The following is a 57,671-nucleotide window of genomic DNA, read 5'->3' on the forward strand; positions in this document are numbered from 1 at the left end:
ATGTCGGTTTCCTGCTCCCGCGAGAGCTGGAGGCGGTACCGATAGTGATGTTGCAGGGGACATCTCGAATACGCTTCGAATTCGTCAAATTGAACTCGTTGTACTTCGGACGCTTGCGGACTGACGCTCGGAACATATGCCTCACTCTCTTCGCTGGCGTTGAAGGACCGTTTTTTGTATGTAGCCGCTTCGGATTTGAGTTGGACAGGTCTTCCCTTTGTTCCAAACTCCACGTTCTCGTAGAGCCGAAGATGTAACTTTGCTCTAGACAACGCCACATAGAACAGGTTGTTGCGCTCAACTGCGGTCTCGAATTTGTATTCCTCTTCGCTGCTTCCAAGAACGCTCGGAGGTACTAGGTCGATAATCGATTCGGGAGCGCCCCATTTCGGCTCTTCAGGCCCGTATGCATCAGCGTCGACATATCCAATATGCACGGCTTCAAATTCGAGCCCTTTGCTTCCATGGACTGTCAGGAGACGTACGGCGTCCATTTCTGATGCTTCGGGCGGTAGCTCCCTATCGGAATGTGTTTCGCCGATGCGTTGCCTCAGTTGTTGCCGTAGAAGGTATCTGGACAGTCGGGCTTGTCTGACATCCCCATCTCCATTGCGTACTGAATACGCGAACTGCCACAGCGCTATGCGGATTGTTTGCGCTTCAAGCGAGTCGTCATCGGGGTTGGGTAGTCCAAACCGGTGTTCAAGGAGAACATCGCACACGAAGTGCCACGGATTCGAGTGGCGGGTGAAGCCGGCAAGGAGCGATTGGAGTCGAACGCTAGCGACAATCCCTTGCGCCGATAAACTTGAGGGAGCACTTCCGAGCCAGCGACCACGTTGCCATTTGATATCACCGTGCGAACAGTCCAGCAGAGCGGCAATGTCGCGCATGGGCATACCCAAGCCAGGTTGGTCCGCCAATCCAACCAATGCCCTAGGTTCGCGTTCGCACAACAGTTGCATGAGGCAGAGCAACCGTTTTATCTCAGAGCGCTGCGCAAGTTCGCCGATATATAAGGTACGAACGCCAGCATCGCGCAGCCGCTCGGCCAGGAATTCCACGTCGGCGCCTTTTCTGCAAAGTACCGCCTGATGCCTAAATTCAATGCCATCGCTCTCATGCTGGATAATCTTCTGCGCGATTGCAGCATGAATGTCTGCACGAGAATCACAGGAAATCAGCTCAGGAAGGATAGAGCTCTTTCCATTGACCGCATGCATTGTGTCGAGCGGTAACTGTGCTTCCAGCACATGAACCCGCCCTGCAACACTGAAAAGGTCAAGAATCTCGGTCGAGCTGCGCCGGTTCGAATCGAGCGAGTATTTTCGAACCGTCGATGCATCACCTGCGGTCCGAAAAGCGTGCTCGAACTTCATGAGACTTTTTACTGAAGCGCCTCGCCAATGATGAATCGCCTGCCGGACATCTCCGACAACCCAGAGGGATTTAGCGTTGATGGCTAGTTGTCGCACCAACATCACCATCGCCTCGGTAACGTCCTGATACTCATCTACGAGCACATGCTCGAAGTGATTGGCCAATTCGGCGACACTGTCTCTGTCATCGCGTATTCTCAATGCAGATTTCGCAACAAGGTCCACAAAGTCCACCATCTTCGCGTCTCGCAACGCTCCTTCGTGGGCTTCGTATAGTGACGCGACGTCTTCTCGTTGATGCTGCAACTCCTCAGATACCGGTTCGAGAGCAGCGAGGCGTGACCGATATTCCTCGGGACTAACGAGTTCCTCTTTCAGTCGTTGTATGCATTTGATAACAGTCTGCAACCAGTCATACGGGTCCTCCACTCGCAGGTAGTACTTTAAGTCGACCTGCGGCAGGCTTCGAATGAGTAACGACATCTGGTGCAACTTGTCAGCAACCAGAACATCCGCGTCAAGGCCGAAGTGCTGATGGTATTTGCGCAGGAACTCGAGTCCGAAGGCGTGGAACGTGCCCGCCCAGATATCTGATGCGCGCTGTATCCCTGCGTTGCGGAGCCGCTCGACCAACTCAAAGGCAGCCTTGTTCGTGAAAGTTAGAACGAGGATTCGACTCGGGTCGACGCCTTGCTGCTCGATGAGGTATTTGACGCGGTGGACGAGGGTCGTTGTTTTGCCTGTTCCAGGACCCGCGACGACGTTCACGAACCTTTCGCGGGCTTCGGCAGCGGCCTTCTGGTCACTGCTCGGTGCGGGCAACGTCTTCGGTACGCCCGGTACGGATATGGGAAGCAGCAGGGCATCCAGCAGTTGAAGCCGGACAAGTTCGAGAGGGAGAACAACCTCCTTCGCAATCTGGTAGGTTCCTTTTCCTGCTCGCCAAAGCTCGCTCGCGGCTTGCCTTGGCAAGAGCAATTCGCGGGCGAAAACATTGGCCTGCAGTTCCTGTCTTTCTCTCGCGCCATACGCCTCTACCTTGACTGCAGCGGGAGTGCCCTCGGTTGCAACCAACGATTTGAGATGAGCGATTGTGAGTTGCGGCTTATCCGCATCTAGAGCCCAGTGGCCCAGTTCATGCGCGACGAGATAAGCGTACTCAGGGTCTTTGACATCGTCACGAACATAGATAAAACACTCGCCACGCTCAAGTACCGCCCCTCCACCGCCGAGCGCCGCAAAGCCGACTGGAACCTTCTCAATGGCTAGATTAAGTTCGCTTTCGACAAATGAAAGCAGCTCCAGACTAGTCGGTATACGTGTTGCGCAATGCTGCACAAGGCGTTGCCGAAGCGCGTGCGCCTCGGTTCGAGCGCGCTCAAATGGGTTCATTGAGACATTTAATCTTTGAACTGCAACAGTTTGGTGGTCTCATCGTCCGGCAAGCCAAGTGATTTGACAGCATCTTCCCACGTTTGTGGAACGAGTCGCACGTAAGGCTTGCCTTCTTCCGCTTTGTATGCGGGAATGGTCGCCGATTGAAATGAGTCCGCGAAAACTTGCGATAGCGCTGCAGCTGACACTTCTAATTTTATCGACAATGACTTCAGCAGCGCCCTCGGGGTCTGGATTTTTCCTGCAAGCATTCCGCTCATAAGCCCGCCTTGATTGCCGATGCCGACGTCTTGGGCAAGTTTGCGCACGGCTGGGCCTTTCACCTTGACGACTGCCGCGCGCGCTAGCGCCAACTCCGCCGCAGTTGCAGCTTGCGCTGCCGCTACTTCATGCTTTGACAGTGCCTCCGTCATGCACATAGCGACTAATTGAGAAGCAGACTTACCATACTCCTTGGCGGTGAGCTTCATTCGAATAGACAGATGCCGGTTTAGTCGAACCATCCATTGCGTAGTTTCGTCGCCTTCGAGTGCGCTTAACTTCGACTCATAGCTGTCCAGCAATTTTCGCGGACTTTCGCAAAGACTTCGCTTTTCGAATTCCTCAAATCCTTCAGACACCAACTCTCGTGCAATGGCTGCAAGCGAATCTCCGCGCAGGTCAGCAAGAGCGTTCACGGACGTTTGAAGCGCCTTTTTGCTGCTTACGCCAATAGTGTCTTGCCGTTCTTTTGTCCGGATAGACGCGTCTGCGAACTGCTGTGTCTCACCTTGCATCATTGCCTCCGCTGCTTGCATTGGTAGTCGGACCCGATTGAGTAATTCTTGATATTCCGGGACCCAGCGCTCGCCGACCCATGCCTCACGCACGTTGTCACTCAACGCTGTCATCATTTGAATGGCGGCGACTTGAGCAGTCTCGGCGCAGACGCTTAGCTTTCCAGCATTCGGCAGCGCGACGACACACTTTACCAACGAAGCCTGCTCGTCATGACTGAATTTCGCCGTGGTCGACATTGCCCACACGAGCCGCGCCCATTCGTCGAGAATGCAAGCTGCGCGTTGGACATCGCTTTGGGTCAGAATATCGGATTGCATGCTGGACGGTCTAAATAAGTGAGTCTAGTATAGGCTTGTATCAACAATATATCAATTGCCGGGGGCTGTGCTGATTTTTACTGACTTTGCTATGGCTGTCCGGAGCGCCGTGAGTGACTGGCGGGGCAAAAAATCTTTCGATGATGCTTGCCAATGGCTCAGCGACCCCGTGAAGCTGGGGGGTGAGCTTGTGCGGGGCGTTGGGGCTGAACTGGAGCGGTTGGGTCTAGACCTGTCGACCGTTCGGTCGCTCGCGTGGAGCAATGCGTATATCCACCTGCCCGACGCCTTCGCGTCGCTCGGCCTCCCAGATACGCCCACCGCATTCTGTCCGGTTCCGCAAGCTGAAGGTACGCTGCTTGCCCGAGCAACTTCGATTGCGTCGCTCGCCGCGATTGGTCTTGACGCGGTCTCTTACGGTTCTGAAAACAACGGCGAACTGTTCGTGAATCTGGTCCTTATGCCCGGCGAGGGCTTATATGCGGACAAGTCTCGCAGAGGTATGAAGGGTCACACGGACGCTGTGAGTTTCCCGGTGCGCGGCAGGGTCGATGAGGCCCGGCAAGAACTCGCTCCGTCTCCGGACTTCGTTTGTCTTTCGGGCGTTCGCAACCCTGACGGGGTGCATACGACTGTCATGCCCCTTAAGGATGTACTGGCCAAGCTCGAATCCGGGCAAATTGCCGAACTGAAGAAACCCCAGTTCATCATTCGTTCTCAAGGGACGTTCCGTGAAGGAATGAGAAGCATCCTCGGAGAAGAGCATGTTGTTGATGGAGGAGAGTTTCTCTTCGAAGTTGAGGGGCAAACCTGGGTGCGTTATAGCCACAGCAGTGCCGGCGTCGAAGAGGAAGATGGTCCTGCGGCGAACGCAGTCGCCGCTTTCGAGAGCGCCTGCAAACAGAGCGCCATAGAGGTCATAGTCGCGCCGGGTGACGTTCTCCTCGTAAATAATCGCTTGGGGTTGCACGGCCGGACGCTCGTTGCTGGCGAGCCCGGCGGGCAGTCCCGCTGGCTTCTGAGAGCGTACGGCTTGGTCACAGAGGGGTTAGTGGCGAGCCAGCGGTATAAAGATTCGCCATACAAGCTCTTTCCCTAGGCGCTGAGCCGGTACTTCGCGACTCTACGAATTCCGTATCGCCAAGCTGGCTGCGCGTCAGGCCTGGGCCAGTGATATTCTCAAGCGTGGCTGTGCCAACGGCCCCGTTCTGATAACGGAGACAAGGAACGAATAGGTTATGGCAGCCTATTCCTGTCCATTCTCGATTTATAGGCTATAGATGAGCGGAACCAGCTCCGGGGTGCTAGCGATAACTGGAAATTTCGAGGTCGTCCGTTATTGGATGCCGCGCGGCACATCCTGCAGGGTCGATGAAAACGGTTACACACTGGTACCAAGCTCGGTATGGCAGAGGCCGCTTAATCCCCATCTGTTGCGTCTCGACGACCTTCTGGATACGCCAGTAGCCATATTGCTTGGTGAGCCCGGGTCAGGTAAGTCACATGAGCTCGAACGATTTCGTAAGGTTGCTGCAAACGAGCGACCCACCCGCTTAAGCCAGCACATCGACCTTGGCAAGTACGCGGATGCCTGCCGACTTGAGCGGGCTATCCGACAAACCATCTCGCAATGTCTTGACGAAGGGACCTCCACGGAGCTTTTCCTTGATGCACTTGATGAATGCCGAGTCAATATCAAGCGAGCAGAAACGGTCATAGAGGAGGCACTAAGCGACGTTGAGCCGGGTTCCCTGTACCTGCGAATCGCATGTCGCTCCGCGTCGTGGCCGCAGTCGCTGGAGCAGACTTTGCGAACACAGTGGAGTAGCAGCGCTGAAGATGCTCCGGTCGCTGTTTGCGAGTTGGTACCGCTCGGGCGACAACAGGTTCAGGAAATCGTGGGGTCGCAATACATATCGCCCGTCGATTTTTTCGATGCATTGCAGCGCGCGGGGGCGTATGGGCTGTCGCTTCAGCCATTGGGCCTGCGTTTCCTGATTTCACAATATAGTCTCCACGGGCAACTCCCGGCAGACCGGTGGTCGTTGTACGAGCGGGGATGTGCGTTGCTGGTTAGCGAGCCGTCCGACCGACGTCTGGAGGGTAACGAAGTAGCGTTGCCCGAATCGGACCGACGTATTGCGGTAGCGGGGCGTATAGCAGCGTTCGCGCTGCTGACCAATCGCGTCATGCTAGCGGTGAAAGCTCAAGCGTCAGGAAGGGAAGACGCGGTCGATTGTGGCCGTATCGGGAGCATACCGTTTGGTTCCGGTACAGACGTCTGGACGGTGAACCGCGAACAGATAGTCGAAGTACTGCACTCAGCGCTGTTCATCTATCGAGGGGATGGACTTTACGAATTTGCGCACCGTACGTTCGCTGAATTCTTGGCGGCCCACTATGTATCGTCGCGCGCTCTTACGTTACAACAGTCTTTAAAAATACTTCATCTGCCGGACGGGTCAAAACGCACGACACCACAGCTTCACGAATTCGCAGCATGGATGGGCGAGCGCAACAACGAACTGGCGTACAACCTGATTTCTCGCGAACCGTCGTTGATACTAGAAAGCAGCGTCTCGTTGGCCCCCGGGGCAGACAGGCGGCAAACGTTCGAAGCATTGGTTACGCTTATCGGGCAACGTGAGATATCTGCATATGACCCAAAGCTCAAGAAGGCATTCCCGAAGCTGGCGTACCCTGGGCTTGGTGAGCGGCTACGCGAAATCGTTACGGCCGACGCAGGCGACACGGTGACGAAAGAGTTTGCGGTCGACGTTGCAGGCGCGTGTGACTACGTGCAGGGTTTGCATGAACTCGGCCCGCTCGCGCTCGATGAATCGCAGCCCTATGAGTTAAGACAGCGTGCTGCAGTTGCCATCTATCAGGCAGGTTCGCTGGAGCAGAAGCGGCAGTTGTTTCCTCTCTATGATGGTAAGTCGGCCGCCGACCCCGATGATGAACTGAGAGGGATAGCTCTGCGATGTGCGCTGGAACTCGGTGAGACTGCCGGGACACTTATTCCCTTCACAACAGAGAGAAAGAATCCCTCTCTGACCGGCTGGTACTCGAGCGCCTTGCGTGTGCTACAGCAAGTGGAACTCGGCGATTCGGACTTACCTGCGGTGTGCACCTGGCTTGAGCAACAACTGCAGCCTGCGCGACTTGAGCATACCTGGAACGAGTTCGTGTTCGACATCCTGTTGTCAACGTGGAACGCTATCCACCTTCAATCGGAGTCGTGGGCAAGACTTGGTGCAATCTGCTGGCTCTCAATCAACCGGCATTTCCGTCTTTTTGGAGGGCTGCCCGGATACAGCACTGACCACCGCACCGAAATGTTGAGGCCAGTCGAGAAACGGCGTCGATTGTTCGAAGCCATTCTGCCGTTTGTGCACGGGGACCTTTCACTCGCCGCAACAGCGCTATCTCTCCGCACCGGACTACTGGACGGCGACGACAGTCGCTATCTGTGGGACCTGTATAGACGCACGACCGTCATGCCCGAGAAAGCGACGCTGGCGCATGTTCTGAAACGGTACCTGCACGACTCCGACCGTTTCATACTCGAGAGTGTTCTCGATTCCTCCAGTTTAAATGCCGAGCCGAGGGACATGGTCCTGGCTGATGCGATGGCAGATTGGCTTGACCCCGTTGAACTAGATTCGCCAGTTGCGAAGCGTCACCGTGAAACACTTGAACTCACCCGAAAAATGACGCGAGATGTCGGAAGCGCCCAAACGTTACCGAACGTTCGCGTGCTCTTCGACGAGGCCCTACGGTCCGCTGAGGATGGCGACATATGGCAATGGATAAACTTGTTGAACTATCTTCCGTATGTTGACGAATTTCGGGGATTCAGCAACGAGTCCCCCCGTGTCACCGAGTCTCCGCTATGGAAGATTCTGAGCGCTGGCGAGCAGGCACGTCTTCTCGACGTTGCAGACAAGTTTTTGGTCGAATATGGACCGTGTACCGAAGAGCTTCCGCCTAATCAGTTTCATTTCTACGACGAGGCGGGTTTTGCGGCGCTTGTCGCACTTGTCGATTATGGATTGCCGGCCAAGCGCGTCGAAATCTTCGCGACCAAATGGGTAGCGGCAATTGCGAGATATCCGTTCGGGTCGCAACCCCGTGCACTCCAGCAAGAATTGCTTAAATTAGCGCTGTCTGCGTCTTCAGACGCCGCTAGAGCTGTCATGGTGGCCGAGTGTCTCCGATGCTTGAGCAAGGACCATGCGTATATTCCAACTTTTGTCGAGGGAGATATTTACCTCGCGTTGCAATCTTGGCTTGTCGAACATCTCAAGGGCGAAGAAGACGAAAAGCGCTTTGCCGCGTTAGCGGACTTCCTGGCGAAGAAGGGGTGTTCCTCTGCGTTAGACGTGGTTGAACGTCGCCTCACTTCCCCCGAGCAGCTTGCAGCCCCGTTGGGCAGAAAATGCCTGTCGATGCTGGGGAGCTATGCGCCTGAGCGGTTGACAGGGCAAATATGGGACTGTTTGTCACAGTATCCAACTGCGGTCGGCGATATGGTGGCAAGCATGGGTATTTCGGTACCGGGAACCAGTATCCCATTGCTTAATGTTTCGGTAGCCTTAACAGAGCAACTTTACGAGGTGCTGGAGGCTCGTTACCCGAAGGCCGAAGACCCGCCACTGAGAGGAACGGTCACAGGGCGGCACAACATCAAGGATGTACGGGAATCGTGCATATACACCTTACTGGAAATCGCGACCGACGAAGCACTGGCGGCGCTTATGCGCATTTCTGACCGGCATCCACAACAGGTCTGGCTTAAGGCTGTTTTCTATCAAGCCCGGCAACGAGCGGCTCGAGATATCTGGATTCCGTTTTCGGAAGAAGAGACTGTCGCAATGCTTCGGTTTGTTCCGGGCGCGGTGGTTCGAACGCCGGCAGAGTTGCTTGATGTGACACTTCAAGCGCTCGATGAAATTGGAGCAAAGATTTCGATTGAGTCGGCCAATCCGTCTTTGTATTTCTTGTGGGATGAGACCACCCAGCGTCCGAAGCACGAGCCCCGACTTTGTGATTGGCTCGCGGGGGCGCTCGAGGACCGGCTCAACGCAATTGGCGCCATCGTGAACCGTGAGGTTCAGGTTCGCGCGTCGAAGCCGAGTGGAATCGGCGAGAGAACCGACATCCTGGTCGAGCTAAACCCTAGGTCTCGCGACCCTCAGGGGGAGACTATCCAACTGGTTATTGAAGTAAAGGGATGTTGGAACAAGGACCTCTACGATGCACCGCGCACCCAGCTTCGGGATAACTACATGGCAGCCTACTCAACGCCGGTTGGCATCTATGTCGTAATGTTCTTTCTCTGTAACCAATGGTCCGGCAAAGAAGACGGAAGAAAAAGTGACGCTCAGAGGCTGATTCCCGAAGGGACGGTCGAGGGCCTAAGGGAACGCGTGCGTGCAGCGGTCGACCTGGCTGAGGGAGAGGGAGTGACTATAGCGCCTGTCGTCATCGACTGCAGCTACGCAACATAAGCCCGGCGTGCTTGACGAGTCCGCCGCAATCCGTGCAGCCAGATGGGAGTGCGCTCGTATTGCGGGTTTATGTTTCGCGCAGTTTCTATTGGATTGCCGGGCAAACCCGGTCGCTCTGGCTGGTCGTGGCAACGATATACATGTCGGCAGTTTGCGCTAGTTCGACTCAAGGTTAAAAAATCAGGAAGAAAATGAGCCGCTTCGAAAGCTTGAAACGCGTCCCTGCTGAGACCCGTCGCGTGTTACGTGAACGATTTTCGCGGAATCTCTCCGTCTACCGAAATGGACGAGTGCAACCACAACCCGAAGAGATTTTCGACGACGAGATTGTTCTTCAGCTATTCGAACATTTACGAATCGTCGGAAACAATTCTGTTCTGGCTACTAGGTCCGTCTACGATGCGGCACAGAGGGAGAATCCCAGCGAGCCTGACTGGGACACGCTCATTTCCGACTCATGGGCAGTGGAGGTCTTGGGCCGCTTGTATGTCCCACGAGAGATTCGTCTCAGAGTGAACAAAGATACGACTGGTTCCATGACCGCACTCGGAACACTGTTGAAGTCCTGGTACGATGACAAATACGAGTGGACGGATACTGACGGACCGAGCGCCGTCATAGAGCTAGCAAACTCGGTCGTGAGTGGAGCGCGTCGACCAACGGACATTGCGTGCCACTCACCAGAGTGGGTAGCTGCAAGGCTGTGGGATAGAAGTTTCATGCACGCCGTGGAGCCGGTTGCAAGAGTCATAGCGTGGCTTGATGCGTGGAATATGCTGGGCTCTCCAGACTTTATACTGACGAAGGTTTGGTTGCAGGCTGCTAGTGACGCCTTCGAGAAAGACGCGTTTATTGTCCTGGAGAAAACAACGAAGTTTCCCTCGTGGAATGAGTGTCGAGAGCGTGCCGTAAAGCAGATATCTCATGCAGCAGGCAGAGCTCCATCCGAATACGGCAATTTCGTCCCAGCCGTGCCGAGGACACTGGTGGCACGCGCGCTCTGGTTAACGAGTAATCTCCTGGAGCATGCCCGGTACGATGCACTGGATGCATTTGGTATGGCGTCGGGTTTACTGAGGATTTTGTTGAATGAAGTAGACGCGGCTGACCACTCGGCAGCGCCGCACCCAATTGCACAGAGAATTCTGAAACTCGCCGCAGCGCATCCCGACGTCCTTTCAACGCTGTTATTTCGCGCCGAGCAGCATCCCGAGCTTGTCGTCGAGATGTTGCTGGTACCGGAGACGTCCGCGTTGGCCTGTTTGTTGGTATTTCAGTGGAGGATACAGCAGAGCTCGTGGGACCGGGCACTGGTCAAGCGAGACAACGAAGCGGCAAGAGATGAAGCCTTCTCCGATTCGGTATCTATTGTTGGGGAATACCTGAAGGACGGTCGTTTGTCACCGGACGAAGTCGCGTCCCTGTTAAGTGAAATGCACGCACAAGCCAAACCCGGCAATGTCGAAGAGCTGGTTGGGAGCGAATCCATGCTTGTGGCCCTCAGGGCCGAGCTTAACGGGCAATCTAGGGCGTTATTGACAAGCATGTTCGACTCGCTGGTGCGCCCCGATACAGGACTAAAGTTCGGCAATTCCTCATTCGCGGCTGCCCTCGACATCCTTGACCTTGGGCAACTAAGTGACGATGTCTCGCCTGACGCTTTGCTTCGTGCGTACGTTGAGTCCATTGAGTCTGACTATTATTCCCTGTCTGCTGCCCGGGTTTCGACAAGCGGCGCCGCTACACTCTATGCGTTGTCTAAAAGACTAGCGGATGATGAGCGGAAGTGGTTCCTGTTTCCTTTCAAGATTAAAGAACGTCTAGCCCATCTTCCCGAAGGGGAGAATATCTATACGGTCAAGACCAATATCGCCCGTGCGTTGCGCGTTCATATGCAAGTGTTAAGCCGCGCCATCGTCGGGTGTGCCGACGAAGCCCCCGGGGAGCTCGTTGATGCTTTGGTCAAGACGGTACGCGCTAGCGCAATTTCGCATCAGGAAAAAGGGCGCGTTGCCGCGTTCGCTGCAACCTACGAGGTGCACCCATTTCAGAGCAGATGGGACCGTCCTCTTTCGACGGACCTGGCGGCGGCCCTCGGCGCGCTCAAAAGGACCGATGCAGATTTATTAATGACGGCAATCCTGGAAACCGACGAGCCGGCATTTCTCGCACAATTGATTGGCACTGTTTCGCGTGGCTGTCGGGCCGCAATCGAACAACGGATTGAGGAACTGGTGCCGGAGGGGGCTGGGGAATCTCTCATGGCCACGGAGTGGCTCTTGCGGACCGACCGGCTTCTGGCTGCTGGCGCGGTGAACGCCGCCAGGGCATATATGGTGTCCGAGGAAGCTCTACGTGAGGAATTCAAGAAAGCCCACGCAATTGTTCGATTGCGTCACCGACTGCAGCTAGCGCTATTGACTGACGATTGGGATGCGATATCACAGGCAACGCTCCCTTCGGACATACCGAAGGCCGATGAAGACTCGGCGCGCGACACAATTTTGTTCTATCAGGGGGCCTCACAACTCAAGAAGGAAAATGGTAGCCTGGAGAATGCCGAGAAAGTCTTTAGCTACCTGCACGGGCGAAGGCCAGATATTCCGGAGTATGGATTCAATCTGTTTGCTGCGCGCGTCGCGGCTATCATGCGCGACGGAGTGTTCACAAGGCTGAGAGGTGAGTCTCTAGTTGTCGCGAAAAAGGCTCTTGCCGATTCCGAACAAATGGTGCGGCCCTACAATCTGGCAGGGCCAGAGGCTGATGCGTATAAGACCAACAAGGCGCTGTTGCTGCTCGCAGTTGGGCAGGAGCCAGACGCGGACCAGCTACTTCGACCACTGTATCTGTCGAGGATGACTGACCGCATCGCGGCATATAGTGCGGTGGCACTTTCTCGAATCGGACGTGGCGACGAGGCGTTAGCTGTTTTGCAGCGAGCGGAAGCGACACTTGGTGAGTCAGAAATTCTGCTGGAGGCTCAACGGTTCCTGTCAGATGGCGGGGTTGTTTCTGTCAGGGTACAAGTTAGCGAGACCAATGACCCCTTGCCACGCATCAAGCAGGCGCTAGGCGAATTTCTGCGTATGGATGCGACTATGCAGGCGGATGTATGGGCAGTTGTTGCAGATACCTCCGTAAGTGCGTTTCAGAGCCTTGTGATAAATGAGGTTCGTGCCGCGTCCTCAAGTATCGTTTCGCTGGTCCCCATGTTGAGAGTGGTCGAAATTGACAGCAGTGAGGAGGACGTGAATGCGATGATTAGAGAACTGCTGACCTCGCGCCTTGCGTTCATGGGTTGGTCGGTTTCGGACGAGTCGAGAGGCGGGCATACCGCAAAAGGTAATCCTGGGAAAAGGGACCTGGTAATCCGAAAGGGTGGGCCTGAACTCTCCGTCATTGAGGCTGTTGTTTGCAACCGCTCGCCTGGAACCGAATGGACTAGGCGGGACCTCGCTAGTCATTTCCAGAAGCTCTTTAGCTACTCGACATGCAGGATATTCTTCCATTTGACATACGCATATAAGGGAAGCTATCGCGACATCGTCGGTGTGCTAAAGGAGTTGGCGATATGCGACGCACCCCCACATCTTACATACGTGAGAGCCGAGGATATCGTAGCGGCCGAATCCGGCCCGGGAGGTTTCCTAGTTAGCTATCAGAGCGACGCCGGTGACGTTGTGGTCGTTTTTCTCGTCCTCGACCTCGGCCAGTGGGAAATGAAAGAGGCGGGGAAGCTTGCGGCAAAGACTTCACCTCGCGCTCCGAAGGTCGCGCCTCCAAGAGGTGAGTGAGGGCCGGAGTTCGAGAAGCGAGAGCGACGCTAGTGCGTTGCCGATGCCGAGCAAGTGCCATACATCGATGCGCTCGCTGGAAGCAACTTTGCCGCCGGCGCAGTAGGCGGAAAACAACCTTCGAATAGGAAGAAAGACGGCAGTCTAGATGCGCCTACAGACGACCGGACCGTGGTCATCGATAAGCGATGCATCCCGACCGTGGTTGACGGTGATGCACGGCAGCGTGGCTGCTATAACCGATGCCTTGAGGACATGCTTCGGCTAGCGAACCTTATTGAGGACTACGTTGTTGATTGGCAAGAGATTTTTTCGAACGATTGTTTGCTTCGTGCGAATTTCGTACATGACAAAACGCGGCCCTTCGGCGGCCCTCAATAGTGAGACTCTTTCATCAGCTAGCTCGTCGGTCTTCCAATTGTCGCGACGGGTTTCGGTCGAATGGATTGCGGGGCAACCGTCCAGAGAGAGCCCGTTGCTTATGCTGGACTGTCCGGCGCAAGCCTCGAAACGGTGACGGCCATCGATTAGCAGGGCGTTGTCGTGATGATGGTCTGTAAAGAATCAGTTTCTTTTAGTCATCCAAGGGCTGTTTCTTCGTTTAACTTGTTAAACGACGTTGTGTTGTGGTAGCGTATAAGGGAGGTCGATTGACTTCGTGGTCGCGTCTACCTATGTGGACAAACGGGTCAGCTGCCCATCAGACCGCGAAGATAGGCAGAGCAATCTGCAATTCTCCCCAGCCAACGCACAAATTCCCCCCGACCTCACGGGCGGTCAGTTCAGCCCGACACAAGCAAATCGTTAAGGCAACTTCGCCTGGATTTCGTCCAGGCGTTTGGGAGAATTTGTGTTCGGAAATACCGCAAAGCTCTTGCGGCGTGCTTGGTTTGGGACCTCGCGCGTACGCAATATCATCCGCTGCCGCCGTTCTTGCTATGCCCACCTGATTTTAGGGAGGGCTGCGTAGTGGCGAAGCGCAGATACGTAATCGATAGCGCCAAAATTGCGCGTTTTATAAAGGAAGGGCGTGGCCAGGGTAGCGGCGCCACCTACAAGCCGTGGCTGACCATCCAGGATGTGCCCAGCGACGGCCGTGCTCATCGCGCCTACGGATGGAAAACGAAGCGCGTCCACCATCTCCTGTCGGACATCGAGTACCGACACTTCCTTCTTCTCGACTGGGCCACTGAAGTCACTGATATCCGCGAACAATTTCCGCTCGATTTCGAGAAGACAAGGGAAATCTCAGAGAACGCAGGTATCAAGCATCCAAAGAATCCTCGCAGCGATGAACTCGAGGTGATGACGACCGACTTCCTGGTTTTTCTCGGTTCTGGTGCAAATCGAAAGCTTGTCGCGTGGGCAATCAAGCCCGCCGAGAAATTGAATGATGCCCGGGTTATCGAGAAGCTCGAAATTGAACGACGCTATTGGGCTGCGCAGGGCAACGTTCAATGGCATATCAGCACCGAGCGTGAATTGCCCCTGGACCGAGTCGAGGCGCTCGACTGGATGCACGGCTGCTGGGACCTGAGCGGGGTCGAGGAGCCACGATTTGGTTTTTTCGCCGATGCAAAGTACAGATTCGCGTCGGCGGTCGATTCGGACACTTACCGCTCTATGCCGTTGAACGATGCTTGCAGTCACCTCGATGTACAACACAACTGCATGGACGGCACGCACCTGATGGTGGCGCGACACCTGCTTGCACGCCGTGCGCTTACTACAGCAGTGCAAACGAAGCTTTGGCAGGCAGAGGTCGGGGCCCTCAGGCTTGACGAAGCCGTATTTCGCGAACTGATGACTGGCTCAGACGACGCTGGCCAGGCCTTAAACGCGGCGTAGGGATGCTCATGACGTTTCTGCGGAACGAGTTGGTGAACCTGACCGAAACAAGTACTCGCATGCGAGTACTTTGGGTGTCGCCGTCAGCCGATGCGCTTGTCGCAATCGATGTTGATGCTAAACGGGACATGCCTCAGTGGGTCCAGCGGTCCCAGTGGGAGACGCTCCGCAATGACGGGCAGCTGGAGATGGTCGCCGATGACCCGTTCATCCGGCTCCCAGTCGAAGAGACGCTTAGCAAGGCTTCGCGGGACCGGCGGGAGCGCGCCTGGTCATGCATTGAAAGTCTGGTTAGCAAAGAACCTGGGGTCTATGTTTCGGATATCCGTGCGCAAATGGTTGCGAGTACGGCCACGGTTCATGATGTGCACCCGGATACTGTGCGCAACTGGATGCTGGACTACTGGAAGCGTGGCATGACTCGCAATGCTCTGCTCGGCGACTGGGATAAATGTGGCGGGGCAGGAAAAGACAAGGCAACCAGCGGTGCGAAGCGTGGTCGGCCACGCTTCATCAGTCCGGGAACAGGGATGAACGCCGACGAGGCTGTCAGGAAAATATTCGAGGTTGCAATCAAGAACTACTTCATGGGAAACGCGAAGGCAACTCTACGCGGCGTGTGGCGCACAATGCTGCGAAAGTTCTACTCTGACCACGTCGCGGAAGAGGGGACGCGTCTTATTCTTCGCGATGTCGACCACATTCCATCGTACCGTACCTTTGACTATTGGTATCGGAAGCGTCGGGACCTGCAGCGTGAAGTGAGTGCGCGTAAAGGGAAGAAATTCTGGGAAAAGACGCTGCGCCCGCTTCTTGGCAATTCCACGGATGAAGCCATTGGGCCGGGGTTTCGTTATCAGATTGACGCGACCATCGCCGACGTGTATCTGGTTTCGAAGGTCAACCCCAAGGACGTTATCGGGCGCCCGGTGCTCTATGTCGTCATTGACGTCTGGTCCCGCATGATTGCGGGCATCTATGTTGGCATTGAAAGACCGTCCTGGACGGCGGCACTCATGGCGTTACTCAATGCCGGCTCGAACAAGATGGAATTCTGTGAGCAATACGGTATCGGAATTGAACCGGCGCAGTGGCCTTGCGAAAGCTTGAGCAATGTCCTTCTCGGTGACCGTGGCGAGCTTGAATCGAAGCTCGCGGAGCGGCTATCGAATGTGCTGCACGTTACTGTTGAGAATGCTCCTCCCTACCGCGCGGACTGGAAGGGTATTGTTGAGCGTCAATTTGGCTCTCTGCAGGCGAAATTCGCGCCATTTGTAGATGGCTATATCGATGTCGATTACCTGGAGCGCGGAGGTCACGACTATCGCCTCGACGCTACGCTGACGCTCGACGACTTTACTCGCGTGGTTATCCATTCCGTTCTTGAGCACAATGCGTCCATCATCGATGGCTATCCGATGACGGTAGAGATGACCCGGGAGGGTGTAGTGCCCTCGCCAAATGAACTCTGGAAATGGGGCATCAGAAAGCGTTCCGGTGCCTTGAGAACGTATAGTTCAGATACCTTACGGTTCGCCTTGATGCACACGGCTCAAGCCACCGTTACTGCTTCCGGCATCGAGTTTCATTCGCGCCAGTATTCATGTCCATACGCATTGGAGCAAGGGTGGTTTTCTAGGGCGCGTCGTGACAAAAGCTGGAAGGTCGATATCTCATACGACCCTCGGAACCTCAACGAAATTCTCCTTCATAACCCGAAAGACAGGAAGCTTTTCAAGGTCTGTCGTCTGACTACCAGGGACAGCGAGCAATATGGCCTGTCTCTCCAGGAGTTGCTCATCATGCAGCGGCAGTCGAGGCGAGGTGTCGCGGCAGCCGCACATGGCGTTCTTGAAGAGAAAATCAATCGCGAGGAAGAAATTTTCCGCATCGTCGAACAGGCGAGAAATCGAAAGGACAATGCAGGACCGGACAGACGTAGTAAGGCTGAGCGCACCGGGAACATCAAGGAAAACGGCGAGCGCGAGCGCAAGGAACAGCGCAAGGTCGAGAGCTTCTCTTTCGCGAAGCCTGCGCCCATCGAGTCCGACAATGTTGTGTCAATCACGCCACAGCCCAAAACTGGCTATGCGATGCCTTCCATCTTCAACCTTGCCGACGACGAATAAAAGATGAATAACACCCCGCATAACTCTGGACCGCTTCCGAACTGCGCCGCTGTCGAGGCCCAATATATTCCTGCCACGCTACCAGAGTACGCCGGCAATCCGTTTATTGAAGCGCTGCCCGCAATGGCCACACAAAAGCAGCTACTTTCAACGTTGCAGGAGTATCCGCCCTATGCGGAGTCAGAGCGCGAGCTACCCAAGGCCGTACGTGGCCAGATGATTTGGCGACTATTCGATTTTTTTCAGCCGCTTGGGCGACATATTGATATTGGCATGCGCGTCGATATGCTGATGCGTGCGGGGTATCGAAAGCGTAATCCTTTGACGCCCGAACTCAGGGCGCGCATGCAGTACATCTATCAACTGAGCCAAGGGGAAGCCTTCGATGGAAGCTTGCTCGCAAGTCCGTCCCCGTCGATGTCGATGTCTCTCATCGGCGTATCAGGCACTGGCAAGACTCGTTCTTTGAAGCGAAGCCTCGCCCGCTACCCCCAGGTTATCTGGCACCCACTGCACCAGGTGTATCAGATTCCGTGGCTTATCGTTGAGTGCCCTCATGACGGTAGTGTGAAGCAGCTCTGCCTATCGTTCTTCAAAAATGTTGACAAGGTATTAGGCAGCGATTACGCGCACCGCTTCGGAGGCAAGGGCGTGACAACCGAGCAACGGCTGCTCGAAGTTGCTCAGATTGCCCGTCTGCACGCGATTGGCCTTATCGTTTTCGATGAGCTTCAGCATATTCGTCCTGCTGGCGAGCAGGGCATCGTAAAAATGCTCAACTTCTTCGTTACCCTGGTTAATCTATCGGAAGCGCCGATTGTCCTTGTCGGTACCATGTCAGCACAACACTTGCTGCAGGTTGATTTTCGTCAGGCAAGACGCGGGGCGGGCATGGGGGCACTCGTATGGCCACGGTTCGAGCGTGACGAGGAATGGCACTATTTGATGAAGACGCTCTGGGGCTATCAATGGACAAGGAACAAGACTGATTTTACGCCGGAAGTGGCCGACGTATTCTATGAGCGTACCCAAGGCGTGGTCGACCTTGCTGTGAAGCTCTACATGCTTTCGCAGTACCGTGCGATGGCCAATAAGGTGGAAGCAGTGACCCCGGAACTGATGAACCATGTGGCTGACGAAGAGTTCAAGCTGCTTAAGCCAATGCTGGAAGCACTAAAGTCGGGAGACATCTTGCGCATCGCCAAGTTCGATGACCTGCGGCCGCTGGATTTCGAGCAGCAGCTAGCGCGAGAGCAGTTGCTTCTACAGGAAAAGATTGACGTCATCGAACTGCGTCGTGCGATGGAAGACGACAAGGAGTTACGCCGAGCGAAGATGCTCCAACTGATGAAGGACGCTGGGATGGATGCCGCGAGTGCGGAGTTAGCTGCCAATGTGGTTTTCGGCACTTCAGGAGGAGATATCGCGGTTTCGGAAATGAAGTCAGGGGCGGTGTCGCCGTCGCGAGGCCGGCCAAGGTCGGGAGCGGGCCGGAAGAAAGCTGCGGTCGATATAGACCGTCTTCCCTCGGAGGATTTGCGGCGCATCGCGTCGACGGTTGGCAGCGACGGCGTGGCATATGACGCACTTGCCAGAGCTGGAGTGATTTGCGGGCCGTCCGCCTTGCTCGCGGCTTGAGCGGAGGTGATATGTTGACTTGCTTCACCGCACTCTATCAGAACGAGCTTTGGTGTAGTTCTGTTACCAGATACCGCTCGCATACGATGTCGCGTTCTTGGGCGGCGAACGCATATGACACGCCATTGCCATCAGGCGTTGCGCGCGTACCCCTCACTATCCTTGGGATTTGGGAGTTTTCCTGATGATTGGCTATTTTCCGTCATTCCACGAAGACGAACTCCTGTGCAGTGCCGTTGGCCGCTATCATCGCCATACGATGTCTAGGTCGTGGATAGACACACTTCGAGAAGTGTACGGCGAGAAAGTTTGTCATGTTGCCGTTGAGTTTCCGCTTCGGTTGGAGGCCTTTAAGCAGCGTGTTGGTAACTTGGTCTCGGAAACAGCTGACGAACTTATCTGGAATAGAACGCTCTTCCCGTACTACGCGGCGTTCGTAGGTCCAGAGCGCCAGCGAGCCTTAGCAGTCGCGATGAAGGGTGAGGTCTCGTTCCGTGGGAGCGTGTTCAGTAGATTAGGACTAGCTTTCAGTGGAATTCCGGCGCCGAAATATATGCGTGCTTGTCTAGCCTGTCTGGACGAAGACGCCACGGTTCGAGGGGAAACGTACTGGCGCCGGTCGCATCAGTTACAAGGTGTGCATTTTTGCGTTCGCCACGCCATCGCTCTTGTTGAGACGGAAATCGAAACGCGGCCTATCGATGGAGGCCAGTCTGCGCAGCGCGGCGCAGACTTGCGTATGGCAACGCGACCCTATCTCAACGGACTATCAAGCCGCGAGCAGGCTTCTTTGTTGAATATATCGGAACTGGGGGTTGCTTTGCTTGAGGGGAGGTTGTCCAACACCCTGGATGAGCAGCGGGCGCTGTACCTTGATAAATTGCACCGCGCTGGTTTTATGAAAAACAGTCATATGGTTGACTGCTTAAAACTGGATGAAAAATTCAAAGAATTTTATGGTAGCCGCTTGCTCGGGTTTCTTGATTCCGAATTTGAGGAGGGATACGTCCACAACTGGCTTAGAGAGACAGTCAAAGTACGGGAGGGGAATCATCATCCGTTGCGTCGGATGTTAGTGACTCACTTCCTCGACGACTGTGTGAATAGAACTCTCGACAAAGTGACCATTTGCAGCGGGCCTTGGCGTTGTAAGAATCCTGCGGCTGACCATTTTGGTACACCAACAATAACAAGCTATACGATTCTCAGGCATCACAAGCTTGGGAAGCGAGCGGGACGGTTCCTCTGCGAGTGCGGCTACGAGTTCACGGCCCGCCTAGACGACATAGACGAAGCTGGGCAGCCTGTCAAAATGCGGGTTACAAAATACGGTGACGTCTTTGCTAAAAAGGTACACGAGCTTGTCGGCAAGGGATATCCGCATACAGCTGTCGCCAGGATGTTGGGTGTTGATTTAAAGATTGCTCGTCGGATACTCGCGGGGGCCGATAGGCGTCGTAGTCACAATGGAACGAATCAACTAGCGCGAAAGATGCGTTTGAGTATGATTGGCCGTACCTCAAGGGCGACGAAGGGTGCTTATAAGGGGCCAGTCGACTGGGCGGCACGTGACGAGGAATTTAGTGCGCAGGCGCGCCAGGCAGCGGCGAAGATTGAGGCTATTGAACCTCCGCAGCGAGTCACGAAAACGGCTATCAAGAAGCTTATGGATAACCGTTCCTTGTCCATCCAACTCAGGGATGAAAAGCTTCCGAAGACAACTGCTGCGCTGGCTTTGCTGACCGAAACGGTCGAGGCTATTCAGTGCCGCAGGGCGAAATGGGCATATGAGCACTGGCCGGCAGAGCTTCCGCTCACCGCATGGAGATTGCGACAAAAAGCTCGGGTTGGGTTGAACGAGTCTTCCTCTGCGGTAATTAAATTCATTGACAAACTTGTCAACGAAGGTCCGTATCGAACGAGCAGTTCTATTGCCGGAGGGTTCGGTGGGTCCATGACAGTGGGCAGTGGACGGGGCACTGACGAAGTCACAACTCCTTTATTGTGCGACTGAACACAAGGGCCTTATCGATGCAGAAGACCTCGCAGAAAGGTTTGTGTCTGGACTTACGGTTATTGCCACTGCTGCGGGCTGACCCCAGAGCGGAAATTCGGTCCAGCCAAAGATGCGGCTCGATTTGGGAGTGAGGTCATGGCCGCAGTGACGTCGACGCCATTGTTTGTGGCTCTCGCGCGTCTGACCCGTGGAAAGCTCATGATGGGCCAAATGGGCATCCCAGTCATCATGACAGCAGTAGGCTGCGTTCAGCTGAAAACTTTTTTGGCACGGTTTTCAACCGGCCAGGACGGCGGGGTTTCCAGTAACTGAAAACTTCCCATGCGGGCGGTGAAGTCCCTTTTACTATCAATCAACCACTTATCGAGTGCCCAGCGGAAGACTTTCTTGTAACGTCACAATTGAAGTTAGTGCCCGGTTTCGGCTCGTGCCGGCGCCTCACCGCAAAGCAAAAGGCCCCGTCTTTTTGACGGGGCCTTTTGCTTTATTGGCTAACTTGACTATTGATAGGTCATCATGAATATAGCCGCGGCATTGACGCTGCCTGGCGCCACGGATGCGGCACCCAAACGATAGTACTGCGCGAAAAACTGGAACGATGCATTGCCTGTGGTGCCGGAAGTCAATTGGAGTGGGCTATCCAACTTAATTGCCGAATGAGAGGCATTGAGCAATTGCACGCCTATGCCAGTCGCCGTGCCGTTCGACGCGATGACGTTCGGCAGGCTTGATGAGCCGGACGCTGACGAAAAGGTGACGGCAACTGAGACGCCAGCCTGGCAGCTTAGACCGATCGAGAACGGCGCATTTGCTGCCGTAGAACCTGCGGCTGGGAATGCGGACGCGCTAACGGGACGTAGCGCGACGGTTTGGGTGGCTGTATCGGCCGTGACCGAACAAGTGACGGGACGAATCGCGCCTGTCGTAAGGGTGAGTTTGTTCGAGCCATTGTTGAGCGGGATATTGGTGTTCAGGACACCACTGATGTACTGCGCCGACGTGATTGTGCCGCCAGTAATGCTGCCGGTCTTCACCAGTTCAACGGTGCCGGAGACATTGAAACTCCCATTGGAGGTGGTATTACCTAACGACGAATCGGCACCACAGGTCCCTGACGGATTGAGCGCGACTCCCTGGCTGTTTCGCATGCGCATACCCACTCCGGTTAGCCCTGTCGTGAAGACCCCAGGCATCCCCGGCACCGGTGTTTGGCCGGAGGCGCAGACAACGACCGGTATGTTGAATGTTGTAGAACTCGTGCATTGCCCTGACAGCGTGAAACTCTTAACGGTGCCTGGGATCGTATCGCCAGCGACAAGCGAATTGGACACGGCCACAGTCCCATACGTAAAGGTTGCCGGCAGGCCGGTGGTGGGGCAATCCGCGTGAGCACTGGCGGTCCAGCCAAGCGCAAAAATGGCAAGCACAATAAAGCGCGCGGTGGCGCGTGTTCTACTTGCAAGAGAGAGCATCTTCGGTACCTACAGATCGGGGCTGTTGTGCGAGAAGACTTGCCCTCGTGCCTCACGTCGTGACCGATACGCGCGACAACTTTGGTCCTTGATGCCCTCTCGGCCTCACCACGGCGAGTGCCGTGACTACCCAGAATTTTGGTCCGTCCGCATCTCAAACTAAATCGGAGCATTCTTAGGTTTTTGAGAAATCGCCGCAAATATCGTGCGGAATTCTGGCCCCATCACCCCACCTTCAACCCCTCTTCCCGCATCCACCCCGCAAACGCCTGCACATGCTCAAGCTCCGCATGACGTTGCGCCACATCTAACCAATACCCAAACGGCCCCGCCACTTCGATATCGGAAAACTGCGCGAGACTTCCATCCGCGAGTTCTTCGACGATCATGTTCCGATCGACGATCGCCAAACCCGCGCCTTTGCGCGCGGCACGAATCGCCTGTTCCAACGTCGAGAACTCGATACCGTTTTCCGCGTAATGCGCGGGCAAACCGGCCATGGCCAGCCAGTTCGGCCACAGATCCAACCGGGCATCGTTATGCAGCACATGCAGCGCGGGCATCTGTTCGAGCAGTTGATCGAGCGGTTGTCCCAGCAGGCGCGGCGCGCCGACCAGCACGTGACGCTCGATCATCAGCAATTCGGAATGGGCGTCGGGCAGCGCATGGCGGCCGAAGCGGATGTTGCAATGACAGTCGTTGGTCGGATCGGTACGGATCGACAGTTCGACGTCAGGCAGTTCCACCGCGAGCGACCCGAGCCGCGGCGAAAACCATTGCGTCGCGAACGTGGGCGGCACGGCGACCACCAGGCGTCGCCGTCCCTTCGCCGCGGTGATCTGCCGGAAACCACGCTCGATGGTGTCGAACGCTTCGGACAGGCACGGCAGGAGCTGCAACCCGGCCGGCGTCAACCGAATGCCTTTGTGATCGCGCTCGAACAGTTTCGCGCCCAGCGATTCCTCGAGCAGTTTGATCTGCCGGCTCACCGCGCCTTGCGTCACGCACAGTGCCGTCGCCGCGCGATTGAAGCTCATATGGCGGGCCGTTTCTTCGAAGAAGCGCAACGCGATCAACGAGGGCAAGCGTCGCATACATCACCTTCTATTTCTTTAGTCATGCGGTGCGGGCGGGTCAGGGTGCGAGCCGCACTGCGGAATGGATGGCCGTACTGCGTACTGACCGCGCGTTGTCTCCCACGCGCCGCGCGAACCGTGATCGGCTCGCGTCTTTATTCAAGCGTGCCGGTTGGCATCGCTTGGGATTGTCGCATTGGCGCTGGATATTGTGCTTGGGGCATCGGAAAAAATTCCGTGGCATGAAGATGAACATCAAGCGGAAACCGCAACTTGTCACGCGAGCGCTCGCGAAGCACCGCGCAAGCGCCCGACTTCGCCTATCCTGACGAAACGCGCGTCCGGCGATCAGGCCGCCGCGCCTTCCCACTCTACGGAGCGCCCGTGACCGTCCGCAACCTCGACGCCTTATTCCGACCCAAATCCGTCGCCGTGATCGGCGCTTCCGAGCGGCCGGGCAGCACCGGCGCGATGGTGTGGGCGCGCGTGCTGGAAGGCGGCTTCGACGGTCCGCTGTGGCCGGTCAATCCGAATCACGCGACCTTGGGCGGCCACAAGGTGATCGGCGACGTCGGCGATCTGCCGCAAGCGCCGAGCGTCGCGGTGATCTGCACGCCGCCGGCCACGTGGCCCGGCATCATCCACAAACTCGGCGGGCTGGGCACGCGGGCGGCGATTATCGTCGGCGAGGCGCGCAGCGATGACGACCGGCTCGCGTTGCGTCACGCGCTTTCGGCTGCGCGGCCGCATCTGCTGCGGATCGTCGGACCTGGCAGTCTCGGCGTGGTGTCGCCGGCGCTGCGCGCGCATCTCGGCGCGCCGTCGTGCACGGTCAAGGCGGGCGGCGTTGCGTGGGTCTCGCAGTCGAACGCGCTGACCAATGCCGTGCTCGGCTGGGCGCATGCGCGAGGGCTCGGGTTTTCGCACGCGGTCGCGCTGGGCGGCGAGGCCGATGTGGATGCGGGCGACGTCCTCGATTATCTGGCGAGCGATCCCGGCACGCGCGCCATTCTGCTCGAACTCGACAGTGTGCGGGCGGCACGCAAGTTCATGTCGGCGGCGCGCGCGGCGGCGCGCAACAAGCCGGTGCTGGCGTTGCGTTCGGGGCGCGCCGATCCCGCCGATGCGCTCTACACGGCCGCGTTTCGCCGGGCCGGCATGGTGCGCGTCGACGCGCTCGACGATCTGCTCGACGAAATCGAAACGCTCGGCGTGGGCCGCGTCGCGGCAGGCGCGACGGCGACGCTGATCACCAGCGACCGGGGCCTCGCCACGCTCGCTTGCGACGCCTTCGCGGCCGCCGGCGACACGCTCGCGCCGTGGCCCGACGAAGCGTCGGAGGCGCTGCGCCAGGTGTTGCCGCACGCGGTGGGCGGCAACCCGCTGCAACTGGGCGACGACGCCCGGCCGGAGCACTTCGGCACCGCGCTCAAGTTGCTCGCGGACCATCGCAGCACCGGCACGGCATTCGTCGTGCATGCATCGACGCATGGCGCGCCGGTCGGCGAAGTCGCGCAGGCGCTGATCGCAAGCCAGCGGTTCGCGTACCGTGGCTTGCTGGCGTGCTTCTTCGGCGGCGTGGATGCCGCCACGCGCGACGCCTTGCACGCGCAGGGCATTCCGGTTCATACGACGCCGCAGCGGCTCGCCCGCGCCTTCGCTCGTCTGATCGATTACCGGATGGGACGCGAATTGCTGATGCAGACACCGGAAGGTTTGCCGGCGCAGATTCCGGCGGCGATCGACGCCGCGCAGGCGCAAGCGCGCGCGGCGCTGACGGCCGGTGAGCGCCAACTCACCGGCGCGGCGGCGATGACCTTTCTCCGGCGGTTCGGCTTGCGGGTCGAGGCGCAACCCGATTTCGCCGAAAGCGACGCCGCACCGTCCACGCGGCCCGTCGTCGACATTGCCGTTGAACTTCACGACGACGACAACTTCGGCCCGGTCTTCCGCTTCGTCGCGCCGTCGGTGGATGGCGTATCCGAAGCGCTGCGCGTCTACGGCCTGCCACCGCTGAATCCGATGCTGGCGCGCGACATCGTCACACGTTCGCGCTATGCGCGGCTGGTGTCGCCCGAGCCGGCGCTGGCCGCGTTGACGGCGCTTTCGCAGGCAGTGTGCGACGTCAAGGAAATCGTGGGTCTGGCATTGACGCTGCGGGTTTTCAAGGAACACGTGGTGGTCGTCAACCCCACGCTAAGCATTGCCGCCACGCGCAGCCGGCTCGCGATCGTGCCGTATCCGCGCCGCTTCGAAGAGACGCTCGACTGGCAAGGTTTGCAGGTGACGGTGCGGCCGATCCGTCCCGAAGACGAGGCCGCGCATCATGACTTCGTCGAAGCGATGACGCCGGAAGATTTGCGCCTGCGGTTTTTCGGCGCAGTGGGCAGTTTCGACCACTCGCAACTCGCGCGCATGACGCAGATCGACTATGACCGCGAGATGGCGCTGATCGCTACCGTCATGAGCGCCGAAGGTTTCACACGCACGCTCGGCGTGGTGCGCGCGGTGGCCGATCCCGACAACGAAACGGCTGAATTCGCGGTGGCGGTGCGCTCGGACCAGAAAGGCCGGCGGCTCGGTCAGTTGCTGATGGACCGCATCATCAAATACGCGCGGGCGCGCGGTACCCACTGGCTGGTGGGCGAGGCGTTGCGGGAAAACGGTCCGATGATCGCGCTCGCCAAAGCCTGCGGTTTCACCGTCACGCCGACGGAAGACCCGAGCGTGGTCGGCTTCCGCATGGCGCTAGACGAAGTGGCCGAAGCGACCGAAGCGACCAACGTCACCGCCAAGTCGGCGCAAAAAAATAGCGTCGAGTGAGACTTGCACAGCCTCACTCGACGCTACATCTACGACACAACCTGCTTAAGCCGGCAGCTTGGCCACGGCCTCATCGACCTGCGCACGCGTCACCGACAACTCTTCCAGCCACGCATCCGCATACACGGCGCCGGTCTCGCGCTCCAGACGCGCAATCGTCGCCGCGCAACGGTTCGCATCCTTCAGCGTGGCGATGAACGACTTCACCGATTCACCGGCCTTGAACGCGTCGAACAGGGGCACGCGAATATCGTCCGGCAGCGCACGGTTGGTCCACTGATACGGCTTGCCGTTGAACGTGAACTGCGGCGGCAGCACGCGTTCCTTCTTGGCGGCCGGAATCAGACCGAACATGCGCGCGGCGTCGCCGATCTGCTCGGCCGAAAACAGCTCGTCCGGGCTGATGTCGAATTGCTGAATAAACGTCTCGATGCTTTGCATCGCCGCAGCGCGGTCGTCGCGGCGCTTTTGCGCATGCGCGACGATGTCGCGCAGTTCGTCGGCTTCTTCGGGCGTGATCGTGAAGCTCGACTGCTTCTGCTGGAGTTCGGAAAAACGCTGGAATTCGGAATCGGTCAGAAGTTTCGCCATTGCTTATCGATGCGCGCGCATGAGCGAACCCATGCGGCTTAAATTTGAGAGGGTCGCCATTCTAAACCATGTGCGCGAGCGACCGATTTTTGACGAAGTTTCGACGCGGCACGGTTCGACGACGCCCTCTCCGGACGTCGCGCTAGCCGACGTCCTCGCGAAACATCGACAACGCTTGCACCGTCTCGCGTAGCAGTGTGGTCGCGGCTTCCAGCGTCGGCGCGACGTATTCGTCGATACGTCGCAGGTACGGGCAGGTGAGCACCGCGATCGCCTGGCCAGCCGGCCCCTGGATCGGAAACGTGACGTCGGTCACGCCGAAGGTCTGCTGGCTGTCCTTCTGCGAGAAACCGGCCGTGCGAATCCGCTCGCAGGCCTGTTCGAGCGCGTCGCGATCAATCGTGACCTCGCCCTTCACGCGGGTGTGTTCGGCCAGCATCTGCTGACGCTGTTCGATGCTTTGAAACGCGAGCATCACGCGTCCTGAACCGGTGTCGATCAAGCCGACCCGCGAGCCGAGCCGCACCGACATGCCCCACGTGCCGGGTCCATCCACCTGGGCGATCACCAGCAGATTGCCGCGGTCGTACACCACGAGGTGACACGATTGTTCGGCAGCATCGGCGAAGCGCTGCATCAGCGGCAAGGCTTCGGCGATCAGACGGTTCATCGGCGGATGACGGTGTGCGAGTGCATACAGCTTCAGGCTCAGCGAATAGCGATCGCCGGCGGCCGAGCGCACCACGTACTGGCGCGCAACCAGACGTTCGAGCATCCGGTACATCTCGCTGGCATTGCGTCCCAGCGACTTGGTGATTTCGGCGCGCGTCAGTCCGTCTTTCTGCTCGGCGAGCAATTCCAGAATATCGAGGCCCTTGTCGAGCGCGGGGGCGCGGTATCGGTCGGCGTCGTCTTTGTCGTCTGCGTCCATGGTGAGCGAGGTTCCGTGGCTTTTTCTCATTATCTGGCGCGTGAGTGTAAGTGCGTGGTGAATCTCTAGCGAGCGGACCGATGTCCAGGGAAAACACGGGGGCATGCTGCAGTGCACTTTCCTTGACTTCGAAAAGTCCGTATATGAATAATACGTTCATTGGTGAATAGACGCACACCAATACACGATAAGAAAGCGCAGGACGAAGTGCCGGCCGCCAAGGTCCGGTCCACGCCGTTCCCACAACGCAGTGCCTTGGGGCCGGCGTCAGTGCACACGCACTAACTCCGTGCTCCGACATAGGAGACAACCATGTCGTTCGCCAAAGGGCCGCACGCGGTCCGCCGTTCGTTCCGCAGTTCGCTCTTCGCCATAGCCGCCGCGGCGTGCATCGCCAGCCTCGGCGCTGCCGGTACAGCCCAGGCCGATACCGGCAAGATCGGCCTCGATCTGCCGCTGCTCACGTCGCCGTTCTGGCAGTCGTACAACAACTATCTGCCCAAGTACGCGAAGGACTCGGGCCTCGATATCCTCGCGCCGGTCAACTCGAACGGCGATCCCGCGCAGCAGATCACCGACATGAACAACCTGCTGAACCTCGGTGCGAAGGGCATCGTGGTCGGCCCGCTGGATTCGGCGGCGATCAGCCGCGCGCTCGACGCCGCTGCGGCGAAAAACGTCCCCGTAGTGGCCGTGGACGTCGCGCCGACGCAAGGCAAAGTCGCGATGGTGGTGCGCGCCGACAATCGCGCGTATGGCGAGAAGGCGTGCAAATACATCGGCGATCACGTGAAGTCGGGCAAGGTCGTGCAGATCATGGGCGATCTGGCGTCGGTGAACGGGCGCGACCGGTCGGAAGCATTCCGCTCATGCATGAAGGGCTATCCGGGCCTGACGGTGCTGGAAATTCCGGCGGCCTGGAAGGGCGACGTGGCGGCCACCGCGCTCGACAGTCTGCTGACCGCGAATCCCGACGTGAAGGGGATCTACATGCAAGCGGGCGGCGTGTATCTGTCGCCGACGCTGCAAACGCTGCGCCGCAAACAGATGCTGTTTCCCGTGGGCGATCCGAAGCACGTCGTGATCGTCAGCAACGACGGCATCCCGCAGGAGTTTGATGCGATCCGCCGCGGCGACATCGACGCGACCGTGTCCCAGCCCGCCGATTCGTACGCGAAATACGGCCTGTTCTATATCAAGGCCGCGTTGGCGGGACAAACCTTCAAGCCGGGCCCGACCGATCACGGCAGCAACATCATCCAGTTGGCGCCGGGGATTCTCGAAGACCAACTGCCCGCGCCGCTCGTGACGAAGGCGAATGTCGACGATAAAGCCTTGTGGGGCAATACCGTCAAATGAGCGGTCACATGAGCGAGCCGACAGCCTCCGTGCCGGTGGTCGAAGCGTTTGGCGTCACCAAACGCTACGGCTCGACGGCCGCGCTGAACGACGTGAGCATTCGCGTGATGCCTGGCGAGTCGCATGCACTCGTCGGGCGCAACGGCGCGGGGAAATCGACACTGGTGTCGATTCTCACCGGCCTGCGCAAGCCCGATACCGGCGAGGTACGTTTCGGCGGCGCGGCGGCGCCGTCGATTGCGGATCGCGACGCGTGGCGTGAACGCGTGGCCTGCGTCTATCAGCATTCGACGATCATCCGCGATCTGAGCGTCGCGGAGAATCTGTTCATCAACCGGCAGCCGTCGCGCGGCGGTGTGATCGACTGGCGCGCGATGCATCGCGACGCGCGCGAACTGCTCGACCACTGGAAGATCGACGTGCGCGAAGATGCGCGCGCCGGCGATCTAAGCGTGGAAGCGCGGCAACTGGTGGAAATCGCACGCGCACTGTCGTACGGCGCACGTTTCATCATTCTCGACGAACCGACCGCGCAGCTCGACGGCGACGAAATCAAGCGCCTGTTCCGGCGTATCAGCGAATTGCAGCGCGAAGGCGTGACCTTCCTGTTCATCTCTCACCATCTGCAAGAGGTGTACGAGATTTGCCAGGCCGTGACGGTGCTGCGCGACGCGCGGCATATCGTCAGCGCGCCGGTGTCCGCGTTGCCGCGCGAACAGTTGATCGAAGCGATGACGGGCGAACGCGGCGGCCTCGCCGTCGCCGATGCGGCCGCGCGCGACGCGTTGCCCGCCGATACGGCAATTGCATTGCAAGTCAAAGACCTTGCCGGTTCCGATTACGACAAGGTGTCGTTCACCGTGAAGCGCGGCGAAGTGGTCGGCCTGACCGGCGCGACGAGCAGCGGCCGCACGAGCGTCGCCGAAGCGATTGCCGGTTTGCGCGCGGCCAAACGCGGCACGATCAGCGTCGACGGCGCGGTCTTGCCGCCCGGCGATGTGCCCGCTGCGCTCGCGCATGGCATCGGCTGCGTGCCGAAGGATCGCCATCACGAAGGCCTGGTGTTGACGCAATCGGTTGCGGAAAACGCGTCGATGACCATCGCGCGTCTGCTCGGCAAATTCGGCATCGCGCCGCCCGCGAAGAAGAACGCGTTCGGCCAGAAAATGATCGACGCGCTCGGCATCGTCGCGCAAGGTCCGGAGCACATCGTGTCTGGGCTATCGGGCGGCAATCAGCAGAAAGTGGTGATGGCGCGCGCGCTCGCCACCAACCCGAACGTGCTCGTGCTGATCGACCCCACCGCGGGCGTCGACGTTAAATCGAAAGAAGCGTTGCTCTCCGTCGTGGATCGCGTGCGCGAAGAGGGCAAGGCCGTGCTGGTCGTGTCCGGCGAACTCGACGATCTGCGTACCTGTGACCGTGTGCTGGTCATGTTCCGTGGCCGTGTCGCGGCCGAATTTCCCGCGGGTTGGCAGGACCACGACCTGATCGCATCCGTTGAAGGAGTCAGTCTCCATGAAGAATAGTGTGCCCAGTCCCGCATTCAGCACCGCGCCAGCCTCAGGGTCGACGCAGGCTGTTGCCGCCGCGACGCGCGGCAAACGCGCGCGCGCCGAACTCGCGCGGCTGCGTGAACTGGCCTTGCTGCCCGCGCTCGCGTTGCTGCTCGTGATCGGCGCGTTCGTCAGCCCCAGCTTTCTGACGAAGGCGAATCTGATCAGCGTGCTGGGCGCGTCGGCGGCGCTCGCGCTGGTGGTGCTCGCGGAATCGTTGATCGTGTTGACCGGCAAATTCGATCTGTCGCTCGAGTCGACCGTGGGGATCGCGCCCGCCGTCGGCGCAATGCTGGTGATGCCGGCTGCGTCTGCGGGCTTCGGCACGCAGTGGCCGGCGGCAGTCGGCCTGCTCGCCATCGTAGCGGTGGGCGCGGTGATTGGCTTGATCAACGGCTTCCTGGTGGTGCGCTTGCGGCTGAATGCCTTCATCGTCACGCTGGCCATGCTGATCGTGCTGCGCGGCATGCTGGTCGGTGCGACCAAAGGCGGCACGCTGTTCGATATGCCGCCGTCGTTCTTCTCGCTCGCCACCACCATCGTGTTCGGCTTGCCGTTGTCCGTCTGGCTCGCGGCGGTGGCCTTCGCGATCGCCGCGTTCGTGTTGCGCTATCACCGGTTGGGCCGTGCGTTGTACGCGATCGGCGGCAATCCGGAGGCGGCGCGCGCGGCGGGGATTCGCGTGGAGCGCATCACGTGGGGCGTATTCGTGCTCGGCAGTATGCTGGCCTCGGTAGGCGGCTTGATCGTGACCGGCTACGTCGGCGCGATCAACGCGAACCAGGGCAACGGCATGATCTTCACCGTGTTCGCTGCGGCGGTGATCGGCGGTATTTCACTCGACGGCGGCAAGGGCACGATGTTCGGCGCGCTCACCGGCGTGCTGCTGCTCGGCGTCGTGCAGAACCTGCTGACGCTCGCGCAGGTGCCGTCGTTCTGGATTCAGGCCATTTACGGCGCGATCATTCTGGGCTCGCTGATGGTGGCGCGGCTCGCTAGCGGCGAAGGTCAGAACTGATGCGCACGTTATCCGGAGAACTCATTTGACCCGCCAACCCGTGCAAACCGATCCTCGTCTGATCCTGCTCAGTCCCGCCGACAACTGCCTGATCGCGGCGGCGCGTCTCGACGCAGGCACGCCGGTCGAAATAGAAGGCGAACGCGTGACGCTCGCCAAAACCATTGAACTCGGTCACAAGGTCGCACGTCATCCTCTCGCGAAAGACGACAAGGTGCTGCGCTACGGCGCGGTGATCGGTCACGTGACGGACGCGGTGGCGCGTGGCGCGCATCTGCATACGCACAACCTCGAAAGCGATTACCTGCCGACCTATACGCACGACGCGGGCCACGAGTTCGTCCATCACTGAAACGGGCACAATGACGTGGCCTAGCGCCGCGCTGGAACGATCATGACTGACATTTCCGTAGCACCTGCCGGCGCGCCGCCAATGCTGCAAGGCTATCCGCGCAATGACGGCCGTAAAGGCATCCGCAACGTGGTTGCGGTAGCGTATCTGGTTGAATGCGCGCATCACGTGGCGCGTGAAATCGTCACGCAGTTCCGCGAGCCGCTCGACGCATTCGACGATCCTTCCGCCGAGCGCGAACCGCCGGTGCATCTGATCGGCTTTCCCGGCTGCTATCCAAATAGTTACGCCGAGACGATGCTCGAACGGTTGACCACGCATCCGAACGTGGGCGCCGTGCTGTTCGTGTCGCTCGGGTGCGAGAGCATGAACAAGCATTATCTGGTGGACGCGGTGCGCGCAAGCGGCCGTCCGGTCGAAGTGCTGACGATCCAGGAAAAGGGCGGCACGCGCAGCACGATTCAATATGGCGTCGACTGGATTCGCGGCGTGCGCGAACAACTCGCCGCGCAACCGAAAGTGCCGATGGCGCTGAGCGAACTGGTGATCGGCACGATTTGCGGCGGCTCGGACGGCACCAGCGGCATCACCGCGAACCCGGCGGTAGGCCGCGCGTTCGATCATCTGATCGATGCGGGCGCAACCTGTATCTTCGAAGAAACCGGCGAACTGGTGGGCTGCGAATTTCATATGAAGACGCGCGCGGCGCGGCCGGAACTCGGCGATGAAATCGTGGCTTGCGTGGCAAAGGCGGCGCGCTATTACTCGATACTCGGCCATGGCAGTTTCGCGGTCGGCAATGCGGACGGCGGCCTCACCACACAGGAAGAAAAATCGCTCGGCGCGTACGCGAAAAGCGGCGCGTCGCCGATTGTCGGCATTATCAAACCCGGCGATATTCCGCCGACCGGCGGCCTCTATCTGCTTGACGTGGTGCCGGACGGCGAGCCGCGCTTCGGCTTTCCCAACATTAGCGACAACGCCGAAATCGGCGAGCTGATCGCGTGCGGTGCGCACGTGATTCTGTTCACCACCGGACGCGGCTCGGTGGTCGGCTCGGCCATCTCGCCGGTGATCAAGGTGTGCGCGAATCCCGCGACCTATCGCAATCTCGCGGGCGACATGGACGTCGACGCGGGCCGGATTCTCGAAGGCCGCGGCACGCTCGACGAAGTGGGCCGCGAAGTGTTCGAGCAAACGGTCGCGGTGTCGCGCGGCACGGCGTCGAAATCGGAGACGCTTGGGCACCAGGAGTTCATCCTGACTTACAAGACCTTCGAACCGGTTGGGCCGGCGTGCTTGCCGTCGGGCGCCGCGTCGACGCATCGGGTCGTCGCGATCGAATCACACTGAGCTTCCGGCAATCCGCCATGCGCCGCGCTACACCGTGCGGCGCATGGGGCGTTGTCACTCATAGCAGGCCAGGCAAGCTGCGGGCAAATCTCGCCCGCCCATGTTAAAACGTAAAAAAACAGGAGACGCGCTCCATGACGGCAACGATCGGTTCGAAGATCGGGCAGCGGCGCCGCATCGGTCGCGGTGCGCTGCAAGTGAGTGGATTGGGACTCGGCACGGCGCCGCTCGGCGGCCTTTACCGCGATCTATCCGACGAAGAAGCCCACGCCACCATTGCCGCCGCGTGGGACGCCGGCGTGCGCTATTTCGACACCGCACCGCACTACGGCAACACGAAGGCCGAGCATCGTCTGGGTGACGTGTTGCGCCGCTATCCACGCAGCGAATACGTGTTGTCGACCAAGGTCGGGCGCCGCTTCGTGCCGCGCACCACGCCGTTCGACGACAAGGAAGGCTGGCAAAACCCGCTGCCCTTCGAAGCGATTTACGACTACACCTACGACGGTATTCTGCGGTCGTTCGAAGATAGCCAGCAGCGCCTCGGCATCGTCGAGATCGATATGCTGCTGGTGCACGACATTGGCCGCATGACGCATGGCGACAATCATCCGCATTACTGGCGGCAATTGACTGAAGGCGGCGGCTTCCGCGCGTTGGACACGCTGCGCTCGTCGGGTGCGATCAAGGCCGTCGGGCTCGGCGTCAACGAAGGCGCGGTAATACTCGATGCGATGGCCGAGTTCGATATCGATTGCGCGCTGCTCGCGGGCCGTTATACGCTGCTTGAGCAGACCACACTCGACGACCTGTTGCCGGCATGTGAAACGCGCGGCGTCAGCATCCTGTTAGGCGGCGCGTTCAACTCGGGCATTCTGGCGCGCGGCGTCGAGGGCGATCTGAAATTCAACTACGGCACAGCGCCTCGCGAAGTAATCGAGCGCGTCGCGCGGCTGGACGCCGTGTGCCGCGCCCATGGCGTGCCGCTTGCTGCCGCAGCCTTGCAGTTTCCGTATGCGCACCCGGCGGTCGCCACCGTGTTGACCGGCGCGCGCAGTGCCGACGAATTGCGCGAGAACGTCGCGTCGTTCGAGCAGCCGATCGCCGCCGCGTTGTGGTCCGCGTTGCGCGGCGAAGGCTTGCTCGACAGCCGCGCGCCCGCGCCCGAGGACTAATCTGACAATGGCAATCGATGCCCACCAGCACTATTGGGACCCCGCTCGCGGCGACTACGAGTGGCTGACGCCGGAACTGAAGCTGTTGTACCGCCCGTTCGGACCGGCGGATCTCAAACCGTTGCGCCAACGCGCGGGCATCGAGCGAACGGTGGTGGTGCAGGCCGCGCCGACCATCGACGAAACACGCTATTTGCTGGACGTCGCGCGGCATGAGCCGTCCATTGCCGGTGTGGTCGGCTGGGTGCCCTTGCTATTGCCCACCGCGCCGGCGCTGATCGGGGCGCTCGCGCACGAGCCGAAGTTCAAAGGCGTGCGGCCGATGCTGCAGGATTTGCCGGACGACACATGGATCGCGAATCCCGATCTCGCCCCGGCGATCGAAGCACTGATCGCGCACGACCTGACGTTCGACGCGTTGATTTACGCCCGCCATGTCGAGCATTTCAACACCTTCGCGACGCGTTTTCCCGCGCTGCGGATCGTGGTCGATCATGGCGCGAAGCCGCCGATCCGCTATGGCCGCGCGGGCTTCGCAGGTTGGGCTGAAGCGATCACGCGGCTGGCGGCATTGCCGAACGTGCACTGCAAGCTGTCGGGCCTCGTCACCGAAGCGTCGCTTGGGTGGACCGAAGACACGCTGCGGCCCTATGTCGAGCATCTGCTGAAGTCGTTCGGCCCGGCGCGCCTGATGTGGGGCAGCGACTGGCCGGTGCTCGATCTGAACGGCGATTATTTGCTGTGGCATTCGGTGGCGACCACCTTGCTCGCGTCGTTGAGCGACGACGAACGCGAAGCGGTGTTCGGCGGCAATGCCACGGCGTTTTACCGGTTGTGAACTGACGCAGCGAAACGAGACAAGCCCATTCAACTGGAGTCGTAGATGACACAAAGACTGGCTGGCAAGACGGCCCTGATTACCGCGGCGGGACAAGGCATCGGCCTCGCGACCGCCGAACTCTTCGCACGCGAAGGCGCACGCGTGATCGCGACGGATATCCGCATCGACGGGCTCGCCGGCAAGCCGGTCGAGGCACGCCGGCTCGACGTGCTCGACGGCGCGGCGATCAAGGCACTGGCCGCCGAACTCGGCCCGATCGACGTGCTGTTCAACTGTGCGGGCTTCGTGCATGCGGGCAATATTCTCGACTGCAGCGAAGAGGATTGGGACTTCGCGTTCGACCTCAACGCCAAAGCCATGTACCGGATGATCCGTGCGTTCCTGCCGGCCATGCTGGAGAAAGGCGGCGGATCGATCATCAATATGTCGTCGGCGGCGTCGAGCGTGAAGGGCGTGCCGAACCGCTTTGCGTACAGCGCGTCGAAGGCGGCGGTGATCGGTTTGACCAAGTCGGTCGCTGCGGACTTCATCACACGTGGTGTACGCTGTAACGCGATTTGCCCGGGCACGGTGGCTTCGCCGTCGCTCGAACAGCGAATCGTCGCGCAGGCCCAGGCGCAGGGCGCGACGCTGGACGCCGTGCAGGCCGCCTTCGTCGCGCGTCAGCCGATGGGCCGCATCGGCAAGCCGGAAGAAATCGCCGCGTTGGCGTTGTATCTCGCGTCCGACGAATCGTCGTTCACCACGGGCCACGCGCACGTGATCGACGGCGGCTGGTCGAACTGACACGCACGGATTGACGAACCGAACACCCTTGAACGATAGGAAAGTGCAACGATGAAACTGCTTCGTTATGGGCCGAAAGGCCAGGAAAAGCCGGGCTTGCTCGACGCGCAAGGCAAGATTCGCGATCTGTCCGGCGTGGTTGCCGATATCGACGGCGCGGCGTTGACCGATGAAGGTCTCGCAAAACTGCGCGCGCTCGATCCGGCTTCGCTGCCGGTGGTGGAAGGCAATCCGCGCATGGGGCCGTGCGTCGGCAAGATCGGCAAGTTCATCTGCATCGGGCTGAATTACGCGGATCACGCGGCGGAATCGAATCTGCCGGTGCCGGCCGAGCCGGTCATCTTCAACAAGTGGACGAGCGCGATCAGCGGTCCGGACGACGACGTCGAGATTCCGCGCGGTTCGAAGAAGACCGATTGGGAAGTGGAACTGGGCGTGGTGATCGGCAAGGCGGCTAAATACGTCGACGAAGCCAACGCGCTCGACTACGTCGCCGGTTATTGCGTGATCAACGACGTGTCGGAACGCGAATGGCAGATCGAACGCGGCGGCACGTGGGACAAGGGCAAGGGCTTCGACACGTTCGGCCCGATCGGTCCGTGGGTCGTCACGCGCGACGAAGTGGCCGATCCGCAGAATCTGAGCCTGTGGCTCGAGGTGGACGGTCACCGTTATCAGAACGGCAGCACGAAGACGATGGTGTTCGGCGTCGCCAAGCTGGTTTCGTACGTGTCGCAGTGCATGAGCCTGCAACCGGGCGACGTGATCTCGACCGGTACGCCGCCGGGCGTCGGCATGGGCGTGAAGCCGAATCCGGTGTATCTGAAGCCGGGGCAGACGATTCGCCTGGGTATCGAAGGTCTCGGCGAGCAGACGCAGAAGACTTACGCGGCGGAGTAAGTCGCGCGGGTTTTGGGGCCGCGCTGCGGGCACGACTCAAAGCGCGACCGGCAGTGTAACCAGAAAGTACAAAGGCCGTTCCGGCGTCAAGCCGGAACGGCCTTTGTTTTTGCCTTTGTCATCTTGGCGCGGAGGGCTGGTGTTCTTACGCCGCCGGCTCGTGCTCGCCCGACTCGCCGATGCGGTTGATCGTGCCCTGCGCCACGGCGACCAGCTTCTCGCGGTCGCCGTCCATCACATAGATGTTGCATTGGCAGGTCGCCTGGGAGCGCCCCGCGAACACCACCTTGGCCCGCGCGATCAGCGTGCCGTTCATCACCGGACGCAGATAGTTGATCTTGAACTCGCCGGTGACCACCCTCGGCCCCAGCGACAGCGCGCCGGCAAACGTCAGCGCGTTATCGGCAAGGTAGCTGATGACCCCGCCATGCACGAAGCCGTGCTGTTGCCGCAATTCGTCGCGGATCGGCAGGCACAGCGTCAGCTCGTTGCTGGCGGTGTGCATCAACTCGGCGCCAAGGAGCATGCTGAACGGCTGGGCATGCAGCGCGCCGCGCGCCCGGTCGAGGAGGTCGGTCATCGTGATTCCTTGGGGCGAGGCCCGCAGTGAGATCCGCACGGGAGTGCGCTGTGCAGTCCCTACCCACTCTAGGAAGCGCTGATGTGTCACGTCAAGGTGAATCGGAAAGATATGCACGGCATTGTTGTGCAAAATGACCGGAATTGCGAAGTTGGACGATGAAAATGGGTGGTAAGACGATCTTTGCCGACATTGATCTCAAGCAAAGCTCAGCCTTGCCGTTAACCCTGACGTAACTCCCGTCATTCTTTGCTTTCAGGTGTCCACGATGTTCAGCAAGATCAAGGTCGCATCCGGCCTGTTGTGTGTTCTGGCCGCGTTCTGCGTTTTTCAGCTGGTTACGGTGGGATTGGGGTTCTGGTCGCTCACGCGTACTCATGACGACGTCGGCGATTTGTCGAATATCGCGTTGAAGCAGGTCGACGCGGTCAATGAAACGACCCAGCATCTGATGGATGCGCGAATCAACCTGTCGCGCGCCGGTACGCGCATGGTGCGCGGCGGCGGCGAGCCGGCCGACATCGTGCAGCACGCCCGCGAACAGCTCACGGTCGCCGATCAGTCTTTCGCCGCTTTCATGAGCGCCGAAAAGACCAGCGACGAGAACAGCGCGCGCGCCGCCGCGCTCGCCGACCGGTATAAAAAGCTCCACGACGCGCTCGCGGAGCTCGTGCAGTTCCTCGATGGCAACAACATTCAGGCGTTCCTCGATCAGCCGACCCAGTCGTTCCAGGACGCTTACCTCGTCGAGTCGCATAACTTCGTGCAATTCGGCAATGCCGCCAGCCGTGCATCGCTCGATTCGATCGACACGCGCATGGCCATGTTTCGCGGCGTGAGCATCGCGATTCTGGTGCTGCTGGTGGTCGGCACCGCCGCCGTCTACGCAGCGCTGCGCCGGGGCGTGGTGGCGCCGCTGGAAGAAGCGGGTCGTCACTTCGACCGTATTGCGCTGGGTCGCCTCGACCAGCCGATCGCGTCGCGCGGCACCAACGAAATCGGCCGTCTGTTCTCGGGCCTCGCGAAGATGCAGGCGAGCGTCGCGCGCACCGTGCAGACCGTGCGCGAATCCGCCGACTCGATTCACCTCGGCGCCGACGAAATCGCGACCGGCAACGCCGATCTGTCGGCGCGCACTGAAAACCAGGCCGCTTCGCTGGAAGAAACCGCGTCGAGCATGGAAGAGCTGACGGCTACGGTTCGCCAGAATGCCGATCACGCCCGCGAAGCGAACTCGCTGGCCGAAACCGCGCTGGAGGCGACCTCGCGCGGCAGCGAAGTGGTCAACCAGGTGGTCGACAAGATGCGCGGCATTGCGCAGAGCTCGGACAAGATCGCGGAAATCATTTCGGTGATCGACGGCATTGCGTTCCAGACCAACATCCTCGCGCTGAATGCGGCCGTGGAAGCGGCGCGCGCGGGCGAGCAGGGCCGTGGTTTTGCGGTGGTGGCCGGCGAAGTGCGTGGCCTCGCTCAGCGCAGCGCGCAGTCGGCGAAGGAAATCAAGACGCTGATCAGCGAATCGGTCGCCGAGATTCAGGGCGGGTCGACGCTGGTCGAGCATGCCGGCGAGGCAATGAGCAACGTGTCCGCGTCGATCTCGCGTGTTACGCAGATGATGGCGGAAATCAGCGCGTCGTCGCTCGAGCAGAGCACGGGGATCGAGCAGGTCAACCAGGCGGTCGTGCAGATGGATGAGATGACGCAGCAGAACGCGGCGCTGGTCGAACAGGCTGCGGCGGCGGCAGCTTCGCTGCATCAGCAGACGCAGCAATTGAAGCAGGCCGTTTCTGTGTTCGAAATTTCGGAAACTGTGTTGCGCACGCAACATTTCGACGACGTGCGCGGGCAAACCGGCGGAATGGCGTTGTCTGGCATGCGCGCAATTTAAGCGTCGCAGCGCTCAGAAGCGCTTAAAAAGAAAGCATCAGACAAAAGAAAATGGCCCGCCGAAGCGGGCCATTTTGCATCAGACGCAAGCGCCTAAGGGTGCCTCAAGTACCTGAAGGTACTTAGGCCGGCTGGATGTTCGCAGCCTGCTTGCCCTTCGGGCCTTGCTTAACTTCAAACGTCACTTTCTGGTTTTCCTGCAGGGACTTGAAGCCGCTGCCTTGAACTTCCGAAAAGTGAGCAAACAGGTCTTCGCCGCCGTCGTCCGGCGTGATGAAGCCAAAGCCCTTTGCATCGTTAAACCACTTCACAGTACCTGTTGCCATTTTTGATCCAATAAATGTTGTGTGTTGCATTCGCGACCGCTATTTCTCAACGTGAGATCGAGCGCGAAGTACGAGTTGTATCACGTCTTTATGATGGACGCCAATCAACCAGTATTCGGGTATTCCCCCGCTCGGGCCCTTTTGAGGCCTGAAAAGCATTTTTAAGAGGGCTCCGCCCGGTAGGGTAAACTGTTTGTATTACTCTTCCAGGAAAAACATTGACACATTATTTGCAGGAAGAACTTACGTCGTTCTGGAGTCGTTTGACCCCCTATCTGGCGATATTGGAGTCTAAATCCCCTCAAGAAGACGCTCCGGACCCGATCGGTCGCATCACCGTGGATGCCGAAGACCGTCAGGCTTTCGCCCTCCACACGACTGATAAAAAGCCGCTCGGCGACACGTCGGATACCCCCACCGGACACAGCGCAACTTATATGCGTTTCAAATCAGCCGACAGCGGCTGGGGTCTTTGGGAACGCGAAGAGTATTGATCGACCGGGCGGTCGGCTCATGGGCCGATGCCCGGCAAGACGCTAACCGCCGCTCAGGCCGGCAACGCGTCGTAGGCGGTGGCGAGGTGGTAGGGCGTGGTCGACGGCATGTCGGCGCGCGCCACGTCGCCAGCCGCCGTTTTGCACTCGAACCAGCCTTGCGGACGCAGAAAGCGTTGCTGGAACAGCGTGATTTGCCGTGGCAGCGCGGCGCGCACCGCCGGGTCATCGTGACTCGCGAGCGCACGCAGATATTCCGTTTGAGCCCAGATCCGTTGGGTGGCGTCCTTGATGCCGCCGGCTTCGTCGAGCGAGGCGCACACGCCGCCGGTTTCCTCGTCCACACCGTTTTGCTGCGCAAACGCGAACGCGCGCGGCAACGCTTCGGCAAGACTCGAACCTTCGAACAACCCTCCCGCCTGCTTGACCAGCCAGAACCATTCGAACTGGTGGCCGGGTTCCAAGCGGTTTTCTGCCGTGCCGATCGGCAATTCGGCGACGCAACCGGTGGGCTCGTGGACGAAGTGCCGCGCGATCCCGCTGGCGAGGCGTCGCAATGCGGCGTCGAACGCGTTGTCACGGGTTGCTTCGCGGGCGGCGAGCCAGGCTTCGGTCAAATGCATCAGCGGATTCTGGATCGGCGTGCCCGTCACGCTTGCGAAGTCGGCGGTGAGCGCGGCGTTGAACAGATCGCCCTCAGCGGCGAAGTTCGACTGGATCAGCGCCGACGTGCGATGCACGGCTTCCAGCGCGTCACGATTGCCCGAACGTCGGCCGAATTCGGCGCAGGCGAACACGACGAACGCGTGCGTGTACAGGTCTTTGGTCGTGTCGAGCGGCGCGCCTTGCGCGTCGACGCTGTAGAACCATCCACCGTGGCGCGTGTCCTGAAAGGTGTGCATCAGCGAGTCGAACAGCACTTGCGCATGAGCCGCGTCGCCGGCTTGCGAGAACACGAACAGTTGTCGCGCGCATGCCATTGCCCGGTAGCGTTCGGCGGGCATGGGCTGGTGATGCTCGGCGCTGACCGCTTCGTACGGCAGTTTCAGCGCGGTGTTGAAACCCGCTCCGCGCCACAGGGGCAGCACCACGCTTGTGAAGTGATCGCGTAGCGCGGTGGCGAGGGCGCTCGTCGAAGCGGCGGAAGGGTTCATGCTCTGCATAGTCGTTCGGTTGGTCAAACACGGTATGTCGAAGCGTCTGCGGACTCCGGCCACTGTCTGGAATGCGACGCAGTGCGACGCACTGCGGCGGCGTGGCGGCCGGCAAACCGGCGGGTGAGCGCGGATGCTACCCGGTTTCCTGATCTGCGGTTCGAAATCGGCATGGCCTCGGTCGACGCACTCCACTCCGTTCCGCACGACGGCGGCCGCCGCAACGTGCGGCTTAGGATAAAGCAAACGGGTCGCGTTTGGCACTGCGACCCAGGAGCTGACATCACTCCAAATATTTCCGATAAGGAGGAAAAATCATGTTGGGGAATCTCGAACTCATCTTGCGTCTGGTGCTCGCCGCTGCGCTCGGCAGCGTGATCGGCTTTGAGCGTGAACGACTTTCATGGGCCGCCGGGCTGCGTACGCACATGCTGGTCTGCGTCGGGTCGACGCTCATCATGATCGTGTCGGCCTATGGGTTTGCCGAAGTGCTCACTGGCGATCACGTCGTACTCGATCCTTCGCGGATGGCCGCTCAGGTGGTGTCGGGCATTGGCTTTCTCGGCGCGGGCTCGATCCTGTTGCGCGGCGAGATCGTGCGCGGGTTGACCACGGCGGCGAGCTTGTGGTCGGTCGCGGCGATCGGGTTGGCGGTCGGCGGCGGGCTGTACACGGCGTCGATCGCGGCGACCATCATCATTCTGATCATCCTCGCGGGCATCAAGCCGCTCGAGCGCCGTTTCATCACGGTCAAACAACGGCGCCAACTGACGATGATCGTCGAGCGCGGCGCCATGACGTTCCATTCGCTGCACGACGAACTGGGCGCCGCGAGCCCGCGCGTCAAGCAGTTCGTGATGCAGCAAAGCGACGACGCGCCCGAGTGCGACGAGGTCATGATCACGCTGCATCGGGTGTCGAATGTGGAATACGAGGCGATCTGCGCGCGCTTGCGCCAACTGCACGGCGTCAAGCAGTTCCGGCAGGACGAGGCGTCGTCTTAAAAAGCCGAAAATCGTCGGCGAATGGCTTCGGCTGGGGCGGGCGGCCATGCGACAATGCGGTCTCAAAAATTCCAACGGCATTGACGAGCGGTGCTCGGCGCCCGCTTTCCGGCGACGACCGCTTTTTTCTCTATGGCAGATTCCGTAGCATCCACGCAGTCCCGGCCTTCGCGCGCCGCTTCGAAGAAGCGACGCCAGGCCACCGTCTCGACCGAAACCGAAAACAAGCTGGCGCGCGCCGCGCGCTCGGCACAACGGCTCGCGCAACTGAGCGATGCCGCCCGCGACGACAGCACGCTTGACCTGTTCCCCGACGATCCCACCCGCGCGACGCTGGAAGCGATGAATATCGACGTCCGGCAAGGCACGCTGCATGGTTTCGAATTACCCGATGTGGTGTTGGCCGCGGTCGGCGTGATCGATGCCGGCGACGGCGCGCTGCCGGACGCGCGGTCGGCGCGTCGTGCGCCGCGCGCCGCGAAGGCCGACGAGCCGACGCCGGTCAACGCGGTGTTGAGCGGGCTGGATATGGAGCCTTGGGACGCGGCGAGTTCGTCGGCGGCTGATCTGGCGTTCGGGGACGTGACGCCGAAGGAGCGGACTGCCGCGGATGAGAAGTTGGCGACGTCGACGTCGACATCGGCGCGCGATACGGCGACGCCGCTGACGCCTGCGATGGCGGCGGCGACGGTGGCGCGCAGCGTGACCGCGCTGCGCCAGGCGAGTGCGACGGGTGCCACGTCGATGGATGATTCGGCGACGGCATCGACCTCTGGTGGCGTGAAGACGCCGCCGCGATTCGCTGCGACGTTTGCCAAGGCGACGACGGCTTCGCGGGACGTGGAACGTGCGGCGGGTGTGGCCGCTGATGCGAACACTCGCGCCGCGAGCGCAGCTTCCGATGCGACCATGCGCGCGAGCGACGGCGTCGCGGCAGATGCGAACACGGGCGTGGTTGCAGGCACGGACATCGGCGCCACTGCCGGCGCGAACACGGGCAAAACCACCGACACGAATGCCGCCGCGACCATCGGCGCGAACGAGTCGAACGAGTCGAACGAGCCAAGCGATCGACTCACACCACAATCGGTTGCAGCGTCCGCCGGGCCGAAACCAGGCGTCAATCCGTCGCTGACCGTCGCTGGCTCCGCCAACGCCGCGTTCGCCGAGCCCTGGCGGGAAGCGCGCCGCGCCGAAGCTGCCGCAGCTGCGCTGCGCGCCGCGCCGGAGCTCGATCGCGCACGAGCGACCGCCTTCGCCGATACCGTCGATGCGCTATACGGCGTGATCGCCGATCAGCGCCGCGCGGCAAGCGATCACTCGCGTCGCATGAAATGGCTGCTGCCGATCGTGGTGGGCGCCTTGCTGGTGACTGTGGCCATCGGCATTACGCAGACTTTGCTGTTGATGCGCCTGACGCGCGAAACCACCGCCCAACAGCATCGCATCGAACAGTTGATGCAGAACCAGCAGGCGGCCATGACCAGCCTGCTCGATACGCACATGGCGATGGCCGACGCAGCTGCGGCGAATGCCAATGCCGCCGCTGCGGCCGCGTCCACCACGCCTCAGCAAGCTGCCGCTACACCGCCGCACAGCAAGCGTGCTGCGCGCGCGCAGCACGCGCACAAGCCGAAAGCCTCCAACTCGCACTGAAACTGAAACTGAGACTGAACGAACACCGCGCCGCGCCAACGTTTCATTGGTCGCGGCGCGGGCCGTTTCGACAGCTTGGTCTGGTTTTGCCTCTGCCCTTTGCCCCCAAATCTCAAAAAAAGGGACGTTGTCATGATGCGACGCACCATGCCAATCAGATAGGTGACAACGCACCACACCCGAAAAAATGCTGCATCGCACTAGATTTTGCCTAGGGAAAACCCTATAATCATTCTTAAGGGAAAACCCTAGTCAATGCAGTATCAACCGGGAGTCGCCATGAGCTTCATTTTTGCTTTGTTCCAAAAGGTCAGCGACCTCTTCGCGTCGCCCCATCTGCCGCTGGATTCGGACTACTCGTACGAAGCGCGCAGCCGCGAAGCGGACCGCGTGCGCCGTGCACAGTCCACGTTGTTCGGCGTCAAGCTGAGCGACTAAGAGAATCAGGTCGTACCAGCCTGAGCGCGGATTACGGCGCGCGGGCGCGCACTTCGAGTGCGCTGCATCTTTAGAGCCACTGTTCGCGAAACGCGTACCGTGGCTTTTGTTTTTTGGAGCGACGCCGCAGCGGCTTGCCTGCGTCACCGAATATTTCTGCGCCGAAATGAATGTAACGGGGGCTGACAGTCTGCTGACGCGTCGCCTGCACGATTCGTCGCGCATGGCTTTGCAGGTGGGAGTCCCACGCGAAATCGCGACCCTTTCATCGGTCCCTTTCATTGAAATGTGCGCTTACAAGTCCTCACGTCTTCATGCGGTTTGCGCCGCTAAAGTTGGTCTCAAGCGTACGGCGTCTGGTTGGAGCCTGAAACCTCAGGTCGCGGTTGACCGCACACGGACGCTGGCTTGATACCAAACTTTGATGGGAGGTCACTATGAAAACCTTTAACAAGACATCGCGTTCGATTATTGCGACTCTTCTGGCCGGCGGCGCATTGCTGGCAGCCGGCAGCGCTTTTGCGCAGGAGCGGGTCGTGGTCGAGGGCGGCCCGGGCCCGGTGGTCTACGGTCAGCCGCACATGATGCCGGTGGGCGTGTCGATCAACATCGGCTGGCACGGCGATCGTTACTACGACGGCCATCGTTACTGGGCGCACGACGACTGGATGCGTCATCATCCGCACGACTTCGATCCGCATCACCACGACGACCATCGTCCGCCGCCCCCGCGTTATTAATGTGCTAGCAACGGGCGCGTGACAGCGCCGCAGACGCGGCGCGAAATCGACAAAGCCGGTCCTTCCTCGCGGAAGACCGGCTTTGTTGCGTTCGGGGCGGCGAACGGACGCGCTGCGCTATGCTTCAAAGCTTTCATCGACGGTAGCGGGAGAGCGGCGTGGAGAAGGATGTGATGAAGGCAGTGATAGGGGTAGTCGGCACGGGATTGATGGGCGTCGGCATTGCGACGCAAAGCGCGTTGCATGGACACAGGACGATCGTTCACGACGTCGATCCGGCGCGTCTCGCGAGCGTGGCGCCGAAAGCGGAAGCGGTGCTCGACGAACTGATCGACGCCGGGCGTATCGATTCGGCCGCTAAACAGGCGGCGCTCGCGCGCATCGAGACGCATGCGCAACTCGACGTGATGGCATCGGCGCAATTCGTGATCGAGGCCATTCCCGAGGTGCTCGAACTGAAGCATCGGCTGTATGCGGCGCTGGCTCCTTTGCTGGCAAGCGACGCGATTCTTGCGAGCAACACGAGCGGTTTTCCGCCCGATCAGCTGGTCGCGCCATTGCGGGCGAAAGAGCGCTTTCTGATCGCGCATTTCTGGAATCCGCCGCACATGATTCCGTTGGTCGAAGTCGTGCCGGGCACCGCGACCGCGCCGGACGTGACGCAGCAGACCGCCGCGTTGATGAGCGCGATCGGCATGGAGCCGGTGGTGCTGGCGAAGGCGATTCCGGGTTTTGTCGGCAATCGCTTGCAGTTCGCGGTGTTGCGCGAGGCGTTGAATATCGTCCGTTCAGGCGCGGCCACGGCGGATGTGGTCGATCGCGTGATGAAGGCGTCGCTCGGCCGACGTTGGGGAATCGTCGGGCCACTGGAGGGCGCGGATATGGGTGGGCTCGACACGTTCCTCGATATCGCCTCGCATCTGATGCCGGAGCTGGCCAAAGACGAAGACGTGCTGGATCTGCTGCGGCAACAGGTGGACGCCGGCCGAGTCGGTGTGCGCAGCGGCGCGGGGTTTTATGAGTGGGACGAGGCGCATTTGGCGCACGTTAAGGCGGGGCGCAAGCGGTTGATTAGTCGCGGGTAGTGCCGCGGTAAATGGTCGGCGGGTGGGTGGCGTCGCCGACCACGACGACGTAACGGACCTCAATGGAAATTTGACTGCGGTGGAAGCCAGGTATGGCGTCTCGTTTCCGCTCTCCGATTGCAAAGTTGACAATCGAGGGTGGAACAAGCTTCGCAACTACCGAGCCCCCGCCGCCCGCAACCTGTCCCGCTGCTTTCCAATCCCCTTCAGAATCGATTCCGCCAGTCCGCCCGGAAAGTCCGGGGGCACTTGCGCGTTCACCGCACTGATCACCCCATCAGTCGCATCAACCACTTCCTCGATGATCTCCTGCGCAGCCACTCTCCCCAACCCAACTTGCCGAGCCTGCTCAATCCAATGCCGATGTTGAATCCGGTCGATCAGATAGTGATTTGTGCTGCCACGAACCGCCATTGCCATCTTGGCCTTCTGACGGGCAATCTGATTCCTTCCCGAACCGATGATCGGATGCGCGGAAAGAACATCGTAAAGCGGCGTGGACCGATACCGCCCGCCCGGCAAATGAAAAATGCTGAAGTTCTTCGCGTGCCCGTCGGTCGCCGCGAGTAGCCAGAACACCAGTTGAGTCTTGAAGAATTGCAGCCGATCCTGATCCGCATTCTCTGAACCGAGCAATACGTCCATGATCTCGGCGATGCCAGGGCCGCCATCGGCCTGATACTTCAGATGCGACGGTCGCCCGGTAGCCTGGCACATGTCCTCCTGCGGAAGACGAACGATCCAGCGAGCGTCGCTCGACAGTCTTCGATCAAAGCGTTCGACAACGAGTGCTTTCTGATCCTCGAATGTCGCCACCTCGCAATTCGCCACAGGCAGTCCATAAGCCGCGACGATTCTGGCGCACAACCACTCGTTCTCAATCGATGTGCGCATGTCCGCTTGCATATTCCCAACCAGCCCGAGCGGGAGCTTGAAGATATGCGTGGTCGGCGTGCTACCTGTCGGATAGATCCATTCCCCGTCACGGCGAAGCAATGCGGTTTTCTCCTGTGCGCCTGCAATCGATAAGCGCAGATCCGCACCATCATCGTATTGGCCGAGTGGGGCCGCAGCGGTTGCATTGCGCAAAAGCTGTGCGATCTCCGGTTCGGAGAGCGGCGCGCCGGAAATGTTGTAGAGATCGGTGGGGCTTTCGTCCGCGGGCAGTAACTGGATTGCGCCGACGCAATCGCGGCCAAGCGCGACCAGCAGATCGAACGCATTCGTGCTGCCTGTACGGTGTCGCTGAGCTAGCCGCCGCCGAATGGCGTCGCTATCGGGGAGCAGATTGTCGAAGAAGGCGCTCACCAGGTTGCCCCGATAAGGCTGATTGCCGGGCGTGAATGGCATCGACAAAGACAGCGGTCGCCCTTGTTCATCGCTGATCCACGTGTCGAAATAACTCAAACGCTCCCCGTCACGCGCTTTTTCCCAATAGCCGACGGCGATACCGTTCATCCAGATGTCGAGTCGTTGCGTCTGAGCGCGCCGCGCCATGATTACCAGTTTTCCTTTTTCTTTTTGGCCGTGACTGGCCGTACCTTCTTGACCGCAGGGGCGGACCGTTGACGTTTCGGTGTGGCAACCGACGCAGATTCGCCGCTCGCTGCGGCTAACGTTTGACTCAGCCGCAGATCGACATTGAGCAGACGCATGACCTTAAAAATGCGTTCAACGCTGGCCGCGGCAGGATTGGCCTCCAGTTGCGCGTAGCTTTGCTGGGTGATGCCTAATAGGTCCGCGACCGCCGCTTGAGTGAGTCCCGCGGACTTGCGAAAGCCCTGCAAAATGGGCCGGAGCTGAGCTAGCGTTTTGATAGCGTAATCCATGGGATTATCTTCGATCTCATACAGGCTTTAAACTGTATCACACAAATACAGCTTAAAAGCTGTTATTAATATAAACAGTCTATAGGCTGTATTTTTATTTAACAGCCCATAGACTGTTAAATGCAAGGCGCCAGCAGGGCTGCTCGCCCGCGCCGCTCCCAGCAGCCTCAAAGACTCTGCGGTATAAATACTCCTCCGCGCCCCCGCAAAACCTCCAGCCCAACCCATGTCCCACTACTTCTACAACCCTGCCACCGGCCACGGCCTCCCGCACGACCCGTTCAAAGCCATCGTCGCGCCGCGCCTGATCGGCTGGATCGCTTCACGCGACACAGAAGGCACCCTGAACCTCGCCCCGTACAGCTTCTTCGGCGCGTTCGCCACCTTCCCGCCGATCATCGGTTTCTGCAGCGAAGGCCGCAAAGACAGCATCGCCAATATCGAAGCCACCGGCGAGTTCGTCTGGAACCTCGCGAGCAAACCGCTCGCCGAACAGATGAACCGCTCATCCGCTCCGGTCGCGCCGCATATCGACGAGTTCGAACTCGCTGGGCTCACTGCCGCGCCGGGCCGCAATGTGAGCGTGCCGCACGTCGCCGAATCGCCGGCCGCGCTCGAATGCAAGTTGCTGCAAGTGGTGCGTCTGCATACGCTCGACGGCACGCCGATGGACAACTATCTGTCGCTCGGCCAGGTGGTCGGTGTTCACATCAACGAGGCTTATCTGAAAGACGGTCTGTTCGACACGCACGCCGCGCAGCCGATCATGCGCGCGGGCTATCGCGCGGACTACGCGGAAATCGGCGACATGTTCCAGATGTTCCGCCCGACCGCATAAAACCGCCAAAGCGTTTTCACGCAGACCGCGCCGCGCAGCACATCGAAAGTCAAAAGCAAAAAGCGCGGCGCTCACCCCATCGCCTCAACCCAACGCAAACCCATCCGCGCAAACTGGCCCGCTTGATGCTTGCAACCGACGCTCCAACGCGTCGTTTTCAACTGCCGGCTCACTCTCCAGGAGCGCGATCATGTCCACCGAATTCGCCACGCAGTTCAGCCACATCCGTCCGCAAGACACGTCCTACGAGGATCAGGGTCTTCGCGACTTTTTTCTCTACCGCGATTTAGGCATTGCACAGGCGACCGGCGGCAAGGTCCTCGCGCAACTCGTCAAGGCGAATCACGCACCAGAGCAAGGCACCGGCTGGCACCGTCATGAGGCCGATTTCCACATTGTGATCATGCTGAAGGGCTGGGCGCGCTTCATGTACGGCGACAAGGAGACGCTCGTCGCCGCCGGCGATTGCGTGCATCAGGCGCCGGGCATCGTCCACTATCTGTTCGATTACTCGGAGGATATGGAGTACATCGAGATCGTGTCGCCGGCGGATTTCAAATCGATCGACGCCGACGGTCCGTGCGAGGTGCCGGCCGTCAAGCCATGGAAGAGCGTCGCGGCTTAAGCCGCGACGTTTTAGCTTTAAGTTAAGCCGAGCCGCCGCCGCCCACGCGGCGGCCGGCCGCCACCGACACATCCACCACAGCCGCCGCAACCGGCGCCGCCGCCGTCACCTCGGCCGCTGTGGCCGCCGGCACTGACACCGGCTGAATCGTTCGCGCCTTCGAACTCACCAGCACCGCGCGCGGCTCGTTGTCGTAGATCACGGCCCGCACGCGCGGATAAATCTGCCGCTCCCAGCGATGCCCGTTGAACACGCCGTAATGCCCCACGCCGGTCTGCACATGATGCGTCTTCAGATAAGGCCGTAACTTGTCGCACATATCCTGCGCGGCGAGCGTTTGCCCGACCGCGCAGATATCGTCCTTTTCCCCCTCAACGGTCAGCAACGCGGTGCGACGAATCTTCGACGGCTCCACGAGACGTCCCGCCACCTTGAGCTCATGCAACGGCAACGCATGCCGCTGAAAAACCGTATCGACGGTCTCCAGATAGAAATCGGCGGTGAGGTCCATCGTCGCGAAATACTCTTCGTAGAAGGTGTGAATCGTGTCGGCCTTCGTTGGATCGCCTTTCGCGCGCTCGTAATACATCGTCTCGAACGAGTCGAGATGACGGCCGAGATTCATCGACATGAACGCGGTCAACTGCATGAAGCCCGGATACACGCGCCGCTGCGCGCCCGCGAAACCGAACGGCACCGCGCTGATCAGGTTCTTCTCGAACCATTCGAGCGGTTTGCTTTTGGCCAGCTCGTTGACGCGCGTCGGGTTGATGCGCGTATCGAGCGGACCGGCCATCAGCGTCATGCTGGCCGGCTGCGCGGGATGATCGTCGGTGGCCATCAGCGCGACCGCCGACAGCGCGGCAACGGTCGGCTGGCACACCGCCAGCAGATGCGCGCCGGGGCCGATCGTCTCCGTAAAGTCGATCACGTGCTGCACGTATTCGTCGAAGCCGAAGCGGCCTTCGCTCAGCGGCACATCGCGCGGGTTGTGCCAGTCGGTGATATAGACGTCGTGTTCGGCCAGCATGGTGCGCACGGTGCCGCGCAACAGCGTCGCGAAGTGGCCCGACATCGGCGCGATCACCAGCACGCGCGGTTGCGGCGTCGAGAGCGTGGTGTCCTTGCGGAAATGCAGCAGCGAACAGAACGGCGTGTGCGCGGCAACCTCTTCGACGATCGCCACCGGTTTGCCTTCCGTCACCACACTGTCAATGCCGAACGGCGGCCGCACGGGAGTCAGCCCGGCTAGCGTCACCAACTCGCAGGCCGCTCGCATCGAACGTCCGTGCGGCGTTTCACCGAACGCGGGCCATGCGTCGAGCGAATGAATCATCAGGGCCGCGCTATGCCGCATCGGCAGCATCATGTCGGCGAAGGCCTGGTATGTGGGATATGCGAACAGGTTCATAACCTTCGCACGAGTGCTGAAGAGGATGGAACCCACATAGAGGCAAGTCATGTGCCAATCATGCAAGCGCACACGTGCAACCGCCGCTGCACATTGGCATAGCATTTGCGCTGTTCAGGGCAACGGGCCGAAATTGCCGCGCTTTGGTGCGCGCGCGCACGGCAACGTGCATACAGCGCGTCAAGCGCCAGCCGAACGCGTCATCTGGAGGAGAATCGTATGGCGAATACCACGCTCACCATCAGCAGCAAGAACTATTCGTCGTGGTCGTTGCGCGGCTGGCTGCTGACGCGCTTCAGCGGTCTGCCGTTCGACGAGATCGTGATGCCGATCGACGACCCCGCGGCGCGCGCCGAATTGCTGCTGCTGTCGCCGTCGATTCTGGTGCCGTGCCTCGTTCACGACGGCATCAAGGTGTGGGACACACTGGCTATCGCGGAGTATCTGAACGAGTTGAAACCGGAAGCGGCGCTGTTGCCGAAAGACATTCGCGCGCGTGCGCATTGCCGTTCGATTTGCGGCGAGATGCATTCGGGTTTCGGTTCGCTGCGCTCGGCGCTGCCGATGAACCTGAAAGCGCATTTTCCGGGCTTCAAGGTGTGGGCGCGCGCGCAGTCGGATATCGACCGGATCGTGACGATCTGGAGCGACTGCCTGAAGCAGTATGGCGGCCCGTTTCTGTTCGGCGAGCGCAGCGCGGCGGACGCGATGTACGCGCCCGTCGTGACGCGCTTCGTGACTTACGACGTCAAGCTCGATCCGGAGATCGTCGACTACGGGCAGCGGATCATGGCGCTGCCCGAGATGCAGGCGTGGATTGCCGACGCGCAGCAGGAAGTGGAAGAGATCGACGAACTGGACGTCGAGTTTTAACGACCTCTAGTGCTCAATCGCGTCCGCTTTCCAGCTTGAACACACTCACCACCTGCGCAAGCCGCGCGGCCTGATCGCGCAATTCGGCCGCCGCGAGTTCCGCTTCGCCGACGATCGTCGCATTCTGCTGGGTCGCCTCGCCGATCTGCGTCACGGCGAGATTGACCTGCTCGATGCCACCCGATTGCTCGCGCGACGCGACGCTGATTTCGCCCATGATCGCGCGCACCTGGCCGACTTGTTGGACGATGCCCTGCATCGTCGAGCTGGCTTCCTCGGCGATCTTGAACCCGCCGCGCACGGTCGCCGCTGAAGTCGCAATCAAACTCTCGATCTCCTTCACCGAGGCCGCGCTGCGTTGCGCCAGCGCGCGCACTTCCGACGCCACCACCGCGAAGCCCTTGCCGTGCTCGCCCGCCCGCGCGGCTTCCACGGCGGCGTTCAACGCGAGGATATTGGTCTGGAACGCGATGCCTTCGATCACCGTGGTGATCTCGGCGATTTTCTGCGACGAGCGGCTGATCTCGCCCATGGTCGACACCACGCGTTCCACGGCGCGGCCGCCTTCGAGCGCCGCCTCGGCCGCGCGCGTAACGAGCGTGTTGGCTTGCGCCGCGTGGTCGGCGTTCTGCTGCACGGTCGAGGTGATCTGCTCCATGCTGGCCGCCGTTTCTTCGAGGCTGCTCGCCTGGGTGGCGATCCGCGCGGCGATATTGCCGCTGCCGGTGGCGATCTTTTCCGTGCCCTGCGACATACCCGCCGACGCGTTGCGTACTTGCGAAACGATGCGCGCGAGCCCTTCGCCGATGCCGTCGATCGATTGCATCAGACGGCCGATTTCGTCGGCGCGGGCGTTGCCGCCCTGGGCTACGCGCACACTCAGATCGCCTGAGGCGAAGCGTTCGGACGCCTTTGCTGCTTCGGCGAGCGGACGGCTCACCATGCGCCGCACCGCGATCAGGAAGACCACCGCGAACGCGCCGACCAGCACGAAGCCGAGCGCCAGGAACGTGTTGCGGGTCGCGGTGACGTCGGCCATCACTTCGTCACGCGGCGCGACGCCGCCGACCAGCCATTGCCATTCCGGCACCGTGACGAACGAGACGAACTTGTCGCGTGCGTCGCGCTCGCCGAGCGTGGCGTCGGCCGAACGGTACTCGAGCTGGCCTTCCTTCATGTCGAGCATCTGCTGATACGGCGCGTTCGCGTTGTCCGCGCTCTGGCCGGCCGCGGCCGGATGCACGATCAGTTTGCCGCGATCCGCGCCCTTCGACGCGTTCAGCACGAAGTAGTAACCGCTGTCGCCGATCTTCAGGTTGCGGATATCGTCTTCGACCGACTGGATCTGTTTGTCCACGTTCACGCCGACGAACAGCGCGCCGATCACGCGGCCGGTTGCGTCGGTGATCGGCCGGTATTGCGTGATCAAACGTTTGCCGAACAGCGCGGCGAGTCCCGTATAGGACTTGTTCGCCAGGATCAGCGCATACGCCGGCGCTTTGCGGTCGAGCAACGTGCCGATGGCGCGCGAACCGTCCTGTTTCTTCAGCGACGTCGTCACGCGCACGAAGTCATCGCCGCTGCGCGCGAACACGGTGGCCACGGCGCCGCTGCGTTCGAGAAACTGGTCGGGGATCGTGAAGTCCATGTTGAGGACCTTGTCGCCGGCTTTGATGGTCGGGGTCGCGACGCCGCCAATGTCGACTTTCTGGGTGTCGTCGAGCGTATAGCCGGGTGGCAGGAAGCTCGCGAACAGCGACATCGAGCGGTCGACTTCGGCTGACAGCGCCTTGTCGAACAGCGTGATCATCGCGGCGATCGAGCGGTCCCGATCGGCGATACGGTCGAGCACCTGATCGCTGACCTGTTTGCCGGCCGTGCGGGTGAGCGCCCAGGTGAAGGCGGCGAATATCAGCGCCACCAGTACGCACGAGAGAACGGCAAGCCGGGCGCCGACGCTGGCGCGGCGCAAAGAGAGGAATTCCATTGACGATTACGCAGTGAGGAGGACAAGCGAAAGCGCGGGCCCTGCCTAAGCGGGGTCCGCGCGTTGATGTCAGGGTTAACGGCAATGCCGTCCGCTTTCTTTAGGGTTTTTGAAAGCTTTGCGTAATCGATGAGGTGTCCGAGGGACGACCGGCGCGTTTTGCGGTCAGCGTCCCGCAGATCCCGCAGATCCAGGTGCACCGCGCCAGGTGCGCAGCAACAGCGCGTTAGTAACAACGCTGACGCTCGAAAACGCCATCGCCGCGCCGGCCAGCATCGGGTTCAGCAAGCCGAACGCGGCCAGCGGAACCCCGATCAGGTTGTAGACGAACGCCCAGAACAGGTTCTGCTGGATCTTGCGCCAGGTCTTGCGCGAAATGTCGATCGCGTCGGCCACCAGCGCCGGATCGCCGCGCATCAGCGTGATGCCGGCCGCGTGCATGGCGACGTCGGTGCCGGTCGCCATGGCGATGCCGATGTCGGCGGCGGCCAGCGCGGGGGCGTCGTTGATGCCGTCACCCGCCATCGCCACGATGCCGGCACTGCGGATTTTCAGGTCGCGGATCACGCGGGCCTTGTCGTCGGGCAGGACTTCGGCGTGGAATTCGTCGATGCCCAGCGCTTTGGCGACACTGGCGGCACTGCCACGGTTGTCGCCCGTTACAAGCACGCTTTTGATGCCCATCCCGGCCAGCCGCTCGATGGCCGCGCGCGCCGTCGGTTTGACGGTGTCGCCGAAAGCGATCAGGGCGAGCGCCGCGGGGGCCTGCTCGTCGCGCTGCATCAGCCAGGAGACCGTGTTGCCGGCGGCTTCGAGTTCATGGGCGCGTTCCGTCAACGCCGGCGGTAACGCGATGCCGAGTTCGGTAAGCCAGCGCGTGCTGCCCAGCGCCAAGGTGCGGCCGTCGACATCCGCTTCGACGCCACGACCCGCCACGGCGCTCGCCGTTATTGCCGTACTTGCTGTACTTGCGTTGGGTCGGCTTGCCGACACCGCCTCATACGCCTTGATCACCGCCCGCGCCAGCGGGTGATCGCTATGCCGCTGCACCGCTGCGGCCAGCGCTAACGCTTCGTCATGGCCGATCTCGCCGATCGGCTCGAACGCCGTCACCGACGGTTGGCCTAGCGTCAGCGTGCCGGTTTTATCGAACGCGACGATCGTCACGCGATGCGCGGTTTCCAGCGCTTCGGCGTCTTTGATCAGCACGCCGTGCCGCGCGGCGACGCCGGTGCCGGCCATGATGGCGGCCGGCGTAGCGAGCCCCAGCGCGCACGGGCAGGCGATCACCAGCACGGCGACCGCGTTCAGGATGGCGGTCTCGCCGCCCGCGCCCGCGATCAGCCAGCCCACCAGCGTGAGCGCGGCAATCGCCAGAATCGCCGGCACGAAGATTTCGCTGACCCGGTCCACCAGCCGCTGGATCGGCGCTTTTTCGGCCTGCGCGCTTTCCACCAAGCGGATGATTCGCGCGAGCGTGGTTTCCGCGCCGATCGCGGTGGTGGTCACGGCAATCGCGCCTTCGCCGTTGATCGAGCCGGCCGTGACTTTGTCGGCGGCCTGTTTCGGTACCGGCAGGCTTTCGCCCGTAATCAGCGATTCGTCAATGTGCGTGCGGCCTTCGAGCACCGCGCCGTCCACCGGCACGCGTTCGCCGGGACGCACGATCACGACCGTGCCGACCCGCACTTGCGCGAGCGGCACCTCGCGCTCGTCGGCGCCGACGCGAATGCGCGCGCGGTCGGGGCGCAGGGCGTTGAGCGCGCGGATCGCGTCCGTGGTCTGGCGCTTGGCGCGTGCTTCGAGCCACTTGCCGAAGCGCACCAGCGTAATCACGACCGCCGACGCTTCGAAATACAGATGCATCATGTCGCCCGGATGCGTTGCCAGTTCGTAGACGCTGATGCCATACGCGGCCGATGTGCCGAGCGCCACCAGCAAATCCATATTGCCCGCGCCGGCGCGCACGGCGCGAAAGGCGGCGCGATAGAAGCGCGCGCCGAACACGAATTGCACGATCGACGCGAGCGCGAACTGCAGCCACGGCGACAGCATGGCTTGCACGCCGAACCATTCGGCGACCATTGGCACGACGAGCGGCAGGGTCAGCACGGCGGAAACGAGGACGGCGGCCAGTTCGCGGCGGCTTTGGTCGCGTTTGCGGTCGGCGGCGGTGGTGGAGGCGGCAGGGGCTGCGTGATGGCCGTGATCGCCGTGATCCAGACTGCTAGCCTGGCCTGCCTCGGTTGCAAAAGACGGCGCTTCCGGCGGCGCGATCAAGGTGGCCTCGTAGCCGGCTTTCTTGACGGCCGCGATCAGTGCCTCCGCGGCTGGGTCGGACTCAGCGCCGCTCAGGCTGACGGTGGCCGTTTCGGTGGCCAGATTCACCGACGCGCCCGTCACGCCCGCCATCTTCGCCAGTGCTTTCTCGACCCGCATTGCGCAGGAAGCGCAGGTCATGCCGCCGATCGCCAGTTCCGTGGCTTGCGGCGGCCGAATGGCCAACGCGGCGTCCGAAGGCGCGGCATCCTCGGACGGCACCAGCGTCGCTTCGTAGCCCGCTTTGCGCACGGCATTGGCGAGCGTGTCGGGTTCGACGCTGGCGTCGCTCTCGATACGCGCTTTTTCCGTGGCGAGATTCACGGACGCGCGCGTGACGCCCGGCACTTTGGCCAGCGCTTTCTCGACACGCGTGGCGCATGATGCGCAGGTCATCCCGCCAATGTCGAGTTCGGCGGTTCGGGCTGGAAAGACGGCGGTGTCCGTGGGGCGCTGCGGATTGGCGAGTTCGGTCATGGTAGGCAAGGCTCATGGCGGCAGGGGGCCGCGTAATGAACCCAGTATCTTCCTTCCCATGATGGGAAGGTCAAGGACGGTTTGCGCGGTGCGGCCGAAAGTCGCCGCTCAAAACGCCGGCGGTGCATCCAGCATGGCTTGCCCGACTGCCTGCTGTTCATCGCTGGAACGCGCCAGCAGCGTTTCGGCCGCGCCGCGGCGGTCGGCGGCGGCCTTGTTCTGGCCGAGTTTCCATTTGCCGACCAGCCGCGTCACTTCGATTTCGATCCCGACGATCGCGCCGAGCATCTGCGCGATAAAGTCGGCGGGCGCGTCGCCCATCTTCCACGGCACCGGCTCGCCGGCTTCCATCTTGCGCGTCAGACGCGCGACCAGACCGCGGACGAACGTTTCGTCGTCGCGTACGACGATCCGGCCGTGCGCATGCACGACCATGTAGTTGTAAGTCGGCACCTGCCGATGCGCGTCGTGCTTGCTCGGATACCAGTTCGGCGAAATATAGGCCGTCGGCCCCTGGAAAATGACGAGCGCGTCGGGATGGCTGGCCACTTCCTGCCAGACCGGATTGGCCCGGGCGACATGCGCCCGCAGGATGGCGCCGCCAGCGGGAGCGACGTCCAGTTCGAACGGCACATGATTCGCATCGAGCCCATTGGGCCCGTTCGTAATCAGCGCGCCGAGCGGCTGCTCGCCAATCAGGCGATGCAGCACCTCGGGTCGGTTCTCTTCGAAATGCGCGGGCATGTACATAAACCACTCCGGATCCACATGGGCGAAAACACCGCCAGACTTCGACACGTGCGACCCGGCAGACAGCGTAAAACAGGCCGAATTTGACGCAATCGCACATGGCGTGTGCATGACAACGCGCTATTCATACCTTTGCGCTTGCCTGGTGAGCA

At 60.4% G+C, this 57,671-nt stretch carries 43 protein-coding genes (1 of these 43 only partly in view); 28 read left to right on the forward strand and 15 right to left on the reverse strand.

The window, feature by feature from the left end; translation table 11 throughout:
• Nucleotides 1-2,771 carry the 5' portion of a UvrD-helicase domain-containing protein gene (locus tag HWY05_RS32905; protein WP_176060975.1) on the reverse strand. It extends 559 nt beyond the left edge of the window, so 2,771 of the gene's 3,330 nt are visible here — the first part of the coding sequence; the start codon lies at nucleotides 2,769-2,771; the stop codon falls past the left edge of the window.
• An 8-nt stretch (nucleotides 2,772-2,779) separates the two neighbouring features.
• The gene (locus HWY05_RS32910) at nucleotides 2,780-3,871 is read right to left on the reverse strand and encodes a hypothetical protein (RefSeq protein ID WP_176060976.1); all 1,092 of its coding nucleotides are present in this window, start codon (nucleotides 3,869-3,871) and stop codon (nucleotides 2,780-2,782) included.
• A gap of 109 nt (nucleotides 3,872-3,980) precedes the next feature.
• Here HWY05_RS32910 and HWY05_RS32915 point away from each other — a divergent pair, with 109 nt between their 5' ends.
• The 8 genes from HWY05_RS32915 (at nucleotide 3,981) to HWY05_RS32950 (ending at nucleotide 21,122) form a co-directional block, all read left to right on the forward strand.
• Nucleotides 3,981-4,970, forward strand: a complete 990-nt coding sequence (locus tag HWY05_RS32915; RefSeq protein WP_208459123.1) for a TauD/TfdA family dioxygenase — start codon at nucleotides 3,981-3,983, stop codon at nucleotides 4,968-4,970.
• 181 nt (nucleotides 4,971-5,151) lie between these two features.
• The gene (locus tag HWY05_RS32920; protein WP_176060977.1) at nucleotides 5,152-9,384 is read left to right on the forward strand and encodes a hypothetical protein; all 4,233 of its coding nucleotides are present in this window, start codon (nucleotides 5,152-5,154) and stop codon (nucleotides 9,382-9,384) included.
• Nucleotides 9,385-9,575: 191 nt separating this feature from the next.
• Nucleotides 9,576-13,178, forward strand: a complete 3,603-nt coding sequence (locus HWY05_RS32925; protein WP_176060978.1) for a hypothetical protein — start codon at nucleotides 9,576-9,578, stop codon at nucleotides 13,176-13,178.
• A gap of 969 nt (nucleotides 13,179-14,147) precedes the next feature.
• Entirely contained in the window at nucleotides 14,148-15,026 is an 879-nt protein-coding gene (locus HWY05_RS32930) for a TnsA endonuclease N-terminal domain-containing protein (protein WP_176060979.1), read from the forward strand.
• Between the two features lie 32 nt (nucleotides 15,027-15,058).
• A complete protein-coding gene (locus HWY05_RS32935; RefSeq protein WP_176060980.1) occupies nucleotides 15,059-17,155 on the forward strand; it encodes a Mu transposase C-terminal domain-containing protein in 2,097 nt (698 codons plus the stop codon).
• Between the two features lie 3 nt (nucleotides 17,156-17,158).
• On the forward strand, nucleotides 17,159-18,793 hold the full coding sequence (locus tag HWY05_RS32940; protein ID WP_176060981.1) for an ATP-binding protein: 1,635 nt from the start codon (nucleotides 17,159-17,161) through the stop codon (nucleotides 18,791-18,793).
• 184 nt (nucleotides 18,794-18,977) lie between these two features.
• Nucleotides 18,978-20,807, forward strand: coding sequence for a TnsD family Tn7-like transposition protein (locus HWY05_RS32945; protein ID WP_176060982.1), 1,830 nt, complete (start codon nucleotides 18,978-18,980; stop codon nucleotides 20,805-20,807).
• A 138-nt stretch (nucleotides 20,808-20,945) separates the two neighbouring features.
• Nucleotides 20,946-21,122, forward strand: coding sequence for a hypothetical protein (locus HWY05_RS32950; RefSeq protein WP_176060983.1), 177 nt, complete (start codon nucleotides 20,946-20,948; stop codon nucleotides 21,120-21,122).
• Nucleotides 21,123-21,310: 188 nt separating this feature from the next.
• On the opposite strand, the gene HWY05_RS32955 is transcribed toward HWY05_RS32950, so the two are convergent.
• Nucleotides 21,311-22,282, reverse strand: coding sequence for a fimbrial protein (locus tag HWY05_RS32955; protein ID WP_176060984.1), 972 nt, complete (start codon nucleotides 22,280-22,282; stop codon nucleotides 21,311-21,313).
• A gap of 224 nt (nucleotides 22,283-22,506) precedes the next feature.
• Nucleotides 22,507-23,376 carry a LysR family transcriptional regulator gene (locus tag HWY05_RS32960; RefSeq protein ID WP_176060985.1) on the reverse strand — a complete coding sequence of 290 codons (870 nt, stop codon included), beginning with the start codon at nucleotides 23,374-23,376 and terminating at the stop codon, nucleotides 22,507-22,509.
• A gap of 366 nt (nucleotides 23,377-23,742) precedes the next feature.
• Between HWY05_RS32960 and HWY05_RS32965 the strand changes: the two genes are divergently transcribed.
• The gene (locus tag HWY05_RS32965; RefSeq protein ID WP_176060986.1) at nucleotides 23,743-26,181 is read left to right on the forward strand and encodes a GNAT family N-acetyltransferase; all 2,439 of its coding nucleotides are present in this window, start codon (nucleotides 23,743-23,745) and stop codon (nucleotides 26,179-26,181) included.
• A 45-nt stretch (nucleotides 26,182-26,226) separates the two neighbouring features.
• Here HWY05_RS32965 and HWY05_RS32970 read toward each other — a convergent pair whose 3' ends face one another.
• Both HWY05_RS32970 and HWY05_RS32975 read right to left on the reverse strand, forming a co-directional pair.
• A complete protein-coding gene (locus tag HWY05_RS32970; protein ID WP_176060987.1) occupies nucleotides 26,227-26,772 on the reverse strand; it encodes a hypothetical protein in 546 nt (181 codons plus the stop codon).
• Nucleotides 26,773-26,914: 142 nt separating this feature from the next.
• Nucleotides 26,915-27,703 (reverse strand): IclR family transcriptional regulator, encoded by a 789-nt coding sequence (locus HWY05_RS32975; RefSeq protein ID WP_035560879.1) that lies wholly within the window; start codon nucleotides 27,701-27,703, stop codon nucleotides 26,915-26,917.
• 312 nt (nucleotides 27,704-28,015) lie between these two features.
• On the opposite strand from HWY05_RS32975, the gene HWY05_RS32980 reads away from it, so the two are divergent.
• From HWY05_RS32980 to HWY05_RS33020, 9 genes are all read left to right on the forward strand, one after another.
• A complete protein-coding gene (locus HWY05_RS32980) occupies nucleotides 28,016-29,062 on the forward strand; it encodes a sugar ABC transporter substrate-binding protein (protein WP_035560882.1) in 1,047 nt (348 codons plus the stop codon).
• An 8-nt stretch (nucleotides 29,063-29,070) separates the two neighbouring features.
• A complete protein-coding gene (locus HWY05_RS32985; RefSeq protein WP_156126780.1) occupies nucleotides 29,071-30,591 on the forward strand; it encodes a sugar ABC transporter ATP-binding protein in 1,521 nt (506 codons plus the stop codon).
• Nucleotides 30,581-31,636, forward strand: a complete 1,056-nt coding sequence (locus HWY05_RS32990) for an ABC transporter permease (RefSeq protein ID WP_035560888.1) — start codon at nucleotides 30,581-30,583, stop codon at nucleotides 31,634-31,636. The genes HWY05_RS32985 and HWY05_RS32990 overlap by 11 nt, the downstream gene beginning before the upstream one ends.
• A 25-nt stretch (nucleotides 31,637-31,661) precedes the next feature.
• Entirely contained in the window at nucleotides 31,662-31,988 is a 327-nt protein-coding gene (locus HWY05_RS32995; protein ID WP_035560891.1) for a UxaA family hydrolase, read from the forward strand.
• Between the two features lie 42 nt (nucleotides 31,989-32,030).
• Nucleotides 32,031-33,341: a UxaA family hydrolase gene (locus HWY05_RS33000; RefSeq protein ID WP_176060988.1), complete on the forward strand. Its 1,311-nt coding sequence runs from the start codon at nucleotides 32,031-32,033 to the stop codon at nucleotides 33,339-33,341.
• Between the two features lie 134 nt (nucleotides 33,342-33,475).
• Nucleotides 33,476-34,516 carry an aldo/keto reductase gene (locus tag HWY05_RS33005; protein WP_176060989.1) on the forward strand — a complete coding sequence of 347 codons (1,041 nt, stop codon included), beginning with the start codon at nucleotides 33,476-33,478 and terminating at the stop codon, nucleotides 34,514-34,516.
• A 7-nt stretch (nucleotides 34,517-34,523) separates the two neighbouring features.
• Nucleotides 34,524-35,354 (forward strand): amidohydrolase family protein, encoded by an 831-nt coding sequence (locus tag HWY05_RS33010; protein WP_176060990.1) that lies wholly within the window; start codon nucleotides 34,524-34,526, stop codon nucleotides 35,352-35,354.
• Between the two features lie 45 nt (nucleotides 35,355-35,399).
• A complete protein-coding gene (locus tag HWY05_RS33015; protein WP_176060991.1) occupies nucleotides 35,400-36,143 on the forward strand; it encodes an SDR family oxidoreductase in 744 nt (247 codons plus the stop codon).
• Between the two features lie 51 nt (nucleotides 36,144-36,194).
• Nucleotides 36,195-37,043, forward strand: a complete 849-nt coding sequence (locus tag HWY05_RS33020; protein WP_176060992.1) for an ureidoglycolate lyase — start codon at nucleotides 36,195-36,197, stop codon at nucleotides 37,041-37,043.
• A 145-nt stretch (nucleotides 37,044-37,188) separates the two neighbouring features.
• On the opposite strand, the gene HWY05_RS33025 is transcribed toward HWY05_RS33020, so the two are convergent.
• The gene (locus HWY05_RS33025; RefSeq protein WP_035560908.1) at nucleotides 37,189-37,623 is read right to left on the reverse strand and encodes a PaaI family thioesterase; all 435 of its coding nucleotides are present in this window, start codon (nucleotides 37,621-37,623) and stop codon (nucleotides 37,189-37,191) included.
• Between the two features lie 268 nt (nucleotides 37,624-37,891).
• Here HWY05_RS33025 and HWY05_RS33030 point away from each other — a divergent pair, with 268 nt between their 5' ends.
• Nucleotides 37,892-39,514 (forward strand): methyl-accepting chemotaxis protein, encoded by a 1,623-nt coding sequence (locus HWY05_RS33030; RefSeq protein WP_176060993.1) that lies wholly within the window; start codon nucleotides 37,892-37,894, stop codon nucleotides 39,512-39,514.
• Nucleotides 39,515-39,635: 121 nt separating this feature from the next.
• On the opposite strand, the gene HWY05_RS33035 is transcribed toward HWY05_RS33030, so the two are convergent.
• Nucleotides 39,636-39,839 carry a cold-shock protein gene (locus tag HWY05_RS33035; protein ID WP_007178724.1) on the reverse strand — a complete coding sequence of 68 codons (204 nt, stop codon included), beginning with the start codon at nucleotides 39,837-39,839 and terminating at the stop codon, nucleotides 39,636-39,638.
• 218 nt (nucleotides 39,840-40,057) lie between these two features.
• Between HWY05_RS33035 and HWY05_RS33040 the strand changes: the two genes are divergently transcribed.
• A complete protein-coding gene (locus HWY05_RS33040) occupies nucleotides 40,058-40,333 on the forward strand; it encodes a hypothetical protein (RefSeq protein WP_176060994.1) in 276 nt (91 codons plus the stop codon).
• A gap of 53 nt (nucleotides 40,334-40,386) precedes the next feature.
• Here HWY05_RS33040 and HWY05_RS33045 read toward each other — a convergent pair whose 3' ends face one another.
• On the reverse strand, nucleotides 40,387-41,496 hold the full coding sequence (locus HWY05_RS33045; protein ID WP_176060995.1) for an AGE family epimerase/isomerase: 1,110 nt from the start codon (nucleotides 41,494-41,496) through the stop codon (nucleotides 40,387-40,389).
• Nucleotides 41,497-41,804: 308 nt separating this feature from the next.
• Between HWY05_RS33045 and HWY05_RS33050 the strand changes: the two genes are divergently transcribed.
• The 5 genes from HWY05_RS33050 (at nucleotide 41,805) to HWY05_RS33070 (ending at nucleotide 46,410) form a co-directional block, all read left to right on the forward strand.
• Nucleotides 41,805-42,491, forward strand: a complete 687-nt coding sequence (locus tag HWY05_RS33050) for an MgtC/SapB family protein (protein WP_035560916.1) — start codon at nucleotides 41,805-41,807, stop codon at nucleotides 42,489-42,491.
• A gap of 132 nt (nucleotides 42,492-42,623) precedes the next feature.
• Nucleotides 42,624-44,147, forward strand: a complete 1,524-nt coding sequence (locus HWY05_RS33055) for a hypothetical protein (RefSeq protein WP_176060996.1) — start codon at nucleotides 42,624-42,626, stop codon at nucleotides 44,145-44,147.
• A gap of 279 nt (nucleotides 44,148-44,426) precedes the next feature.
• Nucleotides 44,427-44,585 (forward strand): hypothetical protein, encoded by a 159-nt coding sequence (locus HWY05_RS33060; protein WP_167444630.1) that lies wholly within the window; start codon nucleotides 44,427-44,429, stop codon nucleotides 44,583-44,585.
• A gap of 437 nt (nucleotides 44,586-45,022) precedes the next feature.
• On the forward strand, nucleotides 45,023-45,325 hold the full coding sequence (locus tag HWY05_RS33065; RefSeq protein WP_035560919.1) for a hypothetical protein: 303 nt from the start codon (nucleotides 45,023-45,025) through the stop codon (nucleotides 45,323-45,325).
• A 173-nt stretch (nucleotides 45,326-45,498) separates the two neighbouring features.
• The gene (locus HWY05_RS33070; protein ID WP_176060997.1) at nucleotides 45,499-46,410 is read left to right on the forward strand and encodes a 3-hydroxyacyl-CoA dehydrogenase family protein; all 912 of its coding nucleotides are present in this window, start codon (nucleotides 45,499-45,501) and stop codon (nucleotides 46,408-46,410) included.
• A 156-nt stretch (nucleotides 46,411-46,566) separates the two neighbouring features.
• On the opposite strand, the gene HWY05_RS33075 is transcribed toward HWY05_RS33070, so the two are convergent.
• Nucleotides 46,567-47,910, reverse strand: a complete 1,344-nt coding sequence (locus HWY05_RS33075) for a type II toxin-antitoxin system HipA family toxin (RefSeq protein WP_176061024.1) — start codon at nucleotides 47,908-47,910, stop codon at nucleotides 46,567-46,569.
• Complete coding sequence (locus HWY05_RS33080; RefSeq protein ID WP_035560925.1) at nucleotides 47,910-48,239, reverse strand: helix-turn-helix transcriptional regulator; 330 nt, start codon at nucleotides 48,237-48,239, stop codon at nucleotides 47,910-47,912. Before HWY05_RS33080 ends, HWY05_RS33075 begins: the two co-directional genes overlap by 1 nt.
• A gap of 226 nt (nucleotides 48,240-48,465) precedes the next feature.
• On the opposite strand from HWY05_RS33080, the gene HWY05_RS33085 reads away from it, so the two are divergent.
• Together HWY05_RS33085 and HWY05_RS33090 are read left to right on the forward strand one after the other, a co-directional pair.
• Nucleotides 48,466-49,077 (forward strand): flavin reductase family protein, encoded by a 612-nt coding sequence (locus HWY05_RS33085; RefSeq protein WP_035560928.1) that lies wholly within the window; start codon nucleotides 48,466-48,468, stop codon nucleotides 49,075-49,077.
• Nucleotides 49,078-49,267: 190 nt separating this feature from the next.
• The gene (locus HWY05_RS33090; protein ID WP_035560930.1) at nucleotides 49,268-49,702 is read left to right on the forward strand and encodes a cupin domain-containing protein; all 435 of its coding nucleotides are present in this window, start codon (nucleotides 49,268-49,270) and stop codon (nucleotides 49,700-49,702) included.
• A gap of 22 nt (nucleotides 49,703-49,724) precedes the next feature.
• Here the strand turns inward: HWY05_RS33090 and phaZ are convergent, their stop codons facing one another.
• Nucleotides 49,725-51,113 (reverse strand): polyhydroxyalkanoate depolymerase, encoded by a 1,389-nt coding sequence (gene phaZ, locus HWY05_RS33095; RefSeq protein WP_176060998.1) that lies wholly within the window; start codon nucleotides 51,111-51,113, stop codon nucleotides 49,725-49,727.
• 219 nt (nucleotides 51,114-51,332) lie between these two features.
• On the opposite strand from phaZ, the gene HWY05_RS33100 reads away from it, so the two are divergent.
• On the forward strand, nucleotides 51,333-51,986 hold the full coding sequence (locus HWY05_RS33100) for a glutathione S-transferase family protein (protein ID WP_035560933.1): 654 nt from the start codon (nucleotides 51,333-51,335) through the stop codon (nucleotides 51,984-51,986).
• A 13-nt stretch (nucleotides 51,987-51,999) separates the two neighbouring features.
• Here the strand turns inward: HWY05_RS33100 and HWY05_RS33105 are convergent, their stop codons facing one another.
• The 3 genes from HWY05_RS33105 to HWY05_RS33115 all read right to left on the reverse strand — a co-directional run bounded on the left by HWY05_RS33105 (nucleotide 52,000) and on the right by HWY05_RS33115 (nucleotide 57,519).
• Complete coding sequence (locus tag HWY05_RS33105) at nucleotides 52,000-53,973, reverse strand: methyl-accepting chemotaxis protein (protein WP_176060999.1); 1,974 nt, start codon at nucleotides 53,971-53,973, stop codon at nucleotides 52,000-52,002.
• A gap of 165 nt (nucleotides 53,974-54,138) precedes the next feature.
• Nucleotides 54,139-56,769, reverse strand: a complete 2,631-nt coding sequence (locus HWY05_RS33110; RefSeq protein ID WP_176061000.1) for a heavy metal translocating P-type ATPase — start codon at nucleotides 56,767-56,769, stop codon at nucleotides 54,139-54,141.
• A gap of 108 nt (nucleotides 56,770-56,877) precedes the next feature.
• Nucleotides 56,878-57,519: an FMN-binding negative transcriptional regulator gene (locus HWY05_RS33115; RefSeq protein ID WP_035560944.1), complete on the reverse strand. Its 642-nt coding sequence runs from the start codon at nucleotides 57,517-57,519 to the stop codon at nucleotides 56,878-56,880.
• Nucleotides 57,520-57,671: the final 152 nt, after the last annotated feature.

Source organism: Paraburkholderia sp. BCC1876 (assembly GCF_902833695.1).
Lineage (GTDB): Bacteria > Pseudomonadota > Gammaproteobacteria > Burkholderiales > Burkholderiaceae > Paraburkholderia.

Coding starts and splice junctions, on each gene's coding strand:
- HWY05_RS32910 (WP_176060976.1), bottom strand. CDS start 3,871: ATGCAATCCGATATTCTGACCCAAAGCGATGTCCAACGCGCAGCTTGC.
- HWY05_RS32920 (WP_176060977.1), top strand. CDS start 5,152: ATGAGCGGAACCAGCTCCGGGGTGCTAGCGATAACTGGAAATTTCGAG.
- HWY05_RS32925 (WP_176060978.1), top strand. CDS start 9,576: ATGAGCCGCTTCGAAAGCTTGAAACGCGTCCCTGCTGAGACCCGTCGC.
- HWY05_RS32940 (WP_176060981.1), top strand. CDS start 17,159: ATGAATAACACCCCGCATAACTCTGGACCGCTTCCGAACTGCGCCGCT.
- HWY05_RS32945 (WP_176060982.1), top strand. CDS start 18,978: ATGATTGGCTATTTTCCGTCATTCCACGAAGACGAACTCCTGTGCAGT.
- HWY05_RS32950 (WP_176060983.1), top strand. CDS start 20,946: ATGGCCGCAGTGACGTCGACGCCATTGTTTGTGGCTCTCGCGCGTCTG.
- HWY05_RS32955 (WP_176060984.1), bottom strand. CDS start 22,282: ATGCTCTCTCTTGCAAGTAGAACACGCGCCACCGCGCGCTTTATTGTG.
- HWY05_RS32960 (WP_176060985.1), bottom strand. CDS start 23,376: ATGCGACGCTTGCCCTCGTTGATCGCGTTGCGCTTCTTCGAAGAAACG.
- HWY05_RS32970 (WP_176060987.1), bottom strand. CDS start 26,772: ATGGCGAAACTTCTGACCGATTCCGAATTCCAGCGTTTTTCCGAACTC.
- HWY05_RS32975 (WP_035560879.1), bottom strand. CDS start 27,703: ATGGACGCAGACGACAAAGACGACGCCGACCGATACCGCGCCCCCGCG.
- HWY05_RS32980 (WP_035560882.1), top strand. CDS start 28,016: ATGTCGTTCGCCAAAGGGCCGCACGCGGTCCGCCGTTCGTTCCGCAGT.
- HWY05_RS32985 (WP_156126780.1), top strand. CDS start 29,071: ATGAGCGAGCCGACAGCCTCCGTGCCGGTGGTCGAAGCGTTTGGCGTC.
- HWY05_RS32990 (WP_035560888.1), top strand. CDS start 30,581: ATGAAGAATAGTGTGCCCAGTCCCGCATTCAGCACCGCGCCAGCCTCA.
- HWY05_RS33000 (WP_176060988.1), top strand. CDS start 32,031: ATGACTGACATTTCCGTAGCACCTGCCGGCGCGCCGCCAATGCTGCAA.
- HWY05_RS33005 (WP_176060989.1), top strand. CDS start 33,476: ATGACGGCAACGATCGGTTCGAAGATCGGGCAGCGGCGCCGCATCGGT.
- HWY05_RS33010 (WP_176060990.1), top strand. CDS start 34,524: ATGGCAATCGATGCCCACCAGCACTATTGGGACCCCGCTCGCGGCGAC.
- HWY05_RS33015 (WP_176060991.1), top strand. CDS start 35,400: ATGACACAAAGACTGGCTGGCAAGACGGCCCTGATTACCGCGGCGGGA.
- HWY05_RS33020 (WP_176060992.1), top strand. CDS start 36,195: ATGAAACTGCTTCGTTATGGGCCGAAAGGCCAGGAAAAGCCGGGCTTG.
- HWY05_RS33025 (WP_035560908.1), bottom strand. CDS start 37,623: ATGACCGACCTCCTCGACCGGGCGCGCGGCGCGCTGCATGCCCAGCCG.
- HWY05_RS33030 (WP_176060993.1), top strand. CDS start 37,892: ATGTTCAGCAAGATCAAGGTCGCATCCGGCCTGTTGTGTGTTCTGGCC.
- HWY05_RS33035 (WP_007178724.1), bottom strand. CDS start 39,839: ATGGCAACAGGTACTGTGAAGTGGTTTAACGATGCAAAGGGCTTTGGC.
- HWY05_RS33045 (WP_176060995.1), bottom strand. CDS start 41,496: ATGCAGAGCATGAACCCTTCCGCCGCTTCGACGAGCGCCCTCGCCACC.
- HWY05_RS33050 (WP_035560916.1), top strand. CDS start 41,805: ATGTTGGGGAATCTCGAACTCATCTTGCGTCTGGTGCTCGCCGCTGCG.
- HWY05_RS33055 (WP_176060996.1), top strand. CDS start 42,624: ATGGCAGATTCCGTAGCATCCACGCAGTCCCGGCCTTCGCGCGCCGCT.
- HWY05_RS33060 (WP_167444630.1), top strand. CDS start 44,427: ATGAGCTTCATTTTTGCTTTGTTCCAAAAGGTCAGCGACCTCTTCGCG.
- HWY05_RS33065 (WP_035560919.1), top strand. CDS start 45,023: ATGAAAACCTTTAACAAGACATCGCGTTCGATTATTGCGACTCTTCTG.
- HWY05_RS33070 (WP_176060997.1), top strand. CDS start 45,499: ATGAAGGCAGTGATAGGGGTAGTCGGCACGGGATTGATGGGCGTCGGC.
- HWY05_RS33080 (WP_035560925.1), bottom strand. CDS start 48,239: ATGGATTACGCTATCAAAACGCTAGCTCAGCTCCGGCCCATTTTGCAG.
- HWY05_RS33085 (WP_035560928.1), top strand. CDS start 48,466: ATGTCCCACTACTTCTACAACCCTGCCACCGGCCACGGCCTCCCGCAC.
- HWY05_RS33090 (WP_035560930.1), top strand. CDS start 49,268: ATGTCCACCGAATTCGCCACGCAGTTCAGCCACATCCGTCCGCAAGAC.
- phaZ (WP_176060998.1), bottom strand. CDS start 51,113: ATGAACCTGTTCGCATATCCCACATACCAGGCCTTCGCCGACATGATG.
- HWY05_RS33100 (WP_035560933.1), top strand. CDS start 51,333: ATGGCGAATACCACGCTCACCATCAGCAGCAAGAACTATTCGTCGTGG.
- HWY05_RS33105 (WP_176060999.1), bottom strand. CDS start 53,973: ATGGAATTCCTCTCTTTGCGCCGCGCCAGCGTCGGCGCCCGGCTTGCC.
- HWY05_RS33110 (WP_176061000.1), bottom strand. CDS start 56,769: ATGACCGAACTCGCCAATCCGCAGCGCCCCACGGACACCGCCGTCTTT.
- HWY05_RS33115 (WP_035560944.1), bottom strand. CDS start 57,519: ATGTACATGCCCGCGCATTTCGAAGAGAACCGACCCGAGGTGCTGCAT.